Origin of the sequence: Paenibacillus faecis (assembly GCF_008084145.1) — a bacterium.
GTDB classification, from domain to species: domain Bacteria; phylum Bacillota; class Bacilli; order Paenibacillales; family Paenibacillaceae; genus Fontibacillus; species Fontibacillus faecis.
The window spans coordinates 627,900-685,570 of the sequence record NZ_VSDO01000005.1 but is presented as its reverse complement, the minus strand read 5'-3'; the positions used below and the strand labels follow the sequence as shown (position 1 = coordinate 685,570).

57 protein-coding genes, 2 tRNA genes and 1 pseudogene (2 of these 60 cut by a window edge) are annotated in these 57,671 nt (G+C 52.5%); 11 read left to right on the top strand and 49 right to left on the bottom strand.

What is annotated here, in order from left to right; genetic code table 11:
• Positions 1-1,322, bottom strand: the 5' portion of a protein-coding gene (locus FRY98_RS24975; RefSeq protein ID WP_148457246.1) for an MFS transporter. Its footprint begins 937 nt before the window's first position; the window shows 1,322 of its 2,259 coding nt (coding positions 1-1,322); its start codon is at positions 1,320-1,322; its stop codon lies off the left edge, out of view.
• A gap of 197 nt (positions 1,323-1,519) precedes the next feature.
• On the opposite strand from FRY98_RS24975, the gene FRY98_RS24970 reads away from it, so the two are divergent.
• Together FRY98_RS24970 and FRY98_RS24965 are read left to right on the top strand one after the other, a co-directional pair.
• The gene (locus tag FRY98_RS24970; protein WP_148457243.1) at positions 1,520-2,236 is read left to right on the top strand and encodes a response regulator transcription factor; all 717 of its coding nucleotides are present in this window, start codon (positions 1,520-1,522) and stop codon (positions 2,234-2,236) included.
• Positions 2,226-3,323, top strand: a complete 1,098-nt coding sequence (locus tag FRY98_RS24965) for a sensor histidine kinase (RefSeq protein ID WP_148457241.1) — start codon at positions 2,226-2,228, stop codon at positions 3,321-3,323. The genes FRY98_RS24970 and FRY98_RS24965 overlap by 11 nt, the downstream gene beginning before the upstream one ends.
• Positions 3,324-3,380: 57 nt before the next feature.
• Here the strand turns inward: FRY98_RS24965 and FRY98_RS24960 are convergent, their stop codons facing one another.
• A complete protein-coding gene (locus tag FRY98_RS24960; protein WP_148457239.1) occupies positions 3,381-3,974 on the bottom strand; it encodes a GNAT family N-acetyltransferase in 594 nt (197 codons plus the stop codon).
• A gap of 114 nt (positions 3,975-4,088) precedes the next feature.
• Positions 4,089-5,045 carry an L-lactate dehydrogenase gene (locus FRY98_RS24955; RefSeq protein ID WP_148457237.1) on the bottom strand — a complete coding sequence of 319 codons (957 nt, stop codon included), beginning with the start codon at positions 5,043-5,045 and terminating at the stop codon, positions 4,089-4,091.
• 199 nt (positions 5,046-5,244) lie between these two features.
• Between FRY98_RS24955 and FRY98_RS24950 the strand changes: the two genes are divergently transcribed.
• Both FRY98_RS24950 and FRY98_RS24945 read left to right on the top strand, forming a co-directional pair.
• Positions 5,245-5,826: a thioredoxin family protein gene (locus tag FRY98_RS24950; protein ID WP_148457235.1), complete on the top strand. Its 582-nt coding sequence runs from the start codon at positions 5,245-5,247 to the stop codon at positions 5,824-5,826.
• Positions 5,827-5,828: 2 nt separating this feature from the next.
• Positions 5,829-6,332, top strand: coding sequence for a glutathione peroxidase (locus tag FRY98_RS24945; protein ID WP_148457414.1), 504 nt, complete (start codon positions 5,829-5,831; stop codon positions 6,330-6,332).
• A gap of 95 nt (positions 6,333-6,427) precedes the next feature.
• Here the strand turns inward: FRY98_RS24945 and pstA are convergent, their stop codons facing one another.
• The 4 genes from pstA to FRY98_RS24925 form a co-directional block, all read right to left on the bottom strand.
• On the bottom strand, positions 6,428-7,309 hold the full coding sequence (pstA, locus tag FRY98_RS24940) for a phosphate ABC transporter permease PstA (RefSeq protein ID WP_148457233.1): 882 nt from the start codon (positions 7,307-7,309) through the stop codon (positions 6,428-6,430).
• A gap of 3 nt (positions 7,310-7,312) precedes the next feature.
• Positions 7,313-8,260, bottom strand: a complete 948-nt coding sequence (gene pstC / locus FRY98_RS24935) for a phosphate ABC transporter permease subunit PstC (protein ID WP_249043525.1) — start codon at positions 8,258-8,260, stop codon at positions 7,313-7,315.
• Positions 8,261-8,327: 67 nt separating this feature from the next.
• On the bottom strand, positions 8,328-9,188 hold the full coding sequence (locus FRY98_RS24930; RefSeq protein WP_148457228.1) for a phosphate ABC transporter substrate-binding protein: 861 nt from the start codon (positions 9,186-9,188) through the stop codon (positions 8,328-8,330).
• Positions 9,189-9,213: 25 nt separating this feature from the next.
• Positions 9,214-10,635 (bottom strand): stalk domain-containing protein, encoded by a 1,422-nt coding sequence (locus FRY98_RS24925; protein WP_148457226.1) that lies wholly within the window; start codon positions 10,633-10,635, stop codon positions 9,214-9,216.
• 283 nt (positions 10,636-10,918) lie between these two features.
• On the opposite strand from FRY98_RS24925, the gene FRY98_RS24920 reads away from it, so the two are divergent.
• Positions 10,919-11,296: a PilZ domain-containing protein gene (locus FRY98_RS24920; protein WP_170287182.1), complete on the top strand. Its 378-nt coding sequence runs from the start codon at positions 10,919-10,921 to the stop codon at positions 11,294-11,296.
• A 78-nt stretch (positions 11,297-11,374) separates the two neighbouring features.
• Positions 11,375-11,448 (top strand) — tRNA-Gly (locus tag FRY98_RS24915).
• A 216-nt stretch (positions 11,449-11,664) separates the two neighbouring features.
• Here FRY98_RS24915 and FRY98_RS29240 read toward each other — a convergent pair.
• The 6 genes from FRY98_RS29240 to FRY98_RS24885 all read right to left on the bottom strand — a co-directional run bounded on the left by FRY98_RS29240 (position 11,665) and on the right by FRY98_RS24885 (position 15,519).
• A complete protein-coding gene (locus tag FRY98_RS29240; RefSeq protein ID WP_276508728.1) occupies positions 11,665-12,063 on the bottom strand; it encodes a transposase family protein in 399 nt (132 codons plus the stop codon).
• An 82-nt stretch (positions 12,064-12,145) separates the two neighbouring features.
• Entirely contained in the window at positions 12,146-13,303 is a 1,158-nt protein-coding gene (locus tag FRY98_RS24905; protein ID WP_148457220.1) for an MFS transporter, read from the bottom strand.
• Positions 13,304-13,308: 5 nt separating this feature from the next.
• On the bottom strand, positions 13,309-13,848 hold the full coding sequence (locus FRY98_RS24900) for a PadR family transcriptional regulator (RefSeq protein ID WP_148457218.1): 540 nt from the start codon (positions 13,846-13,848) through the stop codon (positions 13,309-13,311).
• A 795-nt stretch (positions 13,849-14,643) separates the two neighbouring features.
• Positions 14,644-14,717: transfer RNA gene (locus tag FRY98_RS24895), tRNA-Arg, on the bottom strand.
• 92 nt (positions 14,718-14,809) lie between these two features.
• Positions 14,810-15,181, bottom strand: a complete 372-nt coding sequence (locus FRY98_RS24890) for a hypothetical protein (protein WP_148457216.1) — start codon at positions 15,179-15,181, stop codon at positions 14,810-14,812.
• A gap of 2 nt (positions 15,182-15,183) precedes the next feature.
• Positions 15,184-15,519 carry a hypothetical protein gene (locus tag FRY98_RS24885; RefSeq protein ID WP_148457214.1) on the bottom strand — a complete coding sequence of 112 codons (336 nt, stop codon included), beginning with the start codon at positions 15,517-15,519 and terminating at the stop codon, positions 15,184-15,186.
• A gap of 151 nt (positions 15,520-15,670) precedes the next feature.
• On the opposite strand from FRY98_RS24885, the gene asnB reads away from it, so the two are divergent.
• Positions 15,671-17,515, top strand: a complete 1,845-nt coding sequence (gene asnB, locus FRY98_RS24880) for an asparagine synthase (glutamine-hydrolyzing) (RefSeq protein ID WP_148457212.1) — start codon at positions 15,671-15,673, stop codon at positions 17,513-17,515.
• Between the two features lie 72 nt (positions 17,516-17,587).
• On the opposite strand, the gene FRY98_RS24875 is transcribed toward asnB, so the two are convergent.
• The 3 genes from FRY98_RS24875 to FRY98_RS24865 form a co-directional block, all read right to left on the bottom strand.
• A complete protein-coding gene (locus FRY98_RS24875) occupies positions 17,588-18,229 on the bottom strand; it encodes an XTP/dITP diphosphatase (RefSeq protein ID WP_148457210.1) in 642 nt (213 codons plus the stop codon).
• A complete protein-coding gene (gene rph / locus FRY98_RS24870) occupies positions 18,226-18,984 on the bottom strand; it encodes a ribonuclease PH (RefSeq protein WP_148457208.1) in 759 nt (252 codons plus the stop codon). The genes FRY98_RS24875 and rph overlap by 4 nt, the downstream gene beginning before the upstream one ends.
• Before the next feature lie 170 nt (positions 18,985-19,154).
• Entirely contained in the window at positions 19,155-20,222 is a 1,068-nt protein-coding gene (locus FRY98_RS24865) for a GerMN domain-containing protein (RefSeq protein ID WP_148457206.1), read from the bottom strand.
• Between the two features lie 204 nt (positions 20,223-20,426).
• On the opposite strand from FRY98_RS24865, the gene FRY98_RS24860 reads away from it, so the two are divergent.
• Positions 20,427-20,999 (top strand): phosphatidylglycerophosphatase A family protein, encoded by a 573-nt coding sequence (locus FRY98_RS24860; protein ID WP_148457204.1) that lies wholly within the window; start codon positions 20,427-20,429, stop codon positions 20,997-20,999.
• A 95-nt stretch (positions 21,000-21,094) separates the two neighbouring features.
• Here the strand turns inward: FRY98_RS24860 and FRY98_RS24855 are convergent, their stop codons facing one another.
• The 15 genes from FRY98_RS24855 to FRY98_RS24785 form a co-directional block, all read right to left on the bottom strand.
• Positions 21,095-22,087: an MBL fold metallo-hydrolase gene (locus FRY98_RS24855; RefSeq protein ID WP_148457201.1), complete on the bottom strand. Its 993-nt coding sequence runs from the start codon at positions 22,085-22,087 to the stop codon at positions 21,095-21,097.
• Positions 22,084-22,824, bottom strand: coding sequence for a class I SAM-dependent methyltransferase (locus FRY98_RS24850; RefSeq protein ID WP_148457199.1), 741 nt, complete (start codon positions 22,822-22,824; stop codon positions 22,084-22,086). Before FRY98_RS24850 ends, FRY98_RS24855 begins: the two co-directional genes overlap by 4 nt.
• 193 nt (positions 22,825-23,017) lie before the next feature.
• Complete coding sequence (locus FRY98_RS24845) at positions 23,018-23,842, bottom strand: carbohydrate ABC transporter permease (protein ID WP_148457197.1); 825 nt, start codon at positions 23,840-23,842, stop codon at positions 23,018-23,020.
• Positions 23,839-24,651, bottom strand: coding sequence for a carbohydrate ABC transporter permease (locus FRY98_RS24840; RefSeq protein ID WP_225040498.1), 813 nt, complete (start codon positions 24,649-24,651; stop codon positions 23,839-23,841). The genes FRY98_RS24845 and FRY98_RS24840 overlap by 4 nt, the downstream gene beginning before the upstream one ends.
• Before the next feature lie 231 nt (positions 24,652-24,882).
• Complete coding sequence (locus FRY98_RS24835) at positions 24,883-26,178, bottom strand: ABC transporter substrate-binding protein (protein WP_148457195.1); 1,296 nt, start codon at positions 26,176-26,178, stop codon at positions 24,883-24,885.
• A gap of 185 nt (positions 26,179-26,363) precedes the next feature.
• Positions 26,364-28,166 carry a cache domain-containing sensor histidine kinase gene (locus FRY98_RS24830; protein ID WP_148457193.1) on the bottom strand — a complete coding sequence of 601 codons (1,803 nt, stop codon included), beginning with the start codon at positions 28,164-28,166 and terminating at the stop codon, positions 26,364-26,366.
• On the bottom strand, positions 28,163-29,734 hold the full coding sequence (locus tag FRY98_RS24825) for a response regulator transcription factor (protein WP_148457191.1): 1,572 nt from the start codon (positions 29,732-29,734) through the stop codon (positions 28,163-28,165). Before FRY98_RS24825 ends, FRY98_RS24830 begins: the two co-directional genes overlap by 4 nt.
• Positions 29,735-29,943: 209 nt before the next feature.
• Complete coding sequence (locus tag FRY98_RS24820) at positions 29,944-30,804, bottom strand: MurR/RpiR family transcriptional regulator (RefSeq protein WP_306433510.1); 861 nt, start codon at positions 30,802-30,804, stop codon at positions 29,944-29,946.
• A gap of 155 nt (positions 30,805-30,959) precedes the next feature.
• Entirely contained in the window at positions 30,960-31,898 is a 939-nt protein-coding gene (locus tag FRY98_RS24815) for an ROK family protein (protein WP_249043523.1), read from the bottom strand.
• Positions 31,898-33,463 carry a DUF4127 family protein gene (locus FRY98_RS24810; protein ID WP_148457188.1) on the bottom strand — a complete coding sequence of 522 codons (1,566 nt, stop codon included), beginning with the start codon at positions 33,461-33,463 and terminating at the stop codon, positions 31,898-31,900. Before FRY98_RS24810 ends, FRY98_RS24815 begins: the two co-directional genes overlap by 1 nt.
• 44 nt (positions 33,464-33,507) lie before the next feature.
• Complete coding sequence (locus tag FRY98_RS24805) at positions 33,508-34,341, bottom strand: carbohydrate ABC transporter permease (RefSeq protein WP_148457185.1); 834 nt, start codon at positions 34,339-34,341, stop codon at positions 33,508-33,510.
• 10 nt (positions 34,342-34,351) lie between these two features.
• Positions 34,352-35,272 carry a carbohydrate ABC transporter permease gene (locus FRY98_RS24800; RefSeq protein WP_170287181.1) on the bottom strand — a complete coding sequence of 307 codons (921 nt, stop codon included), beginning with the start codon at positions 35,270-35,272 and terminating at the stop codon, positions 34,352-34,354.
• 81 nt (positions 35,273-35,353) lie between these two features.
• Positions 35,354-36,688, bottom strand: a complete 1,335-nt coding sequence (locus tag FRY98_RS24795) for an ABC transporter substrate-binding protein (protein WP_148457181.1) — start codon at positions 36,686-36,688, stop codon at positions 35,354-35,356.
• A gap of 108 nt (positions 36,689-36,796) precedes the next feature.
• On the bottom strand, positions 36,797-37,495 hold the full coding sequence (locus FRY98_RS24790) for an N-acetylmannosamine-6-phosphate 2-epimerase (RefSeq protein WP_148457179.1): 699 nt from the start codon (positions 37,493-37,495) through the stop codon (positions 36,797-36,799).
• Between the two features lie 301 nt (positions 37,496-37,796).
• Positions 37,797-38,999, bottom strand: a complete 1,203-nt coding sequence (locus FRY98_RS24785; protein ID WP_225040451.1) for a peptidylprolyl isomerase — start codon at positions 38,997-38,999, stop codon at positions 37,797-37,799.
• A 223-nt stretch (positions 39,000-39,222) separates the two neighbouring features.
• Here FRY98_RS24785 and FRY98_RS24780 point away from each other — a divergent pair, with 223 nt between their 5' ends.
• The 3 genes from FRY98_RS24780 to FRY98_RS24770 all read left to right on the top strand — a co-directional run bounded on the left by FRY98_RS24780 (position 39,223) and on the right by FRY98_RS24770 (position 42,982).
• On the top strand, positions 39,223-40,578 hold the full coding sequence (locus tag FRY98_RS24780; RefSeq protein WP_148457175.1) for a dipeptidase: 1,356 nt from the start codon (positions 39,223-39,225) through the stop codon (positions 40,576-40,578).
• A 155-nt stretch (positions 40,579-40,733) separates the two neighbouring features.
• Positions 40,734-41,684 carry an ArsR/SmtB family transcription factor gene (locus tag FRY98_RS24775; protein ID WP_148457173.1) on the top strand — a complete coding sequence of 317 codons (951 nt, stop codon included), beginning with the start codon at positions 40,734-40,736 and terminating at the stop codon, positions 41,682-41,684.
• A gap of 14 nt (positions 41,685-41,698) precedes the next feature.
• Positions 41,699-42,982: an MFS transporter gene (locus FRY98_RS24770; protein WP_170287180.1), complete on the top strand. Its 1,284-nt coding sequence runs from the start codon at positions 41,699-41,701 to the stop codon at positions 42,980-42,982.
• A 142-nt stretch (positions 42,983-43,124) separates the two neighbouring features.
• Here FRY98_RS24770 and FRY98_RS24765 read toward each other — a convergent pair whose 3' ends face one another.
• The 18 genes and pseudogenes from FRY98_RS24765 to FRY98_RS24690 form a co-directional block, all read right to left on the bottom strand.
• Entirely contained in the window at positions 43,125-45,971 is a 2,847-nt protein-coding gene (locus FRY98_RS24765) for an Ig-like domain-containing protein (RefSeq protein WP_148457169.1), read from the bottom strand.
• Between the two features lie 11 nt (positions 45,972-45,982).
• Complete coding sequence (locus tag FRY98_RS24760; protein ID WP_148457167.1) at positions 45,983-47,803, bottom strand: motility associated factor glycosyltransferase family protein; 1,821 nt, start codon at positions 47,801-47,803, stop codon at positions 45,983-45,985.
• A 328-nt stretch (positions 47,804-48,131) separates the two neighbouring features.
• Positions 48,132-48,218: pseudogene (locus FRY98_RS24755) on the bottom strand (helix-turn-helix domain-containing protein); the annotation flags it as partial.
• 20 nt (positions 48,219-48,238) lie between these two features.
• Entirely contained in the window at positions 48,239-49,804 is a 1,566-nt protein-coding gene (locus FRY98_RS24750) for a recombinase family protein (protein WP_170287179.1), read from the bottom strand.
• A gap of 217 nt (positions 49,805-50,021) precedes the next feature.
• On the bottom strand, positions 50,022-50,501 hold the full coding sequence (locus FRY98_RS24745) for an ArpU family phage packaging/lysis transcriptional regulator (protein WP_249043522.1): 480 nt from the start codon (positions 50,499-50,501) through the stop codon (positions 50,022-50,024).
• 55 nt (positions 50,502-50,556) lie between these two features.
• Entirely contained in the window at positions 50,557-51,048 is a 492-nt protein-coding gene (locus FRY98_RS24740) for a hypothetical protein (RefSeq protein WP_148457161.1), read from the bottom strand.
• Between the two features lie 37 nt (positions 51,049-51,085).
• Complete coding sequence (locus FRY98_RS24735) at positions 51,086-51,391, bottom strand: hypothetical protein (protein ID WP_148457159.1); 306 nt, start codon at positions 51,389-51,391, stop codon at positions 51,086-51,088.
• Complete coding sequence (locus FRY98_RS28605) at positions 51,388-51,561, bottom strand: hypothetical protein (RefSeq protein WP_170287178.1); 174 nt, start codon at positions 51,559-51,561, stop codon at positions 51,388-51,390. The genes FRY98_RS24735 and FRY98_RS28605 overlap by 4 nt, the downstream gene beginning before the upstream one ends.
• Entirely contained in the window at positions 51,542-51,967 is a 426-nt protein-coding gene (locus tag FRY98_RS24730) for a hypothetical protein (RefSeq protein WP_148457157.1), read from the bottom strand. The genes FRY98_RS28605 and FRY98_RS24730 overlap by 20 nt, the downstream gene beginning before the upstream one ends.
• Positions 51,964-52,395, bottom strand: coding sequence for an ASCH domain-containing protein (locus FRY98_RS24725; RefSeq protein WP_148457155.1), 432 nt, complete (start codon positions 52,393-52,395; stop codon positions 51,964-51,966). Before FRY98_RS24725 ends, FRY98_RS24730 begins: the two co-directional genes overlap by 4 nt.
• On the bottom strand, positions 52,392-52,772 hold the full coding sequence (locus FRY98_RS24720) for a hypothetical protein (protein ID WP_148457153.1): 381 nt from the start codon (positions 52,770-52,772) through the stop codon (positions 52,392-52,394). The genes FRY98_RS24725 and FRY98_RS24720 overlap by 4 nt, the downstream gene beginning before the upstream one ends.
• Positions 52,765-52,941 (bottom strand): hypothetical protein, encoded by a 177-nt coding sequence (locus FRY98_RS28600; RefSeq protein WP_170287155.1) that lies wholly within the window; start codon positions 52,939-52,941, stop codon positions 52,765-52,767. The genes FRY98_RS24720 and FRY98_RS28600 overlap by 8 nt, the downstream gene beginning before the upstream one ends.
• Before the next feature lie 13 nt (positions 52,942-52,954).
• On the bottom strand, positions 52,955-53,302 hold the full coding sequence (locus FRY98_RS24715; protein WP_148457151.1) for a hypothetical protein: 348 nt from the start codon (positions 53,300-53,302) through the stop codon (positions 52,955-52,957).
• 11 nt (positions 53,303-53,313) lie between these two features.
• A complete protein-coding gene (locus FRY98_RS24710) occupies positions 53,314-53,571 on the bottom strand; it encodes a hypothetical protein (RefSeq protein WP_148457149.1) in 258 nt (85 codons plus the stop codon).
• Between the two features lie 371 nt (positions 53,572-53,942).
• On the bottom strand, positions 53,943-55,745 hold the full coding sequence (locus tag FRY98_RS24705) for a DNA cytosine methyltransferase (protein WP_148457147.1): 1,803 nt from the start codon (positions 55,743-55,745) through the stop codon (positions 53,943-53,945).
• 4 nt (positions 55,746-55,749) lie between these two features.
• The gene (locus FRY98_RS24700; protein ID WP_148457145.1) at positions 55,750-56,793 is read right to left on the bottom strand and encodes a hypothetical protein; all 1,044 of its coding nucleotides are present in this window, start codon (positions 56,791-56,793) and stop codon (positions 55,750-55,752) included.
• Positions 56,794-56,803: 10 nt separating this feature from the next.
• A complete protein-coding gene (locus tag FRY98_RS24695) occupies positions 56,804-57,238 on the bottom strand; it encodes a hypothetical protein (RefSeq protein WP_148457143.1) in 435 nt (144 codons plus the stop codon).
• 19 nt (positions 57,239-57,257) lie between these two features.
• A protein-coding gene (locus FRY98_RS24690) for a hypothetical protein (protein ID WP_148457141.1) crosses the window boundary here: on the bottom strand, positions 57,258-57,671 show its 3' portion. 231 nt of this gene lie beyond the right edge of the window; the window shows 414 of its 645 coding nt (coding positions 232-645); its start codon lies off the right edge, out of view; its stop codon occupies positions 57,258-57,260.

The following is a 57,671-nucleotide window of genomic DNA, read 5'->3' as shown; positions in this document are numbered from 1 at the left end:
TCGTGGGCTCCCTGCAGTGCCAGATAGTTCGTATCATGCAGACGTGTCGGATGTCCGGCCGGTTTGTACTGTCCATCCGTACCGGCGATTGAAATAACGGACCGGATGCCGAAACGATAGTTGAATTTCATATTTCCGTCTTCCGGATATGCCGGAAGTTTGTTCAACGCCGCAGCGAGGGCGACCGCTTCGCCTCCCCGGGAGTGACCGATCAGGGCGATTCGGCTCATATCCGCCTTGCCGTAAAACGGATTTCCCTTCGTCTTGGTCCACTTGTCCCACACCTTCAGATGCTCCAGCAGCAGCAAGGCTCTGGCCGGATTCTCCTTCTCCGGCGTGCTGAACGCGAACCAATCGTCAAACAGCGAGGTATTCAAAAAATTTTCGTCGACGGAAACGAAAATATAGCCGCGGCTCGCCAGCAATTCGCCCAGATAAGCGTAGCCGGGATCCGAATATTCGGTCGCCGTGTGATTACCGTGGACGGCGATCACGAGCGGAAAAGGCCCTTCCCCCCGCGGATACCATATCGTACCGTTCAGGGGCATCCGCTCGGGCCCGAAGCCGAACGTCTTTGTCCGGGTGGACGACCATTTGTCCACGAAAGCCGAGCCGTCTACCTGTTCGGTTACTAGCGAATCGGGCCGGTTGAACTCCTCGCGGTAGCTATTCTTACTGCCGTAGGTAAGCGTAAGTACAGGGTACGCCCCCTGTTCGGCCGGGTTTTCCATCGTAACAGGGTAGCGGTCCGCCGGCTTTACAACCGACAATCGGTACGGCTTGGCCGCATCCCCGCTCTCTCTCCCGTCATCCAGAAGCCAATACCCGCCGATGCCGACAAAAATCAGCAGCGCAGCCCCCAACCCTGCGACACCCGTTTTGACCGCGAGTCCCGCTTCCCGGTACGCCCCCGCCCTCCACCGAAAAACAAGCGCCCCCACCGCGGAACTAGCGATAGTAATCGTGAGCGCCACGAGTACCATCAATGGCACCGGGCCGATGAACGTCAGGAATATGAGGACGAATGAAACGGAGGCCAGCCAGAAATAGCGCGAAGGCATCCGCTTTGCCAAGTGAAAGACCGCGGCCAGTACGCCGGTCGCGAGCACGACCGCAATAAGAAACAGCAGCGTCCCCAGCAAAAAATCGCCGGGGCCTCGCGAACCCAGCAGAAGATATCCCTGGGTGAAGTATGCGATAACTGCGACTGCCCCTAACAAGAGGGAGGCCCCCTTCCACCCCGGAGAAAGCGGCGCGGCTTTTAACTTTTTCACCGCCCGCCGACGCACCTCCACCTCAGTATCCCGTAACTTTTGTTCCATCTGATAATCCCTTCTCCCTGTTTCATGGTTAAACGCTTTATATATCCACAGGTTAAATTATAAAACCCTTCGCTTTCCCCCCACTTTCCCATTTCTTACATTATCCTTACAACACGGCGGGAGACGAAGGAAATCGGTAAAATGAGACCGAACTACAACAGCTATAGAAGATTCCAGGGAAGGACGGAGGGTCAAAAATGCGTAAAACGATTCTGTTGGTCGATGATGACGAGGATATCGCCGGGTTGCTCCGATTGTTTTTGGAACAGGAGTACGAGATTCTGGAGGCGTATGACGGTCAGGCGGCCACAGAGTTATTCTCCCGGACCGATGTGGACCTGGCCGTTATCGATATCATGATGCCGCGGCTCGACGGCTTTCAGTTGCTGCAGTGGCTTCGCGAACGATCGAAGCTGCCGGTCATCATCCTGTCGGCGAAGAACGAGGATTTCGACAAGATCGCCGGGCTGGGACTTGGGGCCGACGATTTTATCGCCAAACCGTTTAATCCCTTGGAGGTGGTGGCGCGTATCCGCGCTCAGTTGCGCCGAACCTATGAGTTTAACGAAATCCCGGTGACCCCCGAAGAAGTAACGGAAACGCGGGTCGGTGATCTGTCGCTGCATCACGATTCCTGTATGCTCTACAAACGCGGAAAGCCCATCGCGCTCAGTGCGCTCGAATACCGCCTCCTGAAGTTGTTTATGGCAAGCCCGGGCCGCATTTATACGAAAAAGCAAATCTTTGAACGAGCGTGGGCCGATGAGTACATCGCCGACGATAATGCCATTATGGTGCAGATCAGCCGCTTACGGGATAAAATTGAGGATTCTCCGCGCGAACCGGTTTATTTGAAAACGGTGCGGGGGCTCGGCTATCGTTTCGCCAAAAAGGAGGAGCTACATGCGAAGTAAACCGACGATATTCCGTACCCTTGTCCGGAATTATATTTTCTTTTCGCTAACGGTCGGGGCAAGCGTCGCATCCCTGTTGATTTATTTTGTGGAAAGGACGGACCGGTTGGCGGAATCCGGTAGCGGGACGAGCGCGGAAACGTTGGCTCTGTTCTGGAAGACGCTCGCGGAGACGGGATTGCTGTTCCTGGTGCTGTTTGGGATCAACGTTTTTCTTTACAGCCGCCTGACTGCTGTCAAGCTGACGAACCCGCTCGGCGACATCGTCGCGGGAATCCGCAGCATAGCGGGCGGGCATTATCATGAGCGGCTGCGGTTCGAAGCTGAATACGAGTTGGCGCAGATCCAGGAAAGCTTTAATGCGATGGCGGAAAAGCTCGAGAAGGCGGAGAAAGAAAAACGTCTGCTGGAGGAGAGCCGGCGGCAGATGCTCGTCGACATATCCCATGATTTGCGGACGCCGATTACGACGATCCAAGGGTATGCCAAAGCGCTTCAGCTCGGCATCATTGCAGATGAGGAGAAGAAGCAACGCACGATCAAGCTGATCTGTGACAAGACGTACTTGGTTGCCAAGCTGATTGAAGACGTGTTCGAGTTATCGAAGCTGGAAGCTCCCGACTATCCGGTAGCGAAGGAGCCGACCGACACCGCCGAATTTCTCCGGGAAATCGCCGTCACCTTTTACGATGCGTTTGAAGAAAAAGGATTTGTGTTTGACACGGAAATTCCCTCCGGCGAAGTCATTGCGGAGTTCAACACCACGCTGCTGTACCGGGCCGTTTCCAACCTGCTGGCGAATGCGCTGAAATACAATCCGCCGGGAACCCGTGTCCTCATCGGACTGGAAGATCACGGCGAGACTGTCCATATCGAGGTCACCGACGACGGCATAGGCATTCCCGGGCCGTTGAGGGACAAGGTGTTCAACACCTTCGTTCGCGGAAACGCGGCCAGAACCAGCGACGGCGGCACGGGCCTGGGTCTTGCCATCGCAAGACAAATCGCGGAAAAGCATGGAGGTTCCATCTCGCTGGACGGAGATCAGGACGCTACACGCTTTGTGCTGGTGATTCCGAAAAAGTAATGGTCAAGGGATCAAGCATGTTCAGCAGCGTTAAACTCCTTGGGGATAGACTCGTCTCTACCCCTTCCCCCGCTTCATATATATGCGCTCGTTAAATCCCGCCAGTTTGGGGAACAGCCGCTGTTTTTTCCGTTTGATCTCGGTGTACCCCAGTTTTTCATACAGTCGATAGGCGCTGGTGTTCGTATCCACCACTTCTAGGATAAACTCGTCATAATCGAGCTCGGCGATCAGGTGGTTGTTGAGCAACGTGGCGATCCCGCGTCCTCTGGCCTCCCGGGCGGTGGCCACCGACTCGAAGTAGCACTGGCGGTCGTTGAAATCGAGCGGTTTGCCCAACTCCCCATGCAGCACCTTGTAGATTAAAGAACCTTTAATCCGGCCGAATTCTTTTTGAAATACTTGTTTATCGAACGAGAACGCCCGGGCCAGGTTCGTGGAATAAGCAAAAATGCCGAGAACCTTGCCGTTTTCCACCGCCGTATAAAACTGATCGCCGACAAAAGCATGCCTGAGCGCTCGGGTCAGCCTGGTCTGGTCTTTGGACATGAACTGTAGCGAACGTAAAAAAGCGTCCGTAAAAATTTCAACCGCCTGGTCCCGTCCGGATGCGTCGAGATCCGCCAACTTTTTAATAGAAAGGGATTCCATGCCTCTCTCTCCTTTTCACAGCTTTCCTCATACCTCCACTATATTTCAAGACATGACGGAGAAGAACAGGCTGGAGGCGGAAGTGCCCTCGTTCCCAAGGCTTAAGCCGCGTCTTTACTTCCGACTGGCCAGTCCTTGAATGGCGTTCTTGATGATGGAGCAGGATTCGTTGAATTTATGCTGTTCCTCCGCATTCAAATTCAGCTCTACGACCTCTTGGATTCCTCCTTCGCCAATGATGGCCGGAACCCCGGCGCATACGCCGGTTTGGCCGTACTCTCCCTCCAAGATGGCGGAGATCGCGATGATTTTATGCTCGTCGTTTAAAATGGAGCGAACGATGTAAGCGAGCGCGTTGCCGATACCGAACTGCGTATTGCCTTTCCGGGTAAAAATCTCCCATCCCGCATCCTTCGTTTTTTGCGCTATTTCTTTCAAATCGACCCCTTGAAAACGTTCCTTATGCTGCTCCAAAATTTGCAGAATCGGCTTGCCCCCGATCGTAACATGCGACCAGGCCACGAATTGAGAGTCTCCGTGCTCGCCGAGCGCATAGCCCTGAACGCTGCGGGGGTCGATGGAGAAAACATCGGATAACAGCGTTTTTAACCGCGCGGAATCCAGGGAGGTTCCCGTGCCGATCACTTTATTCCGGGGCAGCCCGGACACTTCCCGTACGATGTGCGTCACCACATCCACCGGATTCGCGGCTACGACAAATATGCCGTCAAAGCCGCTGCCCATGATCCGATTGACGATCCCGGACGTAATTTGCTCCGCCGCCTCCAGAACATCCAGCCTGGATTGGCCCGGTTTCGGATTGGCCCCCGCCGTCAAGACGACGACATCGACATCGCGGCAGTCTTCCAAATCGCCTGCATAAACTTTCGTTCGGGTCGACGTGAAATCCATACAGTGCGATAAATCAAGCGCCTGGGCTACCGCACGGTCATACGTTCTGTCCACCATCATGATCTCATCGCATATCGACTGATTGATCATGGAATAAGCGCAGGCCGCGCCGACAAGCCCGGAACCCACGATGGTAACTTTTCTTGTTTTTCTGGCCATCTCTCCATCTCCATTCCCTGCCAGTTTTGATCTGCCTAAATTATAACCGTAACCTCCATTTGCAATCCAATGATTTACTTTCTGTTTTTTTGCACTTTTACGTCATTGTCGTGAGAATTTTGATTTGTGTCAAAATTGAGATTAGCCTGTGACATCGGTTACTATGGAAGGGACACTATTTCTAAGGGAGGAAACGCATATGAGCTTTACGTTAGCGATTGGTGAAAAAGCCCCGGACTTTCGGCTTCCGGCCACGGACGGCAAGGAATACGCATTGGAGAGCTTCGCCGCTTCCCCTTATTTGGTTGTTTTTTTCACATGCAACCACTGTCCTTTTGTGATCGGATCCGACGAAGTTACGAGAAAAACCGCCGAAGCCTTCAGGGAAAAAGGGGTTACGTTTGTGGGGATCAATTCCAACAGCGAGCAGACGCATCCGAATGACTCTTTTGAGCATATGGTGCAGCGCATGAACGAGCACCGCTTCCCTTGGGTTTATTTGCGCGATAAGGAACAAACGGCCGCCAAAGCTTACGGTGCCCTCCGGACCCCTCATTTCTACGTATTCGACTCCGAACGCCGGCTCGTCTATACGGGACGGGGCGTGGACAATCCCCGGGAAACGGACAAAATGACCGTCAATGATTTGGAACGGGCCCTTACGGAATTAACGAATCATCAGCCGATTTCGGTACCGTTGACCAACCCGATCGGCTGCAATGTGAAATGGGAAGGACAGGATGCCCACTGGATGCCGGCGGACGCCTGTGATTTGGTGTAATGATGCGCTTATACGATTTCGAAGTAACGACGATCGACGGACGGAAAACCACGCTGGAACCCTATCAAGGGCAGGTCTTGCTGATTGTGAACACCGCCAGCGCCTGCGGACTTACGCCTCACTACAAGGGACTTCAAGAGCTTTATTCGAAATATAAAGATCGGGGCTTCAGCGTGCTCGGTTTTCCCTGCAATCAGTTTGCCGGACAGGAGCCGGGGACCGAAGAGGAAATTAAGAGCTTCTGCGAACTGAACTACCAAGTGACTTTCCCGATGTTCGGCAAAATCGAGGTGAAGGGCGAAGGAGCCCATCCGCTGTACAAGTATCTTGTGCAGCATGTCCCCGAACCTTACCGCACCGGGGAGATCGAATGGAATTTCGTCAAATTCCTGATCGACCGCAGCGGAAATATCGTTAGACAGTACAACGCCCGAACGGAACCCGCGGAAATCGAGCCGGATATCCGGGGACTGCTCGCCGCTCCGTCTGCAAGCGTTGAACCTTAAGCCATTACTCCGCGGCGGGGTTGATTTCCCCGAAAAAAAGCCGCCGAAGCGATTCGCTTCGGCGGCTTTTGTTTTGTTGCTTCACGCAGCGGGGATTATTTTTTCAGCTTTCTGTTATTGATCCACAGCGGCACGCGGAAAACCAGATTGATTAGGAGCACGACGAACACAAGCACGGCGGCCGACTTATCGGCAATCTGCCGGGCATCCTCCACGATCGCTTCCGATTGGACGTACCACAAGTGAACGGCCAAAGTTTCGCCGGGGGAGAACAAATTAAAGTCCCACATCTCCCCCGAGGTGCTCAGCCCCGCCGTCAAAATGATGACGGCCGACTCCCCGAAAGCGCGCCCGGCCACCAGGCAAATACCGGTGATGATCGCCTGCATCGCCACTGGGATGACGACGGTGCGGATCGCCTGGAAATGCGTCGTTCCTAGGGCGTACGCCGCGTTCCGAAGGTCGTTCGGCACCGCCCGGACCGCCTCTTCCGTGACGCGGGCCAGCATCGGCAAATTGAGGAAGGCCAAACTGACAGCGCCGCCGAGAATCGTCAGGCCGACATCGAAATACTCGGCGAAAATCGCCAGGCCGAGCAGGCCGAATACGATCGACGGCACGGAGGACAACGATTCTACGCAAATGCGGAGCACCTCCGTAAACCGGTTGTTCGGCGCGTATTCCGCCATATAGATGCCCGCGCCGACGCCGATCGGAATCGAGATCAGCAATGACAGGGCCAATATGTAAAACGAGTTGAACAGCATGGGGCCGATGCCCCCGCCGGCATCGATTTCCTCCGGCAGCTTGATCAGGAAGTCCCAGGATATTTGCGGCAGCCCCTTGCTCAGGATGGTGAACAACAACCAAAAAATCAGCAGCATGATCACCGCGCCCAATCCGTAAAAACAACCGGTTGCGATACGATCCCATATCAGAGAACGGGTGTTTTGACGGGAGATTTTAAATCCGTTCATGACCTAGGCCTCTCCCTTCCTACCGATAAAACGGATGATCAAAATCAGTACGAAGGAGATGAGCAGCAGTAAAAACGCCATCATGTGCAGACTGTAGTTCCACGTTGATTCAAACTCGACATTGGAGATTTGCATCACGATGTTGCTTGTCAGCACCGAAGCGGAAGCAAACAGCGATTTGGCAAGCTGCGGCGTATTTCCGATCACCATGACCACAGCCATGGTCTCGCCGATGGCCCGGGTCATGCCCAATATAACGGCCGCGACGATGCCGCGGCTGGCCGACGGCAATACAACCTTGAAGATGGTTTGCAGCCGGGTGGAACCCAGCGCGTATGATCCGTCACGGTACTTTTTCGGGACGGACGTGATGGCGTCGTCGCTGATGCGGCTTATCGTCGGCAAAATCATGACCGTCAGTACCAGCGCCGCGGCCAACAAGCCATCTCCCAATCCTTCACCGCTCCATTCCCGCAGCAGCGGAAGCAGTACCGTCAGACCGAGATACCCGTAAACGATCGACGGAATTCCGACCAGCAGGTCCAGCAGCGGGCGAATGATTTTTTTCAGCCAAGCAGGCGCAATTTCCGCGATCAAGATGGCCATGCCCACGGAAATAGGGACCGCTATGATCATCGTCAAGGCGGTTAAGGACAACGTGTTGACAATGAATAACGCAGCGCCGAAACGTTCTTCCTCCGGCGTCCAGTCGAAGGAGAAGAAAAACTCGGCCGGCGACACATCCCGAAAGGTTAAAATCGCTGTTTTGCCGATAAAGAAGATAACCATCGCCAAGACCAGACACAGCGCCAAAATACTGAACAGAAAGTAGTTTTTAAACAGCCGGTCCACCAGCTTTGCCCGGAAATTTCTGGACCTCTGTCTCCGCTGCCCCTGCGGGTCCGCGGCCGAACCGGAGCGCGGAACGGTGTTTTGAGCAGGTAGATTCACCCTGATTCCTCCCATACATAAAACCAGCCCCGTAACTCAGGGGCTGGCCCAATTGATGCTGCCTGACTTATTTCATTGCCGAGATCGGAATGAACTTTAGCTTTTTCAGGGAACCTTCCTGGAACTTTTTGCTTTGTACGTATTCGATGAATGCTTTCGTTGCTCCGGTAGGCTCTCCCTTCGTCATGTAGTACCCGTAAGACCAAATTTTATATTTGCCGTTGATGACGTTTTCCACCGTGGCTTCAACCCCGTCGTGCTTCACGGCTTTGATGTCAGTTCCACTGATATAGGTCAGGTCGATGTAGCCGATGGAGTTCGGCGTCGTGGCTACGGCTGTTTTCATGTCGCCGCTGGAACCCACTTCCTTGTAGTTCTTCGCCTTCTTCACAATATCCCCGCCGTCAAGCGCCTTGGCTTGATAATTGACGCGCGTGCCCGAACCGAACGAACGGGTAATTACCACGATATCTTCGTCGCTTCCGCCAACCTCTTTCCAGTTGGTGATTTTACCGGCATAAATCCCCTTCAACTGTTCCGTCGTAAGATTGTCCACATTCACGCTTTTATTGACGATTGTGGCAAACGGAATCACCGCCACTTTATTGGCGACTTGCCCTTCGAACGCTTTAAAGCCCGGTACGTCCATACTGGCGTCCCAGTCACAGGCACCGATGTCCGCGATGCCCTTCTTTACAGCCTGCGGGCCGGTAACGGAGCCTTTCCCCGACGCGGCGATCTTTACTTTCGGATGCAGCTTTTGAAACTCTTTAGCAGCCTGCAACGTAAGCGGCAAAAGAGCCGTCGAGCCGTTGACCGTAATTTTCCCCTTCAAATCGTCCTTGGCCCAAGCCGAGCCGGAAATCGTCGTTGACAGCAGCACCGCTGAGGCTACAGCAACCAAAGATAATTTTTTAACCCAATTCATTCAAAAAAACTCCTCTCGCATTATATTATTTAGTTAATTCCGTCGTTTTGCCGTCCTTCACCAAAATCACTTTGCCGTCCGCGATGACCGCGATCGTTCCGTCCGCCGCCACGGCCCATTCCGAAACGGCCGCTTTCGTGCCGAACAATTCCGTCTTCGCGCCCGCTGGAGCTACTTCAAACAGATGGCAACCATTCGCGTCCTCGGCAAGAATCATCAATTTGCCGCCGATCACTTCGCTCGAAACAACATCGACGTCGGCAACCAGATTGCTGATCTTTGTGCCGTCCGGGGAGATAAGCTTCAGGACACTGTTCTGAAGCTGCCCTTCCGGATCGGCGCTGATGTAGCTCGCGCTTCCGTCCGGCAATATGGACAGATATAACTTGTTATCCTGATCTTTGGTCAATTGCACCGGTTTTGCTTCTTTATTGCCAAGTTTCTCCAGCGAGAAAGCTTGCGTTCCGGCTTTGGAATAGTCGATGGTCAGCGACCCTTCCGTGCCTTCTTTGTCCGTTTCGGCTTTGCCGGTCGCGGTCACAAAATACACGAGTTTCTTGCCGTCCGCGGATACTTGGACCTCCGATTTGTTCTCGACTTTGTCAGCCAGCACTTCCGTCACCTTGGCCTCATCCAGACTTATGTATGCAATCTTCTCCTGTTTGTCGCCCTGGATAAAGTAAATCTTCTTTCCGTCTGCCGACCACGTCAAATCCGTTTTCACCGATGTATCGGTGCCAAGCCGTTTCACCGTTCCGTTCCCCATGTTCAGCAGAAACAGGGCGCCGTTCTCATCCGTAAAGGCAGCGGCGGTACGGTCGGGAGAAAGTGCGGCCCCCACGATGTTGCCGTTGTTGGAAAATACGTCGTATTGTCCATTTTTCCCAATTTTGATCAGTTGCGGAATTTCCGCGTCTTCTTGGGTGACGAGTAAATTCCCGGCGGCATCAAACAACGGCGCGGAAAATTGGCCGCTCAAGCGAGCCATGCTGCGGATTTCCCCCGTATCCGGAAGCGCTTCCCCTCCCAAGGCGTTGACAAGCGCAATCGGCTCTACGTAAAGTGAACCTTGTACCGATTGCGGAGCCACCGCAAACTGGGCGTCTGAGCCGTCAACTCGATAGCTTTTGGCGCCGGCCTTCAAAATTACCGCGTGCAATCCCATGCTGTCCGTAACGGTCAATTCGGTGCCCGATTGCTTAATGGACGCTCCCAAGCCGCCCGCCAAATCGCGAAGCGAGTATAAAGCGACTTGGTTTACCGTCACGCTTTTCAGTGAAATACTGGCGCCGTCGATCACCACGCTTTGGTTAACCACTTTCAGTTGGCTTGCGCCGGATTGCGTCGCGGCTGGCTTTTGGCCGGCAGCCGCTGCAGACGTTAACGTCGCCGCCGATGTCACAACCGCGGATGCTAAAATCATGCCCAGAACTCTACTCATCTTCATTCGTTTTCACCCTTTTATATTGGCATCGTAACTATGAATTGATTGTCGTATACATTTGTTAAAGCAATTCCGCTGGATTGTAATACTTTGTAAATTCGCAAAAAAAACAAAACTTTTGTGGAGAGGGACTCTTTTTTTCTTTTTTAAATAAAAAATGTTTCCTTATTAGGAAGGTATAGGGAGAAATATGGGGAATTTCGTCGAAAAATAGGCCCCTGGATCGATGTCTTTCGTCACGATCTTCCGCTATAATCGTAACTACTTTGCCGTGCAGGAGGTATTTATGATTAATCGAAGGACTGAACCGTTTCGCTATTCCTTTAATCCGCCGCTCGATGCTTGGATCGAAATTGTTGAAATCAACGGAAGCCCGTTACCGACCAAACCCGCACCCATCGAATTGGTCGACATCAGCAAATCGGGTTGTCGAATCCGGACCGCGCTAAACCTTCGCGCTTTTTCGCACAACATAAGACTTCTCCTGCATGTACGTCTCAATGAAAACTCTTATGCCTTTACAGGGGAAATTCGTTGGCAAAAGGAGCTTGAACCGCAGATCATCCACTATGGAATATGCCTGCATCTTAGTGATGAAGAGAAAGAGAAGCTGAACGTCGAGTTAAGAGGAATGGCGGCCGCCCGCAGAATCGTCGTCAAGTGAATGGAAAACCACGAGCCAACAAGTCGATGACTTGATCTTTGTCCGGGTTCGCGTTATAATATTCCTTGCTTAGCTTTTGCGGGTGTAGTTCAATGGTAGAACGCCAGCTTCCCAAGCTTGAGGCGAGGGTTCGATTCCCTTCACCCGCTCCATAAAGACTTTGAATATTTTATAAATTGAATACCAGCATATAAACACACTGACTATTTGAGCCAAGAAACTCAAGCGGGAGGTGTTTTTTTGTAGTTTGCATCATACCGGCTGGGGGTATATTGTAAACGAAACACTTCGTTAAACGGGGTGCTTCGTTCATTGTCCAACCTTTAAGGTTTGAAGTTGCCCTTATGTCATAAACTATTCGGATATTTTTACCGGTGTCTTTCCGCATCGCAGTTTCCCTTGGCACATTCCTTGAAACCCGTCCCCTTGCTGCAATCCTTATGAATGTTCCGAACCGTCTTCTCATGAACCCCAATCAAATTCGCAATTCCTACATAAGTATAATCGGCGATTAGCAAGTCTCTGATCATCTTAACGAGCCGTTTGGTCATCCTCCTTTTGCGGTCCACTTCAGAAAGTTCCTCCCAAAATACAGCGGCGCAATTTCTGCACTTGTACCGTCTCCTCAAAATTAGCAAACTAACATGTTTTTGCTTTACAGGCAGGTCCAACACCACTTGCTCCCTACACCCGTGTTTATGTAAAGGCTCCCCGCTCCCGCAATAGGGGCAATTTGTGGGAAAAGACGCTCGCTCTACCGGGATCATCAGATCCCCCGGATATTCCACGACAGGTCCACGGACTTTCAAATCCGACAGACCGTGCCAGTTCTGATGGTTCGCTAACATGTTAGGCCTTTAGCTTGCGGAGAGGGAGCAAATAAATTAGAAACAAGACACTCAAGGTCGTATATGCCGCCGTAAGCCCGAAACGATCCGTCAATGCACTCGCCAGAAGGGGACCGAGCATCATGCCAAGCGAGTAGGCCGTGTTATATGCCGCAAATGTAGCGCCTTGGGAAGAGACCCCTATTTCCTGCGAGATGTCGGCAAGCTTCGGAAGCGCGGGTGTCAACACCAATCCCAAACTGATTCCCAGGCCGATCAACCCGATAATTTGCACCCAAATTTGCGTGGGAAGAGCATTTAGCGGCAATGCGACCGCCGCCATGACAATCCCCATCCGGATCGTTGCAAGATGCCCCAGCCGGGTAGATAATGAACCGATCCAAGGAGCAGCCGCACCGTAAATCAAGGTGACTACCACAAACATCAGACCGATCATGGAGGGGGACAAGTGCAGGTCCTCATTAAAATGAATCGGCAGCGTCGGCTCTATACTTGCAAACAAAGCGGCTCCCACCGTAGCCACGCCAGCGATCACTATTACTCGCTTACTCCGCAGCAAACGGAAGGGGGAAATAAATTTGTCCGCTTTGGTATCGTTCAAATGACGCAGAAGCACAACGCTGATGGTCGCAGCCAAAAGAGCGATTCCCGCCGCGATCAAAAACGGAAGACGGTAGCCGCCCCATTCATACAGCCAGCCCCCGGCCGGCGGACCGAGCAGAATTCCCCCCGCCTGGCCCGACATAGCGATGCCCATCGCTCGGCCGCGCTCATTTGCAGGGAAAACCTCGGCGAGCAAGGAAAGTCCCGCCGTCCACGGCGCCGCCGCCGCTACTCCCTGCATGGCCCGCGCCAGGACCAGAACCCAAAAACTCGAAGAAAACGCATAAACCAAAGTTGTCGCCGACAGCACAATCAGCCCGGCCACCAGCATCTTTTTTCGGCCTAACCGGTCTGCCAGAGCCCCGACGAATGGCGTCGCTATAAATAAAGCGATGGCATAACTGGCAAAAAGCAAGCCGATTTCCGATTGCGAGGCACCCAGCGATTCGGCATGGAGCGGCAGAAACGGAACGATGATACCGTACATTAACATATCCGCAAATATAGCCACGATCACAACCAACAGAACGGATTTTTTAAGGGGGTTGGAATCCATGAAGCTCACACCCCTCTCCCTAAAATCCCCAGTATTTCATCGATGCATTTAAGCTGAAGCTCGCATTGGTCATAAATATTATGAAAAATAACATCGATTTTCGGAGTTATTTCTCCCGGTACATTCCGCTTTTTCTCGTATCCCGATTTCATGCTGGCGTATACCTTTAAAGTTTGCGTTTTCTGCTCTTCCAGAGCTTCCACGATTTGGTCCTCTTCCAGGTTCTCCATAAATGTCAAAGCCGTGTACAGGGATGCGGGGAACATAACGGATGAGTTGGAAAAAGAAGTCTTCAATAAGCGGCTCAATTCTAAAACCCCGTCCTGGGTAATTTTAAAGATGGATTTGGTCCTCATCCCGGTTTTTTCGACCTTTTCCAACACCACTTTCCCTTCCTCCTGCAGTCTTTTTAGAGCATGGTAAATGGATGCCGGCTTCACGTAAGCCCACAAATCGGTCTGGGAAGATTCCATCATCTGCTGAATTTCATACCCCGACATCGGACCGTTGGCTTTTAAAAGTCCCAATACCATGGTACGGGTCATGATTGTTACCTCCTCTAATAACTTTTATAGTAATCGTTTAATACTAAACGTTTAGTATATGGGAAATACTATCACAATTTCCTACGATAAAAAACGGATTTAGGGCATTTCACCACATAATCCGATTTCTCTATAAGTTTGAACTATAGAAAGTTAGTCGGAGTAACTAAGTTGATCTCATTGATTCGGATGAGGTAGTAGAGGATGGCGATATACGCGCTGAGGGGGATGGGGAGGGGACGGGGATCAAATTAACGGGAATTCCTCCCGTTAATTGGGTGCCTATACGGCTGCAGAGGTGGATTAACGGGAAAAACTCCCGCTAATTCGGCTGAAATCGCATATATCGGCGGTTAGGTCGCAAAATAGCTGGAATTTTTCCAGCTAAATCGAATCTAAGGGACAATAGTGGAAAATTAACGGGAGGTTTTCCCGTTAATTTGTGGAGTGTGTAGACTGGTTGCAGACAGTGCCGCTTTATATCTACTTTGGGTGGAATTCTACACAGTCGCGCTCCCGCGCGAGACTCCGCTCGCCCCTCCCCCGCTAATCCGCGGGTGGTCTCGCTCCGACGAACTCCTACTGGGGTTCTCATCCCTTGGGACGAAAGAAACCAGTCCATATCATGGACTGGTTTCCTATACGTCCCAGGAGGGGTACTCGCGCTTCCGCGCGAGACTCCGCTCGCCCCTCCCCCGCTAATCCGCGGGTGGTCTCGCTCCGACGAACCCCACTGGGGGTTCTCATCCCTTGGGACGAAAGAAACCAGTCCATATCATGGACTGGTTTCCTATACGTCCCAGGAGGGATTCGAACCCCCGACCGACGGCTTAGAAGGCCGTTGCTCTATCCAGCTGAGCTACTGGGACACAAAGTTATGTAAAAAGGATGCGTTATTTATTATAACGCATCCTTTCTATTTTTCAAAGGGGTTATTTGGCCTTATGACAATTTTGGGCCGTCACTCCCCCGAAATGGACGGCGATAGTCCGTCGTCAAGCCGTTCCTTGATCGCGCGGTCCGCCAGCAGGCGCTGCAGAAACTCGGCCCGCTGCCGCTCGGGAGACGGCCAGCCCTCGCGGCAAAAATCCTGCTCGGCCACCTCCTCAAACGCCTGGTGCATATTGTTGTCGTACCAGTCTGTTTCGAGGTCGGCATCGCTCTGGATCATGCGCACGATTTCGTACTCCCCGCCCTGTCCGCCGGACGAACGAGCCACGTACACAAAAAGATCGGGGTCGTCCACCGCCCCCGGGCGGACCAGGATTTCCCCGCAAGGCGTTCCTTCAACTTCGGTGATCCGCCGGAATACGGCATCCTTGATGTAGTACATCCCTAAACCTCCTCGCTCTCCACCATCCCGGGAGAAATCCGGAGGGAGCGGTGTAACTGTTCACGCGTTTCCTCGGTACCCAGCTTGTAAATCTGCCGATAAAGTTCATCCACTTGGCTTTGGTAGCTGGCGTTCACGTCCTCCTCGGGACTATCCGGCCAAGGATACGTGTAGGCAAAAAAGGTGCTCACTTCTTTTTCATCAATTTGCTCCAACATATGACGTATCGTGTCAGCTTCTTCCGGGGTCGCGCGGATCTCCCACTCATAACCCGTCGCGCCCTGATCCTCCAGCAAGGACCGGCCTTGCAGGGATACATAGTATGTTTTTTTCTCCATCGCCTACCTCCTGGCCCCGGGGAAATCCCCCGTTTGCTCATAGTTTTCCTTTAAGGACAGACATTTTATGCCCCGGGTAGGCATAATTTGTTAGTACTTTTCAGCCGGCCCAAAATGGGAACGTAAGCGATCATAGAGAGGAGAAACCACCATGTGCGGAATCACGGGTTTTATCGAATGGAATCGAGATTTGACGGCAGAGCTGGACCTGGTGCTGTCGATGACATCCTGTTTGGAAAAAAGAGGGCCGGACGCCCAAGGGACCTGGATATCCGGGCCCTGCGCTTTCGGGCATCGGCGGCTGAGCGTCATGGATCCCGAAAACGGCGCTCAGCCGATGGTGATTCAGGAGGAAGATGCCGTTTACAGCATCGTATATAACGGGGAGATCTACAACGCCCCCGAACTAAAAGACGAACTTCGCCGCAGGGGTCGTTCATTCCGGACAAACTGCGATACGGAGGTACTGCTCCAATCCTACATCGAGTGGGGGCCGGATTGCGTTTACCGGCTGAACGGCATCTTCGCTTTCGCGGTCTGGGATAGCGTAAGACAGCACGTTTGTTTCGCCCGCGACCGGCTCGGCGTCAAACCGCTGTTTTACAGCGAGCTTGACGGGACGTTGATCTTTGCCTCCGAGCCCAAGTCGATCCTCAAGCATCCGAAGATGGAAGCCGTCGTCGGGCCGGAAGGACTGGCGGAAATCTTCGTCATCGGGCCGGCTCGAACGCCGGGGCATGGGGTCTATCGCGACATGAACGAGCTGCGGCCCGGCCAGGTCATGATCTACAACCGGTCCGGGCTCCGTACGTACGCTTACTGGAAGCTGGAGGCCGAGCCGCACACGGATTCCGTGGAAGCGACCGCAGGCGAGATCCGCAGCCTGCTGCAGGATACGATGGAACGTCAGCTCATCTCGGACGTTCCGGTCTGCACCCTGCTCTCCGGCGGTCTCGATTCCAGCGCCCTGACCGCGCTGGCCGTCGATTATTACCGGCGGACCGGGCAGGGTCAGGTGCATACGTATTCGGTGGACTACACCGATAACGACAAGTATTTTCAGGCCCACAGCTTTCAGCCGGGGGCCGACACCCCCTGGATCAAACGGATGGTCGAGGAGCTCGGCACGGAGCATCACTGGATCTCGTTTGATACCCCCGAGCTTGTCGGCGCGCTGCCGGACTCCACCCAGGCCCGGGACCTGCCAGGGATGGCCGATGTGGACGCCTCCCTCCTCCTGTTCTGCCGGGAGATCAAAAAGGGCGCCACCGTCGCCATTTCCGGGGAGGCCGCCGATGAAGTGTTCGGCGGATATCCGTGGTTCCACCGGGAGGAATTGCTCGGCTCCGGCACGTTTCCGTGGTCGATCGCCACCGGGCTGCGCGCCGGCCTCCTCTCGCCGGAAATCCGCGATTGGATCGCCCCGGAGCGGTACGTCGCGGACCGGTACAGCGAGGCCTTGGAAGAGGTGCCTCAACTGAACGGGGAAACCCCGGAACAGGCCCGCATGCGCACGATGTCGTATCTGAATATCACCCGGTTCATGCCGACCCTGTTGGACCGCAAGGACCGAATGAGCATGGCGGCCGGATTGGAAGTGCGCGTGCCTTATTGCGATCACCGTCTCGTTCAGTACGTTTGGAATATCCCCTGGGAGATGAAAACGACGGGCGGCCGGGAGAAAGGGATTTTGCGCAAGGCGCTGGAAGGAGTTCTTCCGGACGATGTCCTCTACCGCAAAAAAAGCCCCTACCCCAAAACGCATCATCCGGCCTATCTGGAGGCGGTGCGGGGACAGATGCTCGAAATTCTGGATAACCCCGCCTCGCCCATCCTGCCGCTGATCGATGCGGACCGGATCCGCGAAATCGCCGCTTCTCCGGAGTCTTCGTCCCACCTGCCCTGGTTCGGCCAGTTGATGTCCGGGCCGCAGCTCTTTGCCTACCTGGCTCAGGTCAACCACTGGCTGACCACCTACAAGGTGGCCATCCGCTAGGCCGCCATGCAACTTCAACCAAAGAAGCCGCATTCCCTGCGAACAAGCGCGGAATGCGGCTTTCTAATTTTTCTATAGCTTGTGCACGGTTTGCTCCAGCTTCTCCGCCAGTTCTCGCAGCGCCGCTCCCCGGTGGCTGACCGCCTGCTTCTCTTCCAGGGTCAGCTCGGCGAGCGTCTTCTCGTACGACGGCAGGTAAAACAGCGGATCATAACCGAAGCCGCCGCCCCCCGCCGGCTCCGAGGTGATCCAGCCTTCCACGGTGCCGGAGGCTTCGGTAAATTCCCCCGTCGCCGGGTCATACAGCGCCAAATGGCAGACGAACCGGGCGGTGCTCAGCAGCGGCTGCTCCGTATCTTCGCCCTGCTGCAGCTTCTCGAGTTCCGCGAGCAGCTTGCGGTTGTTTTCTTCATCCGCAGCGCCCTCCCCCGCGTATCTGGCGGAATAGACGCCGGGCTCCCCGTTCAGTTTATCGACGCAGAGACCGGAATCGTCCGCAAGGACGGGGTGCCCGAGCAAATCCCCGGCGGTCTTGGCCTTCTTCCTGGCATTCTCCGCAAAAGTCTCGCCGTCCTCAACGATTTCCGGGACCTGCGGGTAGTCGTACATGCTGTGTACCGGCTTGCCCAAAAACTTCAGCGCATGCGCGAACTCGCGCACCTTCCCCTGATTGCGGGTAGCGACGATAATCACGGAATCCTCTCGGTTGCTCATGCATTTGCCCCCGTTTCGCCGCCGGATATTTTTAAGCCGATCGGTCCCAAAGCTTCGCGCTGCTGCTCGATCATCTCCCGGATTCCTTTCTCCGCAAGCTGCAGCAACCCGTCCAGCTCCTGTCTCGAGAAAGGCTTCTCCTCGCCCGTTCCCTGGACCTCGACGAACTGTCCTTGCCCCGTCATGACGACGTTCATATCGACCTTGGCTTTCGAATCCTCTTCATAGTTCAGATCAAGCAGCATCTGTTCGCCCACGACGCCGACGCTCACGGACGCCAAATAATCCGTTATCGGAAATACGGGCAGGGAGTGCTTGACCGCAAGCTTGTTTACCGCGTAAGCGAGTGCGATAAAAGCGCCGGTGATGGACGTCGTCCGCGTTCCTCCATCCGCCTGGATCACGTCGCAGTCGACCGTGATGGACCGTTCGCCAAGCGCCTGCAGATCGACGACCGACCGCAGCGCCCGGCCGATGAGACGCTGGATTTCCATCGTTCGGCCGCTGAGCTTGCCCCGGGCCGATTCGCGCTGGTTCCGCGTATTCGTCGCCCTCGGAAGCATGGCGTACTCGGCGGTCACCCAGCCTTTGCCCTGTCCCTTCATAAACATCGGCACCTTCTCCTCGACCGTGGCCGTGCACATGACTTTCGTGTCGCCGACCTCGATATAGACGGAGCCTTCCGCATATTTGTTGATGTCCACGGTCAATTTCATCGGCCGCCGCTCATCCGCTCCACGCCCGTTTATTCTCATTCTGATTGCCTCCTACGTTTCATGCTGTCTTTATAATGACTTTCCCTATTCTACCAAAGTGTGGGCATAAAAGCATCATTCCATTCCTCCCGCCGCCCAAATCCCGATGTCGCCGAGCAGGCGGAAAAAGACCCGCTTTCCGCGGGTCCCCTTACTCCCCAAACCCGCTTTTACAACGGGATTTCATTGATGCGTTCGGGGCGCAGGACCGGCTCCCCGTATTTCTGGTTGTCCATGCCGACGACGTCCTTTTGCCCGTTCAGCCAGATTCGCACCTTTTTGTCCGGCGCGTTCTCCGTCACCGTCAGCACCACCGATTGCAGCATCTGGGCGGGCAGCTTCTCGCCCGGCTCGAACATATCGTCCTCGAGGGAGACGGTAATCACCCCATCCTCAGACAGCTCCACGGCTTTCAGGACCGAATTGTCCGTAAGAACGCGCTCCAGGCCGTCCCCGCGGGCCGGACCCTTGATCAGTTCGCCCAGCGCCCCCGTCACCGGATTGCTGTCCGCATCGACAAACCGGGTCACCGGAACGAAATACGGCTCCCCGTCGGGGTTCGACGCCGAGAAAAAGACCGTGACCGGTCGCTTTTGCGAAAGGCTCGTTCCCTCACCCAACTGCAGGTTGATCCCGACGCTGCGGGTCAGCGGCCGATCCAGCGGAAAACCGTTGACGGGCATTTCGTTGAGTTTGGCTCCATCCATCCAAAGCTGGACCTTGTCGATGTCGGGATCGTCCACAAGCGTCCGGGTGACCGCCTCCACGATTTTGCGTTCGTCCTCGGCGGCATAGTTCCCGAACGATTTGTTAAATTCCACGACCGCCAGCTTCTCGTCTTTTTTCAACGTGACGGCCTGGACCTGGGTTCCCTGCGGAAGCACTCCTTTAAATCCGGCCGGCAGCATGCCCTCATAAGCTCCGTCGGTTACGAGCATCTCCAGCATCCGGTTCAGCTTATCGGCAGCATCGCCTTTGCCTTTGGGCAAATGGAGAGAGACGGGCGCCAGCAACCCCTGCTCGTTCTGCAAATAAACGGTGGACAACGATTCCTCGGTTTCCGCAGCGGACCGATTCGCGGTTTCCAGTGACTTCAACATCTGCATTTCCATCTCGCTCGGGGGCGGATCGATTTGCGCCGAAGAGCCTGTCCCGAACAAACTGCAGCCCCCAAGCACCAGCGGAATGGCCAACACGCCGGCCACGGCGGTTTTTCGTAAATGGCGGTTTGAGATCATAACCGGGTTTCCTCCTCAACTGACCTGTTCTGGGATTGCCCGAAAAGATGACTTTTTGAACAACCTCTATTACTATGTATACGAGCCCTCTTTCGGAAAATAACTAATTTTTCGGGAAGGTGGACAGACTGCATCATAGCTATGTGTCTTTGACGGGAATCCTAAGGCAGGCACTTTGAAAATTGCGAGGAGTAGGTGAAGGATATGGACATCGAACCAAGAAAAGCAAAAGCGCCTTACAGTCTGAACAGTAAAAAGGTGGCCGACGCCACGAAAATGTGGCTGGAGAAAAGGGGCGTCAAAATCGAGGAAATCGCCGAATTGGTGATGCTGCTTCAAAAAAAGTATTATCCGAATCTGACCATGGAAGAATGCATTCATAATGTCGAGCAAGTGCTTAAAAAACGGGAGGTCCAAAACGCGGTGCTCACGGGAATCCAACTGGACATTCTCAGCGAGCAAGGTCTGCTGATCCCCGAGCTTCAGGATATGATCGCCAACGATGAGGGCTTGTACGGCGTGGACGAAATCCTCGCCTTTTCCATCGTGAATGTTTATGGAAGCATCGGCTTTACGAACTACGGCTATGTGGACAAGTTAAAGCCGGGGGTTTTGGAGCGCCTGAACGACAAAACGCTCGGCCCTTGCAACACGTTCCTGGACGATATCGTCGGCGCGGTAGCGGCCTCCGCCAGCAGCCGGATCGCCCACCGCAAGCAGACGGAACGGGAGATGGAGCAAGGCGAAGAGACGCTCGGCCAGGACATCGTCCGTTAAACATGCGTAAAAGGCTGTCCCGCCCCTCTCGTTCAAGATGAAGGGCGGGACAGCCTTTTTTTCGCCAATTAACGGGATATTCTCCCTTTAAAATGTTACGCGAGCCGGTATGCCACGGTTCCGTCCAGGTCGGCGGCTTCTTCGACCGCCCGGCCCCGACGGACCAGCTCCACCAGATGCGCCAGCGCCTCCGACATGGCGAAGCGCATCTGGTGAATGCCGAGGTCCGTCCCAAACAGGGCGGCGCAGACTTCAAAGCCGCTCATCTCCCCGCGGGCCAGCAGCGCTTCGATCATGGCGAGTCGCTCCTCGTGATGGGCGATCAGCGCGGCACACCGTTCCGCGAAATGGGGGAACGGATTCCGGTGGCCGGGGAACGCCTTGGCCACCTCCACCGCCCGTAGTTTGGCCAGGGAAGCCATGAAGGTCTGCAGCGGCTGCGGATCACTGCCCGGCAGCAGGCTTACATTGGGCGAAATTTGCGGCAGCACGGCATCCCCGCACAGGATCAGCCTGCGTTCTTCTTCGTAAAGCGACAGATGCCCCGGGGCATGCCCTCCGGTCTCGATCGCCATCCAGCGCCGTCCGCCCATGACCAGCCGATCGCCTTCCTTCAGAAAACGGACGGAAGGCGGCGGCGTCACCTGCGCAAAAAAGCTCCGCAGATGGGCCGGGAGCTGCCCGCTCCATTCCTCCGGCATCCCGTGCCGCCGGTAAAGGCTCGGCAGCGCTTCGTTCATCGTGCTGCCCGATCCCCACATCCGCCCCGTCTCCTCATAGGCCCGCTCGGACATATAGACTTCGGCTCCGGTGAGCGATTGCAGGTACCCGGCCAAACCGTAGTGATCCGGATGGTGGTGGGTCAGTACGATGGACACGACTTCATCGGGGGACACCCCGAGGGTGTCCCATGCCGCCTCCCATACGGCTTCCGATGCCTCCGACCGGGGACCGGGATCCACGATCGCCACGCCTTCCGGTCCGCGAAGAAGGTAACTGTTGACCCAACGGAGCGGCGGAGCCATCGGAATTCGGAGCCGGACCAGGTCCTCTTCGTCAAATCTTTCAAAATCGACCGCTTGAATCATGGACGCCTCCCCACCATGATCATGCGGGGCGACCGCTCGGGATCGTAGCGCTCCTCGTCGTAGCCGCCGTGCACTTGCTCCAGCACAAGCCCCGCCTCGACCAGCATCGCCTCGAAAGTCTCCCGCGAATACAGCTTGATCCGCTCCACATAACGCCGGGGCGCTTCCCCGGGATTCGCTTCATTCGTAATGGTAATCCATTTTTTTACATAGCCCTGCTCAATCGCCCGCTGTTCGTCAATGCGCTGACCGTCATCGACCCGCTGCGAAACGGGTACCAAATGAGCCGCCGTATATGCCGGGTTCAAAAAGTCGATGATAAACCGTCCCTGCGGCTTCAGCATCCTGTGGATTTCCCGAAGCACCTTGACGTGCTCCTCGTCCCGTTCAAAATATCCGAACGAGCTGAACAGGTTGACGACCGCGTCATATCCGCCGTCCAGCGGCAATTTCCTCATATCCGCCCGCAGCCAGGCCACTCTGCCTTCCGGATCGTTCCTGCGCGCTTCCCGGAGCAGCACCTCGGACAAATCGACCCCCGTCACCTCGAAGCCCGATTCGGCGAGAGCCAGCGAATGCCGCCCCATTCCGCAGCACAGATCCAGCACCTTGGCCCCTTTGGGCAGTCCCAGCCAGGACGTCATTTTATGTACTTCCCGCTTAGCGCCTTGCACATCCCGGTGTTTGTAAACGAGCAAATAGTCTTCGCCAAAACTTTCCTCAAACCATTCCGCCATCCTCTTCTCCTCCCCGTTCCTTAGCCCCTGCTTACTCTATCTATGGGTTCATAGCTTTAATTGTACCTCCTGGCTCCTTCCGAAACAAAGGAGAAAAATCGACAAAGACCGCCCCAAACAAAGTCTGTTCGGAACGGTCCCCGCTTAACCCGGCGAAGCCCGGGATAGGGATATGGGTGAATGAATCGATCTTTTATTTCACGGAGCCTGTCATTCCCGCGACAAATTGCTTCTGCATGACGAAGAAGACGATGGCCGTAGGCAGCGTTGTAATGACGATCGCGGACATGATCAGCCCGTAGTCGGGCGCGTAACCGGAGCCCAGGTTGGAGATCAGCAGCGGTACGGTCATATTCTCCGGCGATTGCAGGACGATGAGCGGCCACAGGTAATTGTTCCAACTGCTCAAAAAGGTGATGATCGCCGCGGCCGCGTAAGTCGATTTCATCGTCGGCATATAGATGCGGAGAAACAGGCCGAGTTCGGACAGACCGTCGATTCGCCCGGCCTCCATCATATCCTTGGGAAACATCTTCGTGCTCTGCCGGAAAAAGAAAATCAGAAACGCGGTCGTAAACGTCGGCAGGATGACGGACGCCGCCGTATCGATCCCCAGAAAAGGCACGACCGAAGACAGCTTGGCGAACATCCGGAACAGCGGCACCATAATCGCGGCAAACGGAATCATCATGGAAGCCAGCAGAATATTAAATACGATGTCCTTGCTGCGGCTGCGGTACATTTCAAACCCGTAGCCGGCCGCCGAAGCGACCAGCAGGGACAGCACGGTCGTTACAATGGAAATTTTCGCGGAATTCCACAGGGCCCCCCACATATCCACGGTGCTGAACAGATTTTTCAAGTTCTCCAGCAAATGCGAGCCGGGGATCAACGTACCTTTCGTCACTTCAACGGAAGGGTTCGTGGCGCTGACCACCATCCAGATAAACGGAAAAACGGAAATCAGAGCGGCGATTCCCAGAAAGAGGTACGTAAATCCACGTTTGGTTCGGTTCATCGTTTATCGCCTCCAATTTTGTTCTGCAGCATCGTCAAAATCACCACCATCAAGACGATCGAATAGGAGACGGTTGCCGCATAGCCGAAATCCGGCGTGTATTCGAAGGACAGATTGTAAATATACTGGGAAATCGACATGGTCGCGTTGCCGGGACCGCCCTTCGTGATGTTGACCACCTCGTCAAAGAGCTGCAGCGTTCCGATTGTCGATGTGATTGTCGTAAACAAAATGATCGGCTTCAAGAGAGGAATCGTGATTTTGAAAAATTGAGTAATGGCCCCCGCTCCATCGATCCTCGCCGCTTCATACACGGATTTATCGATATTTTGCAAAGAAGACAGGTAAAAGATCATATTATAGCCGGTAAAACGCCAGGTAATCGCAATAATGATGGTAACTTTGGCCCAGAACGGGTCGGTGATCCATTGGATCGGATCCTGAATCAGATGCAGGTTCAGCAAAAATTTGTTGACGATGCCGTCGGGGCCGAACATGTATTTAAACACGACCGAGTAAGCGACCAGCGACGTCACGGTGGGCAGAAAGATCGCCGTACGGAAAAAACCTTTGAATTTCAGTCGGTCGTCGTTGAGCAGGACGGCGATAAAAATCGCCAGTACCAGCATGATCGGAACCTGGACGATCAAATAAATGAACGTGTTTTTTACGGCCGTAATGAAATTCGCGTCACTGAACAGCCGGATATAATTGTCGGCGCCCACGAAGCTCAAATTACTGCCTCTCCCGGATTTTAAGGACAGGATAAAGGCTTGAACCATCGGATAAAAGTAAAAAATGCTGATCATAAGAACCGGGATCAGGACGAACAACCATCCCGTCTGACTCGTCCGCCTCCGGGCGTTGTAGCCGCCGCGGGGCCGCGGGTTTATTTCGGTACCGACCGTTTTCACATCGCTCCACACCCTTCTATGTTTAACCTTTTCCTTCGTTTCCCCGGAGGATGTTCCCCCGCCCTTTTCCAAGAAGCCTCGGCTTTATTCGGAGAAGGGCGGCTGGGAGTTTTTTGAAACAGGTTGTTATTGGATCTGGGTATCCGCCTGGGCTTGAGCATCCTTCAGTACCGTATCCAAGTCCTTGCCGCCCAGGTAGTTCTGCATGGCCACGACCAGGATATCTTCAATCGCGTACGTGTTCATCCCGTAATTGACATTCGGAATTTGCTCGGTCCATGCCGCAAAATCGGAAACCACTTTTTGCCCCTGGAAAAATTCGTCCGCGGCCGCGTAGGCTTCGCCGCTTGCCGCCGCTTTCAGCGTACCGATGACCCCGATTTTCGAGTTCAGCGTTTGATACATTTCCACATTGGAGGCGAAGGTCTTCGCCAGGAATTCGGCCGCCGCCTCTTTACCGTCCATATTCAGCACGTACCAGGAACTGCCGCCCAGGTTGGACGCATGTACGGAACCCTGCGTCTCGCCAAGCTTCGGAATCGGAGCGACCGCCCATTTGCCGGATTGGGAAGCTTCGGCTTTGATGGACGGCGTGATCCAGTTCCCCGTCGGAACCGTCGCAACCTCGCCGCTGTTTATAAAACCTACAAACTGGCTCCAGTCGGAGTTCACTTTTACAATACCGGCGTCCATCATTTCTTTATACAGAGCAAAGGCTTCCTTCAGCGCCGCGTTATCCGCGATCGTCGGTTTCTGTCCGTCCTCGGCCGTATACCAGGAACCCGCGGACTGAATCATCATGCGGATTAGCCCCAGGTCGTTCGGATCGAGCGTGATCATGCTTTTGCCGGTCTTCTCCTTCACGGCTTTGCCGATTTCAATATACTTCTTCCAATCGATATCCTTCAGGTCCTCCAGCTTGTATCCGGCTTGCTCCAGATAATCCGTCCGCACGTACATCCCGGTGACCCCGGAGTCGAACGGAACGCCGTATTGTTTGCCGTCGACACTGGTCGGTCCGATTTTATAATCCGCGAAATCCGCGGCCTTCACGACATCCGTCAGGTCATGGAAAGCGTCGGGATACGCTTGCAAGAAGCTTTGCGCCCGATAATCCTCAATCAGCACAATGTTGGGAAGCCCTTTGGTCGATCCGGAATTGAGGCCCGTGTTGAGCTTTTGGACGATATCCGCCTGAGCGTTCTCTACGATGTTGATTTTTACGTCAGGATTGATGTTCGCGTAGGTTTCTTTGGCTACGTTCATCGCGGCGATATTAAATGCCGGGTCCCAGGCCCATACGGTGATTTCCTTGGTGTTCGCGGCGGCGCCTTCGCCTCCCGAGCCCGAATCTTTGGCTCCCGTGGAGCAGGCGGACAATACAACGGCACTGGCCAGCAGAATGGAGAGTAACTTTTTCAATGCGTAAACCCCCTTCAAGTTCGTGAATAAAAACAAAATGGAAGCGCTTCCTTTCACGCTTCCATCTTATCACTTTTGTATTCGCTGTCTTTTGCACTATCTTTGTGAGCTTTTGTGCTTTTCTTGGGTTTTGGCTTTGTGGCGGCAGCCTCCAATGGCACTATCTTTGTATTTTTGTAATTTATTTAGCTTTTAATGAACGGCAGCGCGATAGTGACCGTGGTTCCCTCCCCCGGCTTGCTGACTATATCTACACCGTAGTCTTCTCCGTAAAGATATTTAATGCGTTCGTCCACATTCCGGATACCGATGCCGGAAAAGAGCTGCCGCTTTCGCTTGGGCGCGGGCAGCGGCTCGTCCGCCGCGTCCGCGTCCTGACGCTCCAGATCCATCCCGTCCCCGTTATCGGCCACCTCGCAAACCAGACGGTCCTCCTTCGCGGCGATCATGATAATGATGCTGCCCTCTCCTTTTTGATTAAATGCGTGGAAGAATGAATTTTCGATGAACGGCTGAATCACCAGCTTGGGCATCTGAACATCAAGGCACTCCGGCTCCACATAGTAATGAACCCGAATTTTTTCTCCGTAACGCACATGGTTGATGAACACATAATGCTTCAGCGTGTCGAGCTCCTGCCGGACCGGGATGGTCGAGTCGACATTGCTGATCGTATTTTGCAGCAGCGAGATTAACGCATTGATCGTCTCGGCCGCTTTTTCCTTGTTGCCTTGCTGTACCAAAAATTTGACCGAAGCCAGCGTGTTGTAAAGAAAATGCGGGTTAATCTGCATCTGCAGCGCCGCCAGCTCCGCGTTTCTTTGCTGTCTTTGGGTTTCCACCAGCCGGCCGACATAGGCGTTCAGTTCATCGAGCATAAAATTAAACGCGTTCCCGAGCTCTCTGACCTCATAGCTGCTGGCGGTCACGTCGATATGCCGGTCGAAGCCCCGCGTCGGTACGCCCGACATTTCTTCCACGAGCATACGCAGCGACCGGGTCATCTTCCGGGTGATGAGAAAGACGACCACCAGGGAAATAGCGACGATCACCAGGGTCGTCAACAGCACGGCTTTGGCGTTCACCATCTGCCCGATCGCCGCCTGCTTGTCGATCAGATTCACCAGATAAAAGCGGAATTCCGGCAGATATTCCGACAGCACGATCACTTCATTCCCGTTGACCAAGGCCGTCTCTCCGTATTCGGTCCCGGCGGCCGCTTCCTGCTCTGACGCTTTGTCCAGCAGCCCCCGATCCTTCAGACCGATCAGGTCCCCCCGGCTGCTTGATACGATCTCCCCTTCTTCATTTAACAGAACGACGTCATTGCCCTCACTCGTGAAATTGGCGTAAAAAGGCTGGAAGCTCCGATCGTGGATCGCGACGTACATCACACCGTAAATGTAGCCGTTCGACGGTTCGTACAGCGCCTTGGACGCCACAAGGACCGGGTCGCCTTTAAGACCTTTTCCCGTCTCATCCTTATATAACTGATATATGATTTGTTTGGGATGCTCCTTTGTTTTAGTTGTGATGGAATGCTCTTTCAGATCCTCGGCGGTAACGGGCCAGTACCAGGGATTCGTGGTGTGGCTTCGTCCGTTGACTCCTACGATCATGATGCCGACATCATAGGCGCTGAAGTTGGAACGTATCGCTTTCATCCCCTGCGTCATGTTGTACGTCTTCATGGCCAAAGTGACGGCATCCGATTCCCCGCCGGACAAATAACTGCGCATCGCCGCATTTTGCGCCATCATCGTGGCGCTGGTCGCGACGGCATTATGGTAGGCCTCCAGATTGGATTTCATCTGATTCAGCAGCTTCCCGTTCGTAATGCTGAACGTTCGGATAAACAGCCTTTCCGACATGTTGATCGTAATCGCCAGGGTGAGAAGCGATACCGTTACGATGCTGACGAGCGTCACCAGAAAAAGCTTGGGGAACATCCCCTGCTTTTGGAGTTTATGCATCCAGCGGTTCTTCATAGCTTTCGCATCTCCGCCGCATGCTGACGGCGGTACCGGCTGGGCGAAACCCCCGTCATCTTTTTAAACACTTTCGTGAAATAGCTTTGGTCCGAATAGCCGACGCCCTCGCTGATGTCGGCAATGGCGTCATCCGTCGTCAACAATCGCTCCTTGGCTTTCTCCAGGCGGATGCGGTTCAGATATTCATTGAAACCTTCCCCGTTATGCGACGCGAAATAGCTGGACAGATAAGAAGCGTTAAAATGAAACTTCCTGGCGACCTCCGCCAAAGTGATCGGTTCGGCGTAGTGTTCGTGAATGTATTCCAGCAGATTGGCCATATTCGGGTTCACCTGCTGCTGCGGCCCCTCCACGATCGTCCCCGCCTCCGCCAAGAAACGATCGACCACGGAAATCGCTTCGGATGCGTAAGCCGCTTCATCGATCGCCCGAAAAAAATCATATTTGGTTTTTTCCAGGGGGCCGATCTCGAATTTCATTTTTCCCAGCGTTGTCGTTACGTTAAAGATAAAATTCCCGAGAAGCGACTTGAATTCAAATATATCGGCGGTATAGTCCTTCGCCCGTCGGGACATATCCGCCTGAAAGTCGGCGAACGCCTTGACGAACTGTTTGCGTTTCAACAGCTCCGTCAATTCCCCTAGATCAAATCCCGGGGACGGGTCCGGGCGGTTCGGAAGATGGTTGTGTTCTAAAATGAGACGGTCCGGCAAATAAAAGCAATACCGGGCCAGTTTCGTGTAGTGCTCCCGGTAAACTTCACCGAGCTGATAAAAATCGGAGAAACCTTGACCGATCAGAAAGTGAATGCCCCGTCCCCGTTCCGTCACAAGATCCTGCGCGAGGCGCCGAAGGGCCAGCAGCAGCTCGCCTTCATATTTCGGATCAAAATTCAGGAGATACAGCGCTCCATCCGCGACCTGTTTGAGCCGCAAATGGACGGTTCTCTCTATATCGAGCCGGTCCATCTTTTTTTCCAGTTCCGCGGCAAACCGTTTCTTGGCTTCCGTATCCTCAGCTTTCTTCATCTCGGCGCCAAAAAGCAGAAACCGTGGCGACGGAAGTTTGGCCCGAACCAGCTCCGGATCGATCTCCGCCTCGTAACCGGTCAACAATTTCTCGACCGCCAGCTCCAGCGACCGATCGGCGCTGCGCTCCTCCGGTCCCTCCGTATGAAAAGCCGCCATCTTGGCCGTCGTCCGGTTCAGTACCGACAGGAGATAGTCCGCTTCCAGTTTCGGCTTGAGGATATAATCGGCCACGCCGCTCTGAAAGGTGGAACGGACATAATCAAACTCGCTAAAGCTGCTGAGCACGATGATCTCGATCTCCGGATATCGCTCTTTTACGATCCTGACCAATTCCTCGCCGCCCATGACCGGCATGACGATATCCGTCAGAATGAGGTGAGGCTTCAGCTCCCGGACCAAATCAAGCGCTTCCATTCCGTTGGACGCTTCGCCCGCGATCCGGTAGCCCTCCCGCTCCCAGTTCAAAAGATGCTTGATGCCCTGCCTGACCAGGAGCTCATCGTCAACAACAATCACTTTCCATAACGATTTCATGGTTATGCCCCCTTTAAACCCACGTTCGTTTCTCCTCAAATGATAGCATTGCCCCTTCACGCACACCACTTCGAACTTTAGGAAAATCGAGGAGGTGGGCGCTCGCCAGCACCCGTTCGGGACGCTCCCCCTAGAGATGACGCCCTTGCTGGGCGTACATTGAAAAGACCGCGGCATACGCCCCGGTCTCGTGCTACGCATATTTATTCTTAATACAGCTTGTCCGAGATGGCCTTGGCTGTCACTTCCCTGAATTTCAGTGCCTCTTCCTTAATCTTGAGTGTGACGCCGACATTTAAAATATCGACGATGACCAGCTGGGATATTTTAGCCGAGAATGAACTTCCCTGGAGCGGATTCTCCCTCGCGACCATCAGCAGCACAATATCGGCCAGCTTGGTGATTGGAGATCTCGCATTGCTCGTAATCACTATGATTTTGGCCCCGGCCTTTTTAGCCAGACTCAAGGTTTCGATCGTATCTTTCGTGCTTCCGGAGATCGAGATCCCGACCGCCACGTCACCGGGACGCATAAGCGATGCGGCCATCGCCTGAAAATGCGTATCCGTCTTGGCCTGGCTGCGCTTGCCGATCCGGGAAAAACTGTGGGCGGCTTGAAGCGCCGTCAATCCCGAAGATCCCACGCCGAAAAAATTAATGTTATCCGCCTGATGCAGCAAAGCGATCGCTTGCTCCAGCTGTTCCGAATTGACCAGTTCCGAGGTTTGCTCAAGAGCCCCGATATGCATGGAGATCACCTTGCGGTTCAAGGTCGACGCATCGTCTTCTTCAGTAACTTCATTATATAAACGGTCGGAAGGCTTAACCAAATCCTGGGCGAGCGAGAGCTTGAAATCCTGAAACCCTTGAAATTTCAATTTCCGGCAAAACCGCAGCACCGTGGTTTCCCCCACATCCGCTCTTTCCGCCAATTCCGTGACCGAGTGGTAAATCACATCCTGGGCATGATCCAGGATAAAATGGGCCACCTTTTGTTCGGTTTTGGTCAATCCGTTCAAATGGCTGCGGATTGAAAGCAGCGTCTTACCCATTCCTTGTTCGCTTGACAAAAAAATTCCCCTTTCAGGCATCTTAACTTACTTTAACAGTCGTAGCCCGATGTTCCAGTACATGTGATGTCTTACATATAAGTCTACATCATCTCCGGAAAATGGCAATCGCATTTGTACAAGCACCCGGCGGCCTCCTATGGTTCGTAATACTGTCAGATAAAATACTCCGCAACAGCCCCGACGACTCCGCCGTCGTTGCCCAGTTCCGCGGGAACAATCGGGATGGGTTCGGCGGCTTCCCCGTAAACAGGGAGCAGACCTCTTGCAACCATCTGCCTAATCCGGCTAAAGAGAAAGTCCCCTTGTTCCGTCACCGCGCCGCCGATTACGATCCCCTGCGGATTAAAGGTATGGATCAAATTGGCCAGACCAATGGCTACGTACCGTGCGTAGTCGTCCACGAGGTCAAGCGCCGGTCCGTATCCTTCCCTGGCGCTGTTAAATACGTCCTTCGGCGTGGCGAGCAGACCGGGGGTCGCTCTTTCACGGACCATGCGAATCAATGCCGTTACGGATGCATACTGTTCCCAGCAGCCGATTCTGCCGCAGTTGCATGAAATCCCGCCGGCTTCGATGACATGATGGCCGAACTCGCCTGCGAAACCATCCCTGCCGCGATAGGGACGGCGGCCGAGAATCAGACAACCCCCGACGCCGGTCCCCAGGGTGACGCAAACAAAATCGCGCCAATTCCGTCCGGCGCCTACCCAGGCTTCGCCGAAGGCCATCGCGTTCGCGTCGTTATCGATGGCGACGGGCAATCCGGACCTGGACTGCAGCAGTTGTGACAGTCTCATGCCGGCCCACCCCGGCAAATTGGCCGTCGCTCCCATGACGACGTCCTTCTCGCTGTTGATCTGCCCCGCGGAGCCGATGCCGACGCCGCGGATTTTCAAGGCCAGGCCTCCGGCATAGGCCTGCAACGCCGAGATGATTTCGGTCAGGCGGTCCATCAACGCCTCGGGACCTTTTTGAGCCTCCGTAGGCAAGCTAAGGCGATGGATAATGGATCCATCGCCGTTGACCAGGCCAGCCTTGATATTCGTTCCTCCGAGATCAATGCCAATCGCGATTTCGTTTCTCATGCCCATTAGTGGACACCTCCCGTTTCGATAGCAAAGGCTACCTCAAACATCCGTCTCCACGGCAGAGACACGGATTGAACCTTCAGGCGATCCGCAACCTGCCCGGACAGATACTCTTCCGCGAAACGGTCCAGCTCTGCCTCGATTCGGGCGCATACTTCCTCTATCGCATGGGAAAGCGCAAAATAGCTGGCTCCAAGACCCGGCAAGGATTCCTCGCATACTTTTTGCCGAACCAACGCCTGGTATCCCCAATCCTCGATCAACCGGGAAATATAAAAACGCCTGCTGCCTAGACGGCGCTCATCATCGCTTTCGGCGGGCAGTCTCCGGTAATAGGATTCGATTACCGCGTGGGCGATAACGGTCCCCAGGGAATTTCCCGAAGTATTCCAGGCGGCGTAACCCTCCAACCGTCCCAGTAGGCCGCGCTGATGAATCAGCTTCATCAACAGGTGATCAGCGCCGTTGCATAAAGCCACATCGGCAAGCATCACCAGCCGCCCGGCATCCAGGTAATACTTCATGGCCTGCACGAATTCCCTCGTATTGATTTCCGAGAAATAGGATCGATGCCTGTCGGGCAGGGCAGTCCCCGTCTCAGCCATCTCGCTCTGCCCGACGGCCGGGGAATGCACCATCAGTATGGCGTCCGCTTCTGCCGAAGTGTCGGCTATCACCGCCCCCGCCGAGGTCAAATGCGCCTTGATGCTTTCATTCAGGCTCCGATCCTCGTATTTTGGAATGCAAAGCGGCCCTTTCGTGGATGAATATCTTACAAACAAGGCCGGAGTAAATCCTTTGGCCGCGCAAAATACACGGGCAAACAACGTGCAGCCGATCTCGTCCGCTCCAGGATATATCGCTACTCGATCACTCAGCCCGGCCAATTCGGCTCGGACGGTCAACGCTCTCTGCTCCATCGCGCTGAAGCCGTATTGCGAATTATCATCGAGCGGAATGACCAGATAGTCAACCACGCCCGCTTCGACTAGTTCCAAAGCCATGCCGTTCACGGCCGAGTTCACGCTCCGGCGGGTGCGGTAATCCTCAAGCACCTGGCCGGGAATCGCGTCCAACACCTCATTCAGACGGAGCTGTTCCTCTTCCGTCAGGCCGACGCTTCCGCTTTTGTCCGTCAACCAGCCGAGTTCGTAAATCTCTCTTCCCACCGCGTCGTAATATTCCGGCTCCTCTTCGCTGCTGGAATAGGCGGGCACCCGGGTTATGAGATTAAACCCGTAAATCGCAAGCCGTGGATTCATCGACTTCAATGTCCGGAGCAAATCCAGCCGCCGCTGACAAGACTCCACGGTCTCATGATGCAGGCGGGAAGGAACGATGCCTCCGTGAACCAGCATATCCAGGGAGACGATCAGCACATCGGCATCCCGGCATTGTTCCTTTAACCAAACGCCGACACCTTCCAAGTCGGCCCGCTCTTTTTTGCGGCCGAGCAATTCCGGCGGCGGAGCCACCATCGTCAAATCGGTCATCGCCGCTAGCTGCTGCGGATACAAATAGTTGCACGGCCTTTCATCCAAGGGCAAATAGATCACTTTTGTCGTCATTGAATAACACCAGCCTTAACCTAAAGTTTACCGGGGAACAGCTCCTATTCTTTGACCGCACCCGCCGTAATTCCGCGAATAAACTGTTTTTGCATAAGCAGGAACAGAACGATCATCGGAATCAGCGACATGACCGATCCCGCCATGATGGCTGTCCAGTCGATATCCCTGGACGATTTGAACAGCGCCATCCCTACCGGAAGCGTCCGCATCTTGTCGCTGTTCGTTACCAGAAGCGGCCACAACAGATTGTTCCAGGCCGTATTGAACGTGAATATAGCCAGGGTCGCCATGGCCCCGCGGTTCATCGGCACAACGATCTTCCAGAACGTCCGCAACTGCGTGCTTCCGTCAATCGTTGCCGCCTCCAGCACCGCATCCGGCATGGACAGCATGAACTGGCGAATCAGAAAGATTCCGAAAGCGGTGGAAATCTGCGGCAAAATCAGCCCCTGGTACGTATCGATCCAGCCGAAGCTGGACACCATGCGGAACAGCGGAATCATCGTCGCTTGAAACGGAATCATAAGCGTAACCAGAAACAGCATAAACAGGAGGTTTCTGCCCGGAAACTTCAATTTGGCGAAAGCATATCCCGCCATCGTGCACAGCAGCACGGTTACGGCCGTAATCAGGAGCGCGACAGCAATGCTGTTAATATAATATTTTTCAAAAGGAATCAGGGAAAACACTTTGCGGTAATTGGCAAAGTCCAGCGAATCGGGAATCCATTTGGGCGGAAAGCGGAACACTTCACTGCCCGGTTTGAACGACGTCGACAGCATCCAGGCGAGCGGAGCCAGATTCAGCACTAGTCCCGCGCACAGAAGCAGGTATATGAACGAAAGCTGAATTTTCTTTTTTCGGAATTCTCCCATATCGGTTACCTCATTCTTCCTTCTTATAGATCAACTTGAACTGAATCAGGGAAATGATCAACAGCATGAATAAAAAGATATAGGATAAGGCTGAAGTGTACCCCAATTTCAAATATCTGAAGTTGGTGAAGATCTGGAAGACGATCGTTTCCGTCGATTTGACCGGTCCTCCGCCGGTCATAACATAGATTTGGTCAAATACGTTGAAGGAGCCGATTACCCCGTAAATCAGCAGGAAGGCCAACGTGTCCTTTAATCCGGGAAGCGTCACGTTAAGGAAGGATTTAAAACCGCCCGCTCCGTCGATTTTAGCCGCCTCATACAAATGCTCCGGAATTTTCTGCAGCGCCGCCAAAAACACGATCATGGAAAATCCCATACCCTGCCATATGCTGGTAACGATGATGGAGTACATGGCGATTTTTTTGTCGGTAAGCCATCCCACCGCATCGAAGCCGAAACTGCCGATCAAGTAATTGAGCAATCCCTTCTCGTTGTAGATCAACGTCCAAACCAGGGATACGACGACCATCGGCGTGATGACCGGAATAAAATAGGTCACCTTGAAAAAGCTCTGGAGCCGGGATAGCTTATCGATCGCCAATGCGAGAATCAGTGCAACGAACATCCCGCCCGCTAAGCTCACAACGGCAAATTTCACCGTATTACGCAATGCTTTGTGAAATTCTTGGCTCTGCATGATGCGGGTGTAGTTTTCGATCCCGATGAACTTGGCGGGCTGCAACCCGTTCCAGTTCGTAAAGCTCATCAGGAAACCGTACAGCATCGGAATCAGGCTGAACAGGATCAGCAGGATGACGGGGATTAGCACAAACGCATAAGCTTCCTTGCTCTTTCTTATCTCTTTAAGGATATTGCGCCGCCGCGGGAGCAGCTTGGGCTCCTGTCCGGCCGTGAGGTGTCCACTCATCTTCTTCATCCTTTCAATAAAGAGCGGGCATGTGAGTCCTACCCGCCCCGAACATTCCGCGATTGCATGCGTGTGCGTCACTTACTCTTGCGCAAGAATCTCGTTGACTTGCTCCGCAGCTTCATCCAGCGCTTCCTGCGGCGTCGCTTCATTCATAACCGCTTTGGCGACCGCATCGGAAATCGCCTGGCTGATTTCCTGCCAGGAACTGACGACCGGGTTAGGCGTGCCTTTTTCAACCGCTGCCTTAAACACGTTCATCGGAACTTCGTTGCCGAAGAAAGGATCCGGAGAATTGACTTCCGGCGATTCCAGGGCCGGCAAATATCCGGGTGCCGCGCCGGAGGTCTTGTAGATTTGAATCGCATTTTCTTCACGGCTCAGAAATTCGATGAATTTCCAGGCTTCTTCTTTGTGCTTCGATTTTTCAAAGATACTGAGATATGTTCCGCCGATATGCGTCCCGTATTGTTTGTTGCTCATCGCATCAGTAATTTTCCATTTACCTTCCTGTTCCGGGTTGCTGTTCTTGATCAAGCCCATGACGTACGGTCCGTCCTGGAACATGGCGATCGTGCCGTCCTTCAGTCCGGCCACATAGCTGCCGCGATCCGGCGTCCAGTTCACCCCGATTTTATGTTTGTTGACGAGATCGGCGTAAAATTGCAGGGCTTCAACGCCTTCCGGACTGTTGAATGCCGCCTGTTTGAAGTCGTCGCTCAGCACCTTGCCGCCGTTTGCATAAAGGAATGGCTCATAGTGGTACCAGTCCGGCATGACGAGGAAAGCATATTGGTCCGTTTTCCCGTCTCCATCCACGTCTTTGGTCAGCTTTTTGCCGACTTCGACAAGTTCGTCCCAGTTCGCGGGCGGAGCCGTTACCCCTGCTTCTTCCAACAAATCGCTCCGGTAGTATAGCGAGTAGGAGTCGAAGTCGTAAGGAATCCCGAACAAGCCCTGATCGGTCGTTGCGGCCTTGATCATTCCTTCACTGTACACCGAATTAATATCCTCGCCGTTGATCTTGCCGCCGGATAGCGCATTGAGATCGGCAAACAGTCCGAAGACGGTATATTTCGGATTCCACATCAGGCCGGTGGTAGCGATATCCGGCGTTTCCCCTCCGGATGCGGCCGCGGCCATTTTGTCCCAGAAGTTATCCCATGGCTGCTCCTGAAAATCCACTTTGATGTTAGGGAATTCTTCTTCAAATTTGGGAATCAAGGGTTTGATCGGCGTAGTCGCTCCATAGTTATCCCAAATCGTAATCGTAACCTGCTTCCCGCTGTCTTCCTGCCCTTCCTTGGCGGGCTGATTTCCATTCGCTTCCGAACCCGAGCCGGAACAACCGGATAAAACGACGATAGATAGTAATAATGAGGACAGCATAGCCGACATTTTTCTTTTGTGTTTCATACATAACCCTCCTTTAGTGGTGTTCAGGTATTACATGCCAAACATGATTCCGTAAAAAATGAAGACGCCATCACCCCTCTCCAAATTGGTCTCCTGAGCCAAAAGGGATTAGCCATGCACAAAGTGTGCCATCGCTTCGGTATATTTTCTGGTGATCGTATCGGGTCTGGTGATCGCCCCCCCGATCACTACGGAGTACGCTCCTTCCAGCAAACAGCGGACCGCTTGTTCGGGGCTATGAATCCGCCCCTCTCCCAGCACGGGAAGCGAGACGCTGCGGCTAAGTTTGGCGATCAACTGAAAATCGGGTTCCTTCGATTGCGGACTGTACGGCGTATACCCGGATAAAGTGGTTGAAATGAGATCAAAACCGAGTTTCTCGGCCGCTACGCCTTCCTCCACCGTCGATACGTCGGCCATGAGCAGCACTTCGGGATAGGCCTGCTTGGCCTTCTCGACCACAGTCTTGAGCGGCATTCCGTCCGGACGGTCGCGCGAGGTCGCATCCATGGCAACGATGTCGGCCCCCGCGGCTATAACTCCCTCCACTTCCTCCAAGGTAGGCGTTATATATACGTCATATCCGGCATATTCCCTTTTCCACAAACCGATCACCGGCAACTTCGTCACGCGTTTGATCGCCCGGATATCGGACGGTGTATTTGCCCGAATGCCCACCGCATGGCCCATTTCGGCGGATATCGCAAACCTGGCCATATATTCGCTCCCGTAGAACGGTTCCCCTTCGAGCGCTTGGCAGGAAACGATCAGTCCGCCTTGAAAGGATTCAATTATGGGGTGTGTCATAGATAAGACCTCCGATATACTGGTTTATTTCTCCTGAAATAATAAGTATGGGAGAATATTTTCTCCAGATTTGTTTTAAAAAAATATCCGTTCAAGCTCACAGGGGTTGATTGGATATTATCTTCTTTTTATAAATAAAAAGTGGTTATTTCCTTCATTATAGAGTGAGCAGTTTCCTTTGTAAACCCATTTTTGGCATTCGTCATAAATAAATTGTTAGACGTCCTACCACCTGCTGTTCTAACCATGAAAACAAAAAAAGGAGAAGCCGTTCAGCTCCCCCTTCTATTAGACAAATATTTTATTTTGTAGCCTTATTACTTTCGGCAGCCGAATTCTCTGCACCATCCGTCAACATGTTCTTGATGTTCGCTTTGTTGCGAACCTCATTCAGCCACGATCCGCTCAATTGGGATACCTGCTGCGATACGAGCGTCTTGCGGATTTCCTCCTTCTTCTCCTCCAGCGTTGCGGAATGGGCTTCCTTCCGGTCCGTTAATTTAATGACCTGATAACCTTCGCTCGTCTTCACCGCACCGCTGATTTCGTCTTTGGCCAGCTTGAATGCCGCATTCTCAACGGCTTCTTCCCGTTCGCCGCGCGCGAAAAAGTCGGTGTCTCCGCCGTTCGCCTTCGTCGCTTCATCCAACGACTTGCTCTTCGCCAGCTCCGCGAAATCTTTGCCCGCTTTCAGTTCCTTAATGATCTCATTGGCTTCCGCCTCCGTTTTGACCAGTATAACGGAAGCGCGCACCTGCTCCGGCGTATCGAAGCTCGCTTTGTTTTCTTCAAACGTCTGCTTAACCTGCTCGTCCGTTACTTTTACCTCAGGTTCAAGTATTTTGGTCAGCAGCTGGTTCATTTCGAGATTCTCGCGCAAAAGCTCCATCGTCATACCGCTTTGAGTCAAGGCCAGATTCAGATTCTCCTCCGAGCCAAAGTTTTTCTTGTACGTTTCGATTTCCTTGTCGATATCGGCCGCCGTAACGGTGATATTCTTCTTGGCGGCCTCCTGACGAACCAGTTCCTTCATAATAAGCTCATCAAGCGCCGCTTCGCCGCCTCCGGCTTTCGACAGCTCGTCGTACAGCTGATCCTTGGTAATCTCTTTGCCGTTAACGGTTGCCACGGCCTCGGCTTTATTCGGAACGAATGGAGGCTTGACCAGCACAACAACTAGGAGTGCCGCCAGCACAAGGGAAATGATCGGCCACACCTTTCCGGATTTTCCCGCGGCTCCGGCTGTTCCGCCTGAGGCAGGTGCGTCTTCCTCAGATCCCTCTCCGCTCACCGCGCTCATCATCGCTATCGTTTCCGATTGTGCCAGATTTACTTCGGGGATCACTTCTTTTTCATCCTTTGGAGATTCAGGGGATTCAGCGGTTTCCGCCCCCGTAGTCTCCTCTGTATTCTGAACGGAGGCTTGTCCTTCCGCTGCCGGTTCCCGGCCCTCTTCCGGCTGCTCCGGGTTTACTTCCCATTCTTTTTTCTCTTTTTCATCCATTCGTCGATTGACTCCCTTCATTTATTGACGCTGCTCTTGCTAATGCATCTCTTATGACTTTATCAGAATTATGCCCGGAATACCTTAAGGATTCCTAAAAATAAGGCGGATTTTTTTAAGTTTATTTTAATGTCCCTCCGCAAAAGCTATACTCGCATTCGTGTTATGGAAAGAAAAGGTGTAAAATAAGGAAGAATACACTGGTCGGGAGGAAGCTGACTTCATGGAATATCAAGCTTATTTTCAACAAAACAGGGAAGAACATTTAAAAGAGCTCGGAGAATTGCTCGCCATTCCGAGCATTTCCGCCTTGTCCGAGCATAAGGGCGACGTGCTGAAAGCGGCGGAATGGATCGCCGACTCGCTGCGGCGCGCCGGCATGGAAAACGTCGAAATTCATCCGACGGACGGCCACCCCGTGGTCTACGCGGAGCATTTGCACGCTCCCGGTAAACCGACGGTCCTCGTTTACGGGCATTATGACGTTCAACCGGTCGATCCCCTGCATTTATGGGAGACGCCTCCCTTCGAACCGTCGATTCGCGACGGAAAGCTGTATGCGCGGGGCGCTACGGACGACAAAGGGCAAGTCTTCATGCACATCAAGGCGGCTGAAGCGATCTTGAAGCAGGAGAAGGAACTGCCCGTCAATCTCAAATTCTGCATCGAAGGCGAGGAAGAAGTGACGAGCCCGAACCTGCCCGGCTTCTTGGAATCGCACCAGGACAAGCTGGCGGCCGATGTCATTCTGATCTCGGACACCGCGCTCCTGGCCCCGGGAAAACCGGCGATCTGCGTCGGTCTCCGCGGGCTTTGTGCCTTGGAGGTATCCGTGTTCACCGCCAATACCGACCTCCATTCGGGGACGTTCGGGGGCGGGGTGCCGAACGCCCTGCACGCGCTCGTGTCCTTGCTGGATTCGCTGCATGACGAGAAGGGCCGCGTCGCCGTGGAGGGCTTCTACAAAGGCGTTCCCGAACTAACCGCGATGGAGCGGGAAGAATTCGCCAAACTGCAATTTGATGAAGACAAATTGAAAAAGGACCTGGGCCTGAGCTCCCTGTACGGGGAAGAAGGGTACTCGTTTGTGGAGCGGACGGGCGCCCGCCCGACCCTGGAAATCAACGGGATGTACGGCGGTTTCCAAGGTGAAGGAACGAAAACGGTGCTTCCGAAGGAGGCTCACGCCAAAATCACTTGCCGCTTGGTCGGCGATCAGGATCCGCAGGATGTGATCGATAAGATCGAAGCGCATTTGCACGCCCACCTGCAGCCGGGCGCAACCCTCGAGGTGAAGGCGACCGAGAAGGCCCGCGCCTTTACGATCGATCCGGCCGATCCGATGCTGCAAAAAGCGGCCGACGCTTACGAGCGCATCTACGGAACCCGCGCCCTTTTCACGAAAGACGGCGGCTCCATTCCGATCGTCGAGACGCTGTCCCGCGTCCTGTCCGCCCCGTCCGTAATGATGGGCTTCGGCCTTCCGGACGAGAATCTGCACGCGCCGAACGAGCACTTCAATCTCGAAAACTTCGATAAAGGCCTCCTGACGATCGTCGAGTATTTGAAGTCGCTTTAAAACTATATTCCAAAACTAAACCGTCCAAACGCAAATGCGCTTGGACGGTTTTTTGTTGCCAATTCGACTTAGTTATAATAATATAGAACTTAAATTAAGTTCTATATTTATAGAACATTTATTTTAGCCCTAAAAGAAAGGAACATGTACCTGTCATGTCATATAAAGTCGAAGTGGATTTTGCTCCGGTTTATGAATGCGTAACAAGTCTGAGTACTTTTTTTAACAAACAAAACCATGGTGCGATTGAAGCCGGAAAGACCTGGGTCCGTGAGGTTCAGGATCTGTTTGCCCCCGTAAGTTTGCACAAGATGCGGGATGCAGTCAAACTCTTGAATGACTTCAGTCTATCTCCTTTTATTTGGAGATGTCCCGGCCCCCGTACAGTAACTGGCTTTTTGGATTGGTTTGAAGGTCTTTCCACCGGCCAATTATTCGACATCTCGGCGGCGTGCGGACAGACGGTCCCCTCCAATCTCACAGAGCTACGAAATTCAGCTTCCGAAATTTTGCGGGAATGGGATTTGAATTATTTCAGCCGGATTGATTCACGGATTCTGGAAGGGCTTCAGCAGGAAGCTTTGTCGCTGCAGTCCCGGCTAAACAAAACAAAAAGTATGGACATATATGAAGAAGCAACAGGGGGAATGCGCCTGTACCCGCACGAGGAGCTTAAACAAGTCGTCTTAATTCCTCAGTACCATTCCCGGCCGCTTGTCACCTCCAGCTTCTTTGAGTCGATGATATTCACTAATTATTCCTGCGATCTCTTTCCTGAGGCGCCCGGTTACCCTTCTCCAAGCCTCCTCAGGCTAACCAGAGCATTATCGGATGAAACCCGGTTACGCATTCTCCATTTATTGTCACGCAAGCAGATGACTTTTACAGAAATCGTGCGCGAGATTGCTTTATCCAAAAGTACGATTCATTACCACTTAATCGCGTTACGGGCCGCGGGTCTGGTTATCGTGCACTACTATCCCAAGAATATGGAGTTCAAATCCGTAGAATACAGCCTGCGCAGCGAGGCCGTGAACTCTCTTCCCCTCCAAATCGGCGCCTATCTCAACTATGATGCCCCTGTAAAAACGAATACAGAGGCATAGAGGGGATGATTTTGGTGAAAGGGCAAAAACATGCTTATTATGGGCTGCTATCCACCGTCACCCTGAGCGGTTTTGGAGATGCCTTCGGCTTACTCTCCATGGAATGGCTCGTATACGAGATCACCGGCTCGAAACTGGCCATGGGGGCACTCGCGTTATCCTCCGGAATCCCTGAACTGATCCTCCGCCTTCTCGGTTCTCCACTCTCCGACCGATGGCCTCGCAGCCGCCTTATGGCCGCTCTGGCCGCCTTACGGCTAACTGCCGTTGTTCTGCCGCTGATCGCCGGACTGATCGGTCAACTCCAACTTTGGCATTTGTTCCTGGCCGCAGGACTTAGCGGTTCATGTTCTGCCTTATATTTGCCGACCGCGATGGCGCTCGTGCCAGATGCCGCGGACTCACGTAAGCTAACCCGGGCTTTTGCGGTCATCGATGGCTGCAGGAACGCGGTGACCTTGATCGGTCCGGCGATGGCCGGCGCCGTGGTTGCCGGCGTGGGATCGCTTCCGGCGTTGGGCGTGAATGCCCTATGTTATATAGCGGCCATTATCATGTTGCTGTTCCTGCCGAAAACTTTTCGGCCCGGCAAAACTTCGTCCAGCCCTTCTATTGCGGCCTATCTCCGGGAAATCGGAGAGGGGTTCATCTTCTACAGGAAATTTCCGGCAATGCTGGCCATTATGGGGATGGTCTCGATCAGCAATATGTGCTCCGTAGCCATCTGGACGATGATGGTTCCTTATGTCAGTGAAGTGTTGCACCGGGATGCCGAGGCCATGGGGACACTGACGGCCGCTACGGCCTTGGGCACGTTAACAGGGCTCGGACTCATTTCAATATTAGGAGAGATCAAACAACGGAGAACGGTGATGATCTCAAGTTTGGCCGCCATGGGTTTCTTCAACATGATTCTGGGACTTGTGTACAGCTACACGATTGCGTTAGCCGCACTGTTCGCGGTCGGTGTATCCGGTCCATTCTTTGGCGCTCTGAGTTCTTCGTTGCATGGCAAACTCGTTCCCGGTCATCTCCAGGGACGCGTCAATGCGATCCGCTTTCTGATCGGAGGAAGCCTGCAGCCTGTAGGGGCCTTTGTCGGCAGCGCGGTAGCTGATCGCTATGGCGTGCAAATGTTGTTTCTGGTTGCAGGGATCATTCCGATACTTAGCTCTTTCGCCGGCTTGTTCTTTTCCAATCTCAAAACACTCAATGGGGACTTGTCCGAAATAGAGGCCCGAAGCCAGAAAAAATATGCCTTGGGGGATGGAAAGGGCCAGGTACCCTTTGACAAATAACTAAAGAAAACCTTATTAGAACGGCAAAAGACCTCCGATCCGCTTGTTCAGCGGCTGGAGGTCTTTCCTCTGAATCAACTTTTCAACAATGTCTTCGCCTAATTCTATCTCTCTTTAGCTTTTCCGGCTTTAGTTCCGAATATTAGTCTATAAATTTCAACAACCTCAACAATCTCTTTATGACTGAAGCTGCCTCTGCTCGAGTAGCGGTTTCCTTCGGGTCAAGAGTATCCTGGGATTTTCCTTGGATCAACCCCTGACTTATAGCTTGGTTCATTGCCTTCTTCGCCCAAAGGGATACCGTACCCTCATCTTTGTATGCAGGCAAGTTAGGAGTATTGGAACTTTCCCTTTCCCCGTTTCCTTTAACATACTCCAGCGCTCTTTCAGCGATTAGAGCGATTTCCTCCCGGGTTATAGGATCATTGGGAAGGAATTTGTTATTCTCGTTCCCCTGCACCAATCCTGCTTCTATCGCCGCTCCAATACTTCCGGCATGCCAATCGTTGGCGGTTACATCTGAAAACCGATCCGACTCCGCGTCTTCTTGTAATCCCAACCCTCTTGCGATTAAGGCGACAAATTCGCTACGGGTTATGGGTCTGTTCGGATCGAATTTTTCAGGGGTTACGCCCTGTAAAATAAGCTTATTTGCCATTAGTTCCACATCATCGTATGCCCAATGGCCATTCATATCCGAGAATTTTTTATCTGCCGAGATTACGGTATAAATACTGTTGTGAGCTGTCTTTATAGTAACCTCCGTAGACCCGTCCTCATTTTCAAAGAGTGAAGGAACAAAATGCAAACGATTCGTTTCAGGATTCATCCATACCGCAGTTGAATTTTTTGCGGAAACCGTTTCGCTCAAAAGGAGTTTTCGCTCAACATATTTATTTGAAAAATCGGAAATCTCCCGCTGACCGGCACGAACCAAAAATTCAGTTGGTCCGGGTTCGGCTTGCACTGCTTTTTCATTAACAACCATGCCTTGAATCAATGATTTCGTCTCATTATCCAATTTGGTGATTTGGATGGACAATGTTTCTTCGTTATAAGTCTCCGCCCATTTCTGGATTAGTTCTGCAGGTAGGAAATATTGAGCCTCAGAAGAACCAAATCCAATACGCAGATTGCCGAATGCCTCTGAAATGCGGAAAGAGTTCATAGGCAGATTAACTATAATATTTGACCCAAATTGGGCTGCATCTATCATTAAGGTGTGGGATCCATTTTTGCGTAACTCCTTGGTCAGATCGTCCTCATTAATATCTAACGTCGTCCGCTCACCTGCTTCAGTCAGCGTGGTTGTTTTTTTTGCATTAACCAGTATCCCACTTTGCGAGTTAACCAAAGGAACCGAATTTGATACACCGGTAACGGTCCCCCCATTATTCTTCGAACCTTTGTTAAGTGATACAGGCAAGCTGCCAAATTTCCACCCGTTCGACCCCAAGATACCCGCGAACGGGTTGCCGCTGCGGTCCGTGAGCGTTCCCGGCGTCACTTCCACGTAGTACGACGTTCCCTCTTCCAGTCCGCCGTCCAGATACAGATCCGCTCTGCTTCCATTCAACGTTCCATAGCCGGTTGTAAACCTACCGCCCGACACGTGAACTTGTTTTGCTATACGGCCATCCAAGGCTTCATGTACTATGACGTCGCCCGTTCCCCACTGCACCGGTTCGTTAAACGTCATGCTCAGCCCTGAAACTAACACCGCTCCGCTGCCTTCCGGACTCTTGCTCACCATCTGCGGGGCCGTTTGATCCACCGTCCGGAAGCTCCACGATCCGGGGCCATAGATGCCGCCAAATCCCTGCCCCGCTCCATCCTGGAACATCCCTGAGCTCACTTGGACGTAATACGAGGTGTCGTCCGCCAGCGGACCATTCAAACTGATCATCGCCACGCTTCCACTCAGACGCACGTTCCCGCCGCTCAGACGTTCCACCACTTGGTCGTCCGATTGCCGGTAAACCGTAATCTCTCCGGTTCCAAGCCGAATCGCTTCGCTAAAGAGAATGGTCAGTTCCGGCTGTAATGCCGCACCGCTGTTATGCGGCCACAGGCTCGTATAATACGGGGCCTCATTCCAGGTCGTAAACGTCCACCCGCTCGACCCCAGGATACCCGCGAACGGGTTGCCGCTGCGGTCCGTGAGCGTTCCCGGTGTCACTTCCACGTAGTAAGATGTTCCCTCTTCCAGTTCGCCGTTCAGATACAGATCCGCTCTGTTTCCATTCAACGTTCCATAGCCGGTTGTAAAGCTACCGCCCGACACGTGAACTTGTCTTGCTATACGGCCATCCAAGGCTTCATGTACTATGACGTCACCCGTTCCCCACTGCACTGGTTCGTTAAACGTCATGATCAGCCCTGAAACTAACATCGCTCCGCTGCCTTCCGGACTCTTGCTCACCATCTGCGGGGCTGTTTGGTCCACCGTCCGGAAGCTCCACGATCCGGGGCCATAGATACCGCCAAATCCCTGCCCCGCTCCATCCTGGAACATCCCTGAGCTCACTTGGACGTAATACGAGGTGTCGTCCGCCAGCGGACCATTCAAACTGATCATCGCCACGCTTCCACTCAGGCGCACGTTCCCGCCGCTTAGACGTTCCACCACTTGGTCGTCCGATTGCCGGTAAACCGTAATCTCTCCGGTTCCAAGCCGAAGTTCCTGATCGAATAACAAACTAAGCAAGGGGGTCAACGAAACCCCGCTTCCGTGTGGGAGTGTTTGCAAAAGCTCCAACGGATCGTTCGACATCACATAAAAAGTTTGAGGGATGTCATGAGGTGAATCATACGTCGAGTCTGTAACAGTTAAAGCGCTGTCCGAGTAGGATTGATTTGCTTGATCTTGTTCTATCTTCCCACTCGCGCTTGCATAAAATGGGCTTGTCAAATTTATCACTTGAGAAGTCAACAAAGTAACTTTTAGAATATGGTCTACTTTCTCCAGCTTTCTTTTTTTTCCGGCCATTGCGATGTCTCCTAACCCCTATTGGAAATATGAAACCGACTTATAATATCTTTGGACTGCGCATAGTCCTGCTGACAGTTCCATACGAAATCCCCGAAATGTAAAACAACTTTTTGAGCCTTACTTAAAGCTTGGCGCTCATTTCTAATAGAATCCATCTTGCTGTATAAAAACTCGTAACCCGACCGATTTCTCGGTAATATGTATATCTTGAAGTACGGATTGCCTATCATCGCCGCAAATAGTTCGTCAAACTCGGCCAAAGCCACATTCACCTTCTCATCCAGCCCGAACTTAACCCAGTTAGCCAACTCCATCAACTTCTGCTGCAGTTGTCCAAAAATCTGCTGAAACAGCTCTCCCTCCCGCTGTAGTTTACTAATGTTTCTCTTAAACTGAGCTATATCGTAACCGGAAGAGATGTTATCGAACATCCATGATGCATCGACTGTTTTTACTTGGAGCCTTAGTTTGATAACCTCATCCAGATGAAGGAATTTTGTTCCTGCGATTTGAGCGCCATCCCGGGTTGTATTAATAAACTCAATCCCGGGACTAGAATGAATGTAAAATTCCATTTCTCTCTTCATTTTTATAAAAGACGGGTTGCTGATGACCTCCCCTCCGTTTACGCCTTCAATTTGGGTCATTCCTTCCCCGTAGGGAATGCCTGTCGAATTCGTTATTCCGGATGCATAGTACTTCCGGTTGCGGTAAGCCAAGTTTTGCCCAACCAGAATAACCAGCCCCACCTTCATACGAATCATACATTGTAACGCAATCACCGCAACGGAAGGTGCATCATTGATAACAGGGGGCGCCTCGCCTGATTCGTTACGAAGCAATTGCATCGATACTTCATCCTGGGTAATAATAACGTGCATTTTGGGGCCCGGATAAAAATCCAGCGTATTTCTGCCTACCGTACTTCCAAAAACAATAGGGATCGTATCTATTCGTTTATCAATTATTTTCTTAATTACATCAACATTATAAGGATTTGGATCGTAGCTGAAAGTAGCATGCGGGTAAATCCCATGTTCTATCAATGCATTCACGGCCGAACCTACTGAAAATATATAGGCAAGCCCTTTCTCCTTAATCGTTCGGAGATGCTCTATTTCATCATTAAGTGAAGGCCCGGCGGAAACGATGACTACGGGCTTTCCTTCAAGGTGAGACCCGCCTTCTTTCAGAAAATTAGGGGTATTCAATACAAACGGCATATTATGTAAGCTGTTTAAGGCCCATTCTTTTTCATAGAACTGATTGACCTTTATTCTATGTTGCTTGTAATCCACCAATTGTCGAAGTGTATTATTAAATTTCTCGAGTTCTTTCGGAAACATCCTCGTATAAGCCGGCCAGACGACAACCAGGATTCTGGAAACGCGGTCGATCAGTTCTGCAAGCGCCGGCACGGCTTTCTCAAATGGATCTCCCAACATCATTTGATCAACCGATGATAATATTCCATATTCATTTGGAGAACTATGCTCTAAGAAAGCAGACATAATTCCTTGATTTGGCTCAAACACGGAAAAAGGAATCTCAGGATGCTTTCGCCGAAATGCCGAGATATGACACCCAAGACCTATACCAAAAAAAAGTACATGTGTTTCCTTCATCACATGTTCAAATTGAGCCATCCAATTCGCTATTTGTGCGTCGGGATCTCCCTGGTCGTACATGTAGTTTTCTGAACCTTTATGAAGCATCTTTAAATTGTTCGTTCCCTTGTCCACAGGGAGGATTTGAATTTCATCACTAGATTTTAATTGCAGTAAGTGCGGAAACCTTTGCTGAATTATGTATTTCGGTTTAATATCCATCTTCCATGATTCTCCTTTAATATTACAAAAAACAAATCTGATTCGCCCGCTAAATTTTTCTCATCTGGTAATTTCGACCTATTTCAAGAAAAAACCTTTTTTTTCGTGTTTTTTTGCAACTTCACTCCTGAAAACGATGAAATGTTACTTCCCGTTAAACCCGGAGTTTTTATGATCGTCTTGATGATTTTGTTTTCAGGGCTTTCTGTTGATTTCCTTATGATTCGGTAGTCCCCGCCACCCAAACAAAAAAACCTCCTCTCCCTCCCGCAAATGCGGGACGAAAAAGAAGGCTTGCGGTTTTCCGGGCGAGGCTTTTGGAACACCGTCAGATTTTTAACTCCCCAAGCTTGATCAGCTCGACTACCGCTTGCGCACGACCCTTGACGTTCAACTTTTGCATGACATTGGAGATGCATTTTCAAGCACGCAACATTAGACATACGTTTTTATGTCGATATCTCCTGTCTTGGAGACGTCGATTCTCTTTAGTACTTGTTGTAATAGTGCGCGCGTTTTCTCAACATCAGTATATGACTTCATTTCAGAGAGCTCACGTAACGCCCGTTTTGCATCTTTTACCAGACGTTCGATATCTAGGCTTCGCTTTTCCTCAGCATAAATCACGGCAAGCCGTTTTTCAATTTCTTTAATTTCGAGTTCATACTGCTCTCGCTCAAATTCATATTGGCTTCTTTCTATATCACCGAGCATGTGCTGACGACGGATCTCAAATAATAATTTTCGGTTGTCCTCGATCCGTTTTTCCAATTTGCGTTTTTCCTTGTCCAAGTCATTTTTAGGCATCGAGGTTTCAATTTCAAGTGTTCCTTTGGACTCTAACGATTTTAGCTTTTTAGATATTCTACTTAACACCTCAGTAATTATCTCGTCTCTCATATCGTTATACGGAATCCATTTACCATTGGCGCATCCAATGTCCCCAACTCTCCGGTGCCTGCTACACAAAAGATAGCGATATTCTTTATCTCTTGCTCGATTTCGGCTTTTCATTGTCACCATGGCTGATCCACATTCTGCGCAAAATATTAGTTTGGCGAAAACATTGACAAATGCACGCCGCCCTCCCCTAAAGGCTCCTCCCCGTTCCAATCTAATCTCTTGAACGTGACGATACTTTTCAAGTGGAATAATTGCAGGATGAGTCTGTTTTTCGGCCCATTCCCATTCAGCTTCTGGCCTTTGAACAAGTTTTTTTCTCCGATTCATCAAATCAGTAATGTCGTCGTAAACAACCTCGGTCGTATACCTCCCTGAAACATTGTATCCAGTATACGTTGGGTTCCTCAGAATGCTTTGTACTGTAGAGAGCCCCCATGGTTTTCCAGTGTAAGACTTATAAAACATCCCCTCTGGGTTATCCCCGTTGAGGTAGTTGACGATTGTCTTATCTCCCATACCTCCGATATAAAGATCATAAATCAGTTCGACAATTGCAGCTTGCTCAGGAATAATTTCATAAGTTTTTCGCTTATCTACGGTCACCTTCTTATAGCCGAATGCCGGCTTAGAAGCAATGATGTTTCCGTCCTCAAGCGCGGATTTCCGGATACCGCGCCGAGATGATATGCTGATATCACCGCTGGTATTTTGGTTTACTACTGACTTGATACCGAAGAGCAATTCATCATCTTTTTTCGCTGAATCGTACCCATCTTCAATGCTGACAACTCGGATTTTAAGCGCGTTAACAAGAATTCTCTTTAGAGAGATAGCGTCTAAGGCATCCCGGCTGAAACGAGAAAGTGAGGCGAACCAGATCGATCTGATTTCGCCTCTCTTCGCATCCTCGATCATTTGCTGAACGTCCGAACGGGAAACGATGCTCGTTGCAGTATCGCGATCCTCATAAACTTTATCAATTTCTATGCCTTCTCGAGCAGCTACCTCTCGAATAAAGGATTCCTGGTGTTCCGGGCTGTCTTGCTGGGATTCTTTTAATGTCGAAACCCGGACGTAACTTCTGTCACTTTTGATCATTACGTATTTCCTCCGTAATATATTTGGACAAAACTTCTTCCAAATTGTACGACACAGCCCCATGTTTTGTAAAAACCTTTTTTAATTCAGTTCGCGCTAAATTTCGCGCTATTTCAGCGGAACGATCCTCCACACAATGAAAATGCAGCCTGAACGATTTCTCCTTTTGGCTCCCCATATTTACATCACCCACTATAGGTTATGAGAAGGGGCATGGCTAAATTTCCCCCTCATCACTCCCGCTGTTCATATTCTTTTCAACAAGCAAATTCAGATCCGCTGCCAATTTATAAAATGCCTTCCACCTGATCTTGCTGTATTTCCCCTCGCTGATCGGCGGCTGGAACACATGATTGTATACATGATAGTCCGTTATATAGTCATGTTCCTTGGTCAAATACCTCTCCTCGATCAGGAACCGCTCCATCCGTGGCATCCGCCGGACCACGCGCTCAACTCGTTCGCAGTACCATTTACGCTGAGCCTGTTTATCTACGTTATGGACAGCAATGTCCGCTGTCTGGTCGCTGGTGACATTGGTCGGGCCGTGAAACCTTTCGTTGTAACCGGCCGTAACGCTCGCTTCTCTCTCCTCGTAAGTGAGGAACTTATAAATGCGGTATTTCTCCAGGGCATCCTCAACGGCTGCCTGCGTTAACTTCCGATCAATTTCAGGAAGAAAGCTCAATTGCCCCACTCGCATTCACCTCCAGGATGATTGGGGATTCCCCGGCCGGAGCCGGGGCTGTTCATCACATCGGCAGATCATCCGGATCCTTATCATCCACGCCATCCATCGGGTCATTCCCTGCGGCGCCCATTGCTTCCTCCAGAGTCATCTGGTTTTTATCCACTTCCGCCGTTCCGTCCGGATTGATCTTCCCCTTCAGGCCCTCGCGGTATTTTTTCTGGTGCTCCTCGAACTCTTCCAGCGTTTCGTCCGATTCGGTGATCGTCAGCACGACATCATGGCCGGCCTTTTTGTAAAACTCGAACGACTTTTCTGCTGAAGCGTCGCCCTTTACCTCGAAATCCAGGACCGTTTTTTTCGCGTCCTTAGAGGATTTCTTAAACTCAGCGGTAAGCTGCTGTTCAACGCCTTCGATGCTGAGGATGACCACTGAGCGCGTCATTTCGTTGAGCTCCGGCTTATGCTCATCCTCACCTTTGACATAGAATTGCACCTGTTCTTTTTTCGAATCTTTCGTTTGTTTATTGAATCCAGCTTTGATTGTGATAGACATTTTGATTTCCCCTCTCGGAATAATTTTTGAAATGATTTCAGGTGGATATGACAGGTTTCTCGGCTTCTGGATCTTGCCCCTCGTCTAATTCGCCGTAGTTTTCTAGCAAGTCCATACCATAGTTTTCGCAAATCTCCCGGATTCCTCGGGCGATGTAAAACTGTTTGTGCTCAAGTGACTTGCTATCATTCGCTTTTTCGATGGTATGGCATAATGATTCTATGAATTTGATTTGCCGTTCCTCTCTGGCCAGATTGCTCACTTTGGTAGCGTCATAAAGGTCGGCTTTTCGCTTGATTTCCTGAAAACTCTCATAGCTTAGAGTTACAGTGGCATCTTTCATTTTCCCGTCCCCCATTTCTTAATGTACTTCCCGTTATGCCCCTTCTGGCTGTCCGTGATTGTATTGTCCACGTACCGGGGAGGTGGCGGACCGTCGGCGCCGATCTCCTTCAAGTGTGCGGCCAACCGCTCCGGTGTCCATTTCTCGGTTTTAAGCCCTTTGTCCAGCATGCAGATCACCCTCTTTGATTTCATTCACAATCGCTTGGAGCTCCCGTGCTATTTCCTTGCTGACCGGCGTTCCCCAGCGTAGTTGGTCGGCTATGCGACTTTCCAGATTCAAAACAAGTTGAGTTCTTTCGGCTCTCAGTTGCCCTATCTCGGAATTCTGCCGATGGAACCGGGTTTCCTCAGCATGATGATGGCATATCCAGTGTGCAGCGCATTGACTGGCCTGGCGGAGTTGTTCCTGGAGGGAGACAACAAGCCTGTTTAATCGATCGACTTCAGCCCATCCTGCCTGTTCCGAGATCAACGTTCGTTCCAGCGGATCGCGAAGGGGGCTCACAAATGGCCTCCACTCGTGGATGAGCTCGCGTATCTCCTTCACCTGTTTTTCCGTTAGCCGTTCACTCATAGTTGCCCCTCCCAATTCCAGAGCCCTTGTTGTCCCTTTACTGGGATCGGTTCGGTCAACTGCTGAACATCAGTCAATTCCCATGCATAACGTCCTGGGGTGAAATCACCAAATTCATATTCTGGGGAGTATATCAGCCTTCTACCTTCAAGCTCATATCCATCTGTCCAGGTATCCACCGATTTCAAGCAATCGATCAGTTGAGCAGTTGCTACTATTGCTCCGGTCGGGAGATTGTCCGCTTTATACCCGTGCCGAGCGAGCGCCGCGCTGATCTCTGGCACCCGGCAGGCGTCATAATCTATTTTTTTACCGGCATGGATAGCAAGCGCCCCGCGATGCTTGGTCAGCCAACTCCGCGTTTCAAATCGTTTCTCCCTGATAGCGATCAGCGTCGCCCAGGGCTGTAATATCGTTATGGTTTTCATGCCTTGTCCCCTCCAATCGGATGAAACGGCCCAATGTCTTCGCCATAAGCTCCCTTGTAAGCCTCGCGGTCATGATCCCAGCAGCCGCGGCACATCCGCTTACCTATGGCCAGGTCAAACATGTGCGGATAACTTAATTCGACCGCAGGCTCGCCGCACCAGTCACATTCGCTGAATTCAGGCATTGTTTCCAGCCAAGCAAACAAATCTACCTTTAGATTTTCATTATTAGTTGCTTCAGCGTAAGCTTCGAGTGCCGCTCTTGCTGCCGGGTCCGTTGCAGGTTTAAGGACAAAATAGTCGCCCTCAACTTCCCGCCCAGTCTCCCGGTTGATGATCTGATACTTGTTATAAAGTCCTTTATTTAGGTCACCCATGGTTTTGGTCACTCTCCCTTCGATCATTTAACTTCCAACAATACAGCTTCGAGAACATTTCCATCTCCCGGGTCCACTTGGCCGCTGATATCTCTTTGAGCCGGTCGTATAGGTCGCGGTAATCAATAACGTTGGACGTCTCGGTTGCGATTTTTTGTTTACTAACCAAAACGCTCTCCCCCTTAAAACAGGGCCAACTGTTCGGGTTCCACCTGTCCGTTCTCCAAATCCTTTAACTGCACAAAGTTTGGTGCTTGCTCCCAAACGTCGCCACCATAACCGCGAAACTCGTAATCTCTTCGGATTGTATCTTTATCTGGCCGCGCAACGTATACATGCAGACTTCCTGCAAAACCCCCTATTAATGGCCTCCCGATGAAATCCCATTTGTAGAACCTGTTTACTGCTATCACTTCAACGTTGAAATGAAGGGTGTCGATTAAGGCCTTGATTTCTTCCGCATGCTGAACCATTTCAGATTTACTTGCCTGGACGGCATGCCGCGCCCCAGCATAGAAGCATTCGTACATGCAACCCCTCCTCAAAATAACGTCATTTGTTCTACCAACTGTGGCTGCCGTGGCACCGCGAACCGATCCCAATTTGCTCCCGGCCACGCCCCGGAGCCGTCCGGCATCCGGAAGTAGACTATCTCCAAGCCACCCGGGGCCTCCACGCGGGAAACGACTCTTGCCGGACCGGTCTGGATCGTGTTCAGATCGTGCGTCCAGTCTCCGGGAGGGGTCCGGCCAATCTCCCGGAAGAGCGCGGCGCCTTGTTCCCATGTGATTTGCTCCATACCGGTCTCACCCTTTCCATTGCAATAAAACCAATCCGCGACGTTTGCTCAGGCCGACTTGCATTCGGCGTGCGTTGCGGTGACGGCAGCCCGAACCAAATCACTGCTTAGGTACAGTCCGGGAGCCTCGTTTCGGAAGATAGTACACTCCCAAGCCTGCAAGCCATCGTCTCTGATCCCGTCCCATGTCACCCACACCGCGGCGCCGTCTGCCGACCGAAGGACCAGATTCCTGCCAGGACGGGTGAACTGCAATGCCCCGATTGTTTGCCGGGAATAATGTCGATCCGCCAGCATGCGACAGGATTGATCGCCTTTATGAGTTATCAACCAGGGGCCATATTGCGGCAGGTTGAGCATAATCTGATTCATCAGTGAACCACCGCCGGCTGTTCTTTATCCTGCGGCGCCACCCAGATAGGGTCCCAACTCATTGAGAACGTTTCGCCGGCTTCCGCCTGCGCCGCTGCCAGTAGGATCACATTACCCATCGCCTTTGCTGCGTCGCAGGGTACCGCGTTCCCGATGTATTCCCGAGCCTTGGCATCTGAGCATCCCTCCAACTGAAACGGGCGGCCGTCGGGAAGATATCTCGGGAAGCTCTGGAGCATCGCGAGCTCATAGGTGGTAAGCGGGCGGTGCCAAGTGCCGTCCTCAGCAATCAAAACCCACGCTCCTCGATCGGTGTCCGCCGGAATCCGCGGATCAGCCAAGGCTGCCGAACCAGAATGGACATCCCCGGAACCAGTGACGGTTTTACCCGGTTCGTTCCAATCCTGAACCCCATATGAACCAGAACGGGGATTACATTCAAGGCGCGGATCGCTTACACTGGCCGGGCTGTTCATAATTCGGCTGGCGCCGCGGACCGTCTTCCCCGTCGCATCCCAGTCTTGTACCCCGTAACTGTCCGGCATGAGTTCGGTTTTTACCCTCGGATCAGCTACCGCGAGAGCACCGCTGCCGAAACGAGTACCGGTTACACATGGCGCGGGCTCATCCGTTCGGACTATCCGGTAAACGCCCGGGTGCCGCCCTTCTCTGTCCTTGAGCCTCGGGTCTGAAATAGAAATCGCCCCGTTGTTTGGCCGATGGGCACCTGTTACCGTAGGGCCTGGCTGATCATCCCGGCAAACCCGATAAATCGCGCCGTGAGTGCTCTCCTTGAAGTTGACTCTGGGGTCTGATACAGCAGCCGCGCCGTTGCTCCGCCCCGGGCCAGCCGTCCCCGTGACCGTCCGGCTTGTTTTGTCCCACTCTTCTATCGCATAGGCTCCGCCACGGGCCTCATGTACGATTCGGTATTGTTCAAAGGGGACGTTTTGAAGGTCACGCCAGTCTCCGCCCGCTTTGATAAAGGCCAGCCGGACCCACGTCTTCCACTGGAGGTTGGGTAGCCTATGGAGCGGTCCGCCGGCTTCTGTATCCCCCGGCATTGGTAACGGGCCAATGACGTCGCCTATGGTCTTGAGCGGCTTCTCTTCTGGGTAGTAAATGAAGTTGGGAACTTGCGCTTCGTCCCGCGACATTATCAGGAACCGGAGCCGATCGGCCCCCAATCCACCAATTTTCCCGAGGTTATGATCACCCCGCATGTTTACTGCAAAGCCGTATTTTTTGAGCATCTTTTCTATTTGTTGCAGGAGGCTCTTTCCGCGGGTACGAATACGCGGAACATTTTCAAGCTGAATGATTGCTGGTAATCCGTCTCCGTATTGAATGCATGCCTGGAGCACAAGCCAAATGCCGCGGACAGTAAGCTGATTGAGAGCCTGATATTTGGCTGTCTTGGCCGACTTTTCCGGCAGCAGCCCGCTTAATCCCTTACAAGGTGGGCTTGTAAAAAGGAAGAACGGGACCTGGTATCCAAGCGCCACCCACATATCCCACGGGGTTAGTTCCTTCCAATCAGGGGGCGGCTCCTGGCCGTTCCAGGCGATGTACTGCTCGCGGGTAAAAAGGTCCATGCATATGGATGTCTTTTCCCCCGTTATTAGGTCGTGGTTATGGCATGCAATCGGATCGAAGTCTACTGAACCAAGAATTTTGAACCGGTAAACCTTTCCACCGTATTCGATTTGCGAGTCCATCAGCCCTGATGTCTCCCCGCCAATGCCGCCGAATAGAATAAATGCTGTCTTGTATTGGATACTATCCAAAGTTTCAATGCCCACTTTCTCACCTCAGTCCGTGATTTTCTTTAATGCATGCTGTCCACTCAATCGCCCATTCTTCAAGTTCAATGCCGTTCGCTTCACGTATTCTGGTATAGTCGGATGGATATACCTCTTTAAGTGGCTGCCGGCTGTAGTGCAGGTATGGTATGCTGCGCATAATCTTCGTTCCTGTTTTCTGCACTTCACGCAACTTGTCATCGAACCAGCAAGCTTTCAGGAAAGATAACGGCTCGCTCTCGATGATTTCTTCCCAATCCATACCGATATCCCGAGCCCCGTCGCAGTTAAACGGACATAGATAACACCGGCTGCGCCGCATCGGGAAGTTGTTTTCCTCTAAAAACCGAATGCTATCCGATGTTGTTAAATTCTCCTCTACCAGCGGGTAGGCAAGCCGCATATACTTGAACTGCGGCGACTGGTCAGTGTTGATTCGGCGGATCTCATCGTAGGAAAATCCGATATCGATAATAAATCCGATATGGTCAGGCATCTTCTGGCGATACTCCAACCCGAGCTTCTCCATTACCATCCGGCGGGCGGCCTGCTTGACCGGGATAATCTTGAAATCCACCGTGCATTGGCGCGGCATCATCCCCGCCGGCTTGATCTCCCCTGTCTGCTGATCCAACGTTGAACAATATACGGGCATCTGGAACCGCTGATAGTCGGTTAATATCCAGCGCATCAACATCTCTTCCAAGCCGCCTTTCATAATGCTGTGCCGGGCAATGATAAACGGCGTTTTATTACCGAATGACCTCTGCCGAGCTCGCCACCATTCAACCTGTTCGTGAATAAACTGCGGTTCAGCTCCGGTATCCGAGAAAATGATGTAATCGTAATGGATTCTCCCCTGCAGATGCTGCTCAAGCAGATGCGCGGATTGCGTTCCTCCTCCAAAGCTGAGGACGTAAACTATCTCGTCCCGTCCCTGCTGCCGCAGTTCCAGCTCCAGCTCCGCTTTTTCACGGAAGATCCGGTTTTTGAATTTCTTATGACTTCGGAAATCGGGGGCCAAGTCAAAAAGCTCAAGTTGCTCCACCTTCCCAGCCTCAATACTTCCGGTCCAGCCCGAGGGCCAGTGCCATTCGATTGATGTCGTATTTGCTGCGGCCAAGTATCTTCGCTGCCTCTGACCTTTTCCGGCCGTCATAGTGTTGTAGCATCCATTTCCGCTCGTCATCTGAGATCACCAATGGCACCTCTTTCGGCGGCGGCGGAGCGTAGGATATTTGCCTGTTGATCGCGCTTATATCGTCCGTAAGCTTCAGCACGCCCTTTCTTACCTTGATCAAAACCCGATCCCGGATAAGCTTCGATATACAGGCACTGAGCGACTGATGCTCGATACCCAACTTCTGGGCAGCTTCTTTTCTGGATGGGTAGCTGAACACTTGAGTCAAGATTTCTGCCTCCCTCTGGGTGATCAAGTCATCTTCATAAAGTTGATAGATGCGATCTTTGAGTTCAAAGTCGATTTTCGACATGTTTCCGGCCTCCTTTCGGCTAAAATAAGAACGGTTGTTCTGTCAAATGGGTGTGACTATCCGCCGCCGCAGGCTTCCCCCGGCGTTTGTTCGATTTTTGTTTTGGCTTCTTCGACTCCTTGGGAGGCGGCTTTACAATCTTCGTGATGACTTCTCGCTGATAAGGCAAGTAATCCTCAAGCCAGCTTCCCTGCTGCGCCTCGTAAATCCCTTTTGCAATATGAGCTATGATAAAGGCGTCAGTCACGTTGTCGCTTCCGTGTTTGTATCCGTAGTGAGCGAGTACGGCCGCGGCGATGATCTTCTTCTTGTCTTCGCCCTCCTTGGCCCGCCGGTTGCTGTTGACGAAGGACTTTGTATAGTTCGGGTTGACGTCGAAGTAGTCAAGCTGCCTGCGGATAATCATCGTTCGTAGTCCGCCGTGGATCATCCC

Coding starts and splice junctions, on each gene's coding strand:
- FRY98_RS24830 (WP_148457193.1), bottom strand. CDS start 28,166: ATGAAGAACCGCTGGATGCATAAACTCCAAAAGCAGGGGATGTTCCCC.
- FRY98_RS24920 (WP_170287182.1), top strand. CDS start 10,919: ATGATTAATCGAAGGACTGAACCGTTTCGCTATTCCTTTAATCCGCCG.
- FRY98_RS24740 (WP_148457161.1), bottom strand. CDS start 51,048: ATGTCTATCACAATCAAAGCTGGATTCAATAAACAAACGAAAGATTCG.
- FRY98_RS24780 (WP_148457175.1), top strand. CDS start 39,223: ATGGAATATCAAGCTTATTTTCAACAAAACAGGGAAGAACATTTAAAA.
- pstA (WP_148457233.1), bottom strand. CDS start 7,309: ATGAACGGATTTAAAATCTCCCGTCAAAACACCCGTTCTCTGATATGG.
- FRY98_RS24955 (WP_148457237.1), bottom strand. CDS start 5,045: ATGGCCAGAAAAACAAGAAAAGTTACCATCGTGGGTTCCGGGCTTGTC.
- rph (WP_148457208.1), bottom strand. CDS start 18,984: ATGAGAATAAACGGGCGTGGAGCGGATGAGCGGCGGCCGATGAAATTG.
- FRY98_RS24760 (WP_148457167.1), bottom strand. CDS start 47,803: ATGGATATTAAACCGAAATACATAATTCAGCAAAGGTTTCCGCACTTA.
- FRY98_RS24800 (WP_170287181.1), bottom strand. CDS start 35,272: ATGAGTGGACACCTCACGGCCGGACAGGAGCCCAAGCTGCTCCCGCGG.
- FRY98_RS24725 (WP_148457155.1), bottom strand. CDS start 52,395: ATGAAAACCATAACGATATTACAGCCCTGGGCGACGCTGATCGCTATC.
- FRY98_RS24720 (WP_148457153.1), bottom strand. CDS start 52,772: ATGGGTGACCTAAATAAAGGACTTTATAACAAGTATCAGATCATCAAC.
- FRY98_RS24900 (WP_148457218.1), bottom strand. CDS start 13,848: ATGACCCGTACCATGGTATTGGGACTTTTAAAAGCCAACGGTCCGATG.
- asnB (WP_148457212.1), top strand. CDS start 15,671: ATGTGCGGAATCACGGGTTTTATCGAATGGAATCGAGATTTGACGGCA.
- FRY98_RS29240 (WP_276508728.1), bottom strand. CDS start 12,063: ATGATCCCGGTAGAGCGAGCGTCTTTTCCCACAAATTGCCCCTATTGC.
- FRY98_RS24850 (WP_148457199.1), bottom strand. CDS start 22,824: ATGGCGGAATGGTTTGAGGAAAGTTTTGGCGAAGACTATTTGCTCGTT.
- FRY98_RS24750 (WP_170287179.1), bottom strand. CDS start 49,804: ATGATCAAAAGTGACAGAAGTTACGTCCGGGTTTCGACATTAAAAGAA.
- FRY98_RS24790 (WP_148457179.1), bottom strand. CDS start 37,495: ATGACACACCCCATAATTGAATCCTTTCAAGGCGGACTGATCGTTTCC.
- FRY98_RS24840 (WP_225040498.1), bottom strand. CDS start 24,651: ATGATCAGCATTTTTTACTTTTATCCGATGGTTCAAGCCTTTATCCTG.
- FRY98_RS24845 (WP_148457197.1), bottom strand. CDS start 23,842: ATGAACCGAACCAAACGTGGATTTACGTACCTCTTTCTGGGAATCGCC.
- FRY98_RS24970 (WP_148457243.1), top strand. CDS start 1,520: ATGCGTAAAACGATTCTGTTGGTCGATGATGACGAGGATATCGCCGGG.
- FRY98_RS24905 (WP_148457220.1), bottom strand. CDS start 13,303: ATGGATTCCAACCCCCTTAAAAAATCCGTTCTGTTGGTTGTGATCGTG.
- FRY98_RS24795 (WP_148457181.1), bottom strand. CDS start 36,688: ATGAAACACAAAAGAAAAATGTCGGCTATGCTGTCCTCATTATTACTA.
- FRY98_RS24730 (WP_148457157.1), bottom strand. CDS start 51,967: ATGAGTGAACGGCTAACGGAAAAACAGGTGAAGGAGATACGCGAGCTC.
- FRY98_RS24775 (WP_148457173.1), top strand. CDS start 40,734: ATGTCATATAAAGTCGAAGTGGATTTTGCTCCGGTTTATGAATGCGTA.
- FRY98_RS24865 (WP_148457206.1), bottom strand. CDS start 20,222: ATGATCTCAAACCGCCATTTACGAAAAACCGCCGTGGCCGGCGTGTTG.
- FRY98_RS24715 (WP_148457151.1), bottom strand. CDS start 53,302: ATGTACGAATGCTTCTATGCTGGGGCGCGGCATGCCGTCCAGGCAAGT.
- FRY98_RS24965 (WP_148457241.1), top strand. CDS start 2,226: ATGCGAAGTAAACCGACGATATTCCGTACCCTTGTCCGGAATTATATT.
- FRY98_RS24855 (WP_148457201.1), bottom strand. CDS start 22,087: ATGATTCAAGCGGTCGATTTTGAAAGATTTGACGAAGAGGACCTGGTC.
- FRY98_RS24765 (WP_148457169.1), bottom strand. CDS start 45,971: ATGGCCGGAAAAAAAAGAAAGCTGGAGAAAGTAGACCATATTCTAAAA.
- FRY98_RS24885 (WP_148457214.1), bottom strand. CDS start 15,519: ATGGAGAAAAAAACATACTATGTATCCCTGCAAGGCCGGTCCTTGCTG.
- FRY98_RS24815 (WP_249043523.1), bottom strand. CDS start 31,898: ATGGGCATGAGAAACGAAATCGCGATTGGCATTGATCTCGGAGGAACG.
- FRY98_RS24810 (WP_148457188.1), bottom strand. CDS start 33,463: ATGACGACAAAAGTGATCTATTTGCCCTTGGATGAAAGGCCGTGCAAC.
- FRY98_RS24695 (WP_148457143.1), bottom strand. CDS start 57,238: ATGTCGAAAATCGACTTTGAACTCAAAGATCGCATCTATCAACTTTAT.
- FRY98_RS24950 (WP_148457235.1), top strand. CDS start 5,245: ATGAGCTTTACGTTAGCGATTGGTGAAAAAGCCCCGGACTTTCGGCTT.
- FRY98_RS24785 (WP_225040451.1), bottom strand. CDS start 38,999: ATGGATGAAAAAGAGAAAAAAGAATGGGAAGTAAACCCGGAGCAGCCG.
- FRY98_RS24735 (WP_148457159.1), bottom strand. CDS start 51,391: ATGAAAGATGCCACTGTAACTCTAAGCTATGAGAGTTTTCAGGAAATC.
- FRY98_RS24945 (WP_148457414.1), top strand. CDS start 5,829: ATGCGCTTATACGATTTCGAAGTAACGACGATCGACGGACGGAAAACC.
- FRY98_RS24925 (WP_148457226.1), bottom strand. CDS start 10,635: ATGAAGATGAGTAGAGTTCTGGGCATGATTTTAGCATCCGCGGTTGTG.
- FRY98_RS24860 (WP_148457204.1), top strand. CDS start 20,427: ATGGACATCGAACCAAGAAAAGCAAAAGCGCCTTACAGTCTGAACAGT.
- FRY98_RS24710 (WP_148457149.1), bottom strand. CDS start 53,571: ATGGAGCAAATCACATGGGAACAAGGCGCCGCGCTCTTCCGGGAGATT.
- FRY98_RS24930 (WP_148457228.1), bottom strand. CDS start 9,188: ATGAATTGGGTTAAAAAATTATCTTTGGTTGCTGTAGCCTCAGCGGTG.
- FRY98_RS24875 (WP_148457210.1), bottom strand. CDS start 18,229: ATGAGCAACCGAGAGGATTCCGTGATTATCGTCGCTACCCGCAATCAG.
- FRY98_RS28605 (WP_170287178.1), bottom strand. CDS start 51,561: ATGCTGGACAAAGGGCTTAAAACCGAGAAATGGACACCGGAGCGGTTG.
- FRY98_RS24960 (WP_148457239.1), bottom strand. CDS start 3,974: ATGGAATCCCTTTCTATTAAAAAGTTGGCGGATCTCGACGCATCCGGA.
- FRY98_RS24825 (WP_148457191.1), bottom strand. CDS start 29,734: ATGAAATCGTTATGGAAAGTGATTGTTGTTGACGATGAGCTCCTGGTC.
- FRY98_RS24890 (WP_148457216.1), bottom strand. CDS start 15,181: ATGTACTACATCAAGGATGCCGTATTCCGGCGGATCACCGAAGTTGAA.
- FRY98_RS24805 (WP_148457185.1), bottom strand. CDS start 34,341: ATGGGAGAATTCCGAAAAAAGAAAATTCAGCTTTCGTTCATATACCTG.